Genomic DNA, 56215 nt, shown 5'->3' on the forward strand with positions numbered 1-56215 from the left:
GGCGACACGATACAGCGGCGGCTGTGCAATATAGATGTAACCTTCTTCAATGAGCGCCGGCATGTACCGGTAAAAGAACGTCAGAAGGAGTGTACATATATGCGCACCATCCACATCCGCATCGGTCATGAGGATAATACGGTGATACCGGCATCGCTCAATATCAAACGTCTCTGCAATGCCGGTGCCCATGGCAGAGATGAGCGTCTGAATTTCCGCATTCTTCAGGATTTTATGTGGGTTTGCCTTCTCCACATTCAGGATCTTACCTTTCAGTGGAAGAATTGCCTGGAACTTACGGTCCCTTCCTCCTTTCGCTGAACCACCTGCAGAGTCTCCTTCGACGATATAGATTTCACTCTTTGCCGGATCTCGTTCAGAACAGTCGGCAAGCTTCCCCGGCAGACCGGACCCTTCGAGGGTGCTCTTCCTGCGGGCAAGTTCCCGGGCTTTCTTTGCTGCCTCACGGGCTTTTGCAGCACTTTTCGCCTTTTCTATGATTGCCTGAATGACCTTCGGGTTCTCCTCAAAGTAGACAGAAAGGGACTGATAGACGAGGGAGTCCACAATTCCCTTGACATTGGAGTTGCCCAGTTTCATTTTTGTCTGCCCTTCAAACTGGGGTTCGGCAATTTTTATTGCAATCACTGCATTCAGACCTTCACGAACATCTTCTCCCCGGAGAGGCACTGACAGGTCTTTGAGCAGATTGTTATTCCGCGCAACCGTGTTAATCGTCCGTGTGAGAGCGCTCCGGAACCCTTCGAGGTGTGTTCCTCCCTCACGGGTATTGACACTGTTCACAAAGGTCAGCATTGTTTCCGAATATGCAACGGTATACTGGAGAGCCACCTCTACCTGAACATGGTTTGTTGTGTCTTCTGACTCCAGATAGATGACATCTTTGTGAATTGGTTCTTTCTCCCCGACAATATATGTAACAAATTCTCCGATACCTCCCTCATAATAGAAGGTATCAGAGTCGCCCGTTCTTTCATCAACAATAGAGATTGATATGCCTTTATTCAGGAATGCAAGTTCCCGCATCCGGTAACTGAGTTTATCATAATCAAAGTCAACGGTCTCAAAAATTGAGGAGTCCGGCTTGAAACAGATAACGGTACCACGCTTGTGGTCTGACGGGTCCTGATCACACGAGGTGAGAGGCATGGTGACAGCCCCGGAATGGAATGCAATGGAATGAACCTTATCATTCCGGTATACCGTGGCAGACATCTCTGTCGATAGCGCATTCACAACCGACACACCAACACCGTGAAGACCACCTGACACCTGGTATGTTGACTTGTCGAATTTACCTCCTGCATGGAGAACAGTCAGCACAACCTCAAGAGCACTCTTCTTGTATTTCGGCATAATGTCAACGGGAATACCCCTCCCGTTGTCTTCAACGATACAGGAACCGTCATCAGTCAGTGTGACAGTAATTGTATCACAGAATCCTCCAAGAGCCTCATCTATTGCGTTGTCAACGACCTCATAGACAAGATGATGAAGACCACGTTCATCCGTACTGCCGATATACATTGCAGGACGCTTTTTGACAGCTTCCAGTCCTTCAAGAACTGTGATATTACTACCCGTGTATCCGTTTTTTTCACCCATTCAGAATACTCCTGAACACTGTCCTGAATTCAGACAAAACAGTCCGATTTATCATAACCACCACTAAAATCTCCAACCTGACAGAATCAAAAATGTCAACGAAATTAATTATTATATTATTAGTTTTTTCAGACTTTAATGGTTGCTAACGCCAGTTCTGACTCTTCAGTCATACTTGCCGATCTGCGGATCAGGGATCCCAAGATTCCGGTCAATTGCAATTACAAGCCTCTTCAGAATACGCACCACAGATTCAGCATCTTCTTTGTCCATTTTACCATTCTGGTGCCACATCACATTCTTTCTCAGCATTGTAACAAGTTCCTCAATTTCGCTCCCTTTATATTGTTCAGGTACCTGCATCTCGTTCAGATGGTCTTTAACACCTGCCCATGCCTGTTCAGGAGGGAGAGCAAAATGCTTTGTAATCAACCAGATATTTGTGATGAATCCACGTCCAAACTGACTGTCCATAGAATTAACTCATCATAATAGATGAAAAAATGTTGGCATAATTTCTTTGCAGCCTTGCAGGTAAAATGAAGGCACTATCGTTTGTTACCAAAAAGCAGTCCACGAAGTTCTGATTTGGCAACCTTACGTGCCATCCGGAAAACAGTTGGATTTTTCAGCAAACGGAGCATCAGTTCTGTTGGCCGATCCATATCACCAAATTCGACGATCAACCGTTTCATGTCGGGTGTATTCAGCGCCTGACAAATATCGTTTATATCTCCCGGGGAAATATTTTGCCTCATATCAAGAAACCGATACCCAAAATCAAGTTCTCTCCCAAAATCCGCAGTCCAGGCAGACTCATACGCTGAGAGAATTGAGTCCTCAAAACATTCCTCTTCGCAAGAGAGAGCAGCCACATCTGCCGCATGTCGCGAAGACCGGACACCGGTATACACACCTCCGCCGGAAGTCGGTTTTGCAAATCCTGCTGCATCACCTACAAACAGTGTCCGCTCACCATATGTCTGTGGCATTACCCCCATGGGAATAGTGCCCGTCACCTGATGGATGCATGAATCTCCAAATTTCCGGACAAACGAGGAGAAACGTTTCTGCACATCATTCCCCCCGGCAAGCCCAACCCGCATCCGCCCGTCTCCTGCAGGAATTGCCCAACCAAAAAAGTCCGGTGAGGCGTCAGGATAGAGATGAACATACGAAGAGTCCGTTTCATACGGAACCTCTGCCTGAACTCCGGAATAAAACCGGAGAGGTGGCTTCATCCCGCGAATTGTCCTGATAGGACTGCGCGGACCGTCCGCAGCAATAATCAGACGAAACGGAATCTCTCTATGGCCATGAACTCCTTTCGTAAAAAGCACATTATCCCGGATATCGTATGCATATGTTTTCAGTGAAATATCGGCACCTGCAGATACGGCATTCCCAGCCATTTCCCGGTCAAGGACACCCCTGTCCACAACAAAGGCCTTGGTTTCGCCGGCATCGAAATTCAGCTCACACCCCAGTGATGAATGCAGGGTAGCGCCCCTCACTACCTGTATGACTGAGTCGTTTGATACATGGCATTCTGAAAATGCATTTGTACTTAACAGACCCGCACATTGCACCGGGTATCCAATCGATGCATGTTCTTCTATTATCAGTGTCCGGAGTCCTGACTCAGCACAGTATCGTGCCGCAGCAGACCCTGCAGGACCCGCACCGACAACAATGACATCGTACATCTACAATCAAATGGGCCCGAATCATGGATAAGATATCGGATACCATTCCGGCCCTGCCAATCGTAGGGTGAAGAGGTATATACGTGACCAAAGTTCACTACTAGAGTATCGATGACAGAGGAATCCGATTTCAAATGGAAACAGTGCCTGATCATTCGCAGTGATGTGAAGATGAGCTGTGGAAAAAAATGTGCACAGCTCGCCCATGCAGCAGTCGGTGCATATGAACACTCCGATAAAATAACGCGGAAGAAGTGGTATAACGAAGGAATGAAGAAAGTAGTCCTGAAGGTCCCGTCCCTCCGCGCCATGTATGAAATCAAGACCAATGCAGAAATGGCAGGTATTGCCACATCGCTCATCACCGATGCAGGCCGCACCGAAATAGAACCAGGGACGGTTACTGCACTTGGACTCGGTCCGGCGCTGTCAGAAGATCTGGACAGAATAACTGGGGATCTGCAGCTCTTATGAAACTATCACCATACCCCATTGAACAATCCCTTGGTATGCAGTATTATGTCTGTAACTCAGAAGGCATACAGGGTGTGCTGCGCGAGGAAGCAGAAGACTTCATTGTACACGAAATCAGCAATGAGGTCAAATCATCAGAAGAATCAACAGGAAAATATCTGATCTGCAGACTGGAGAAAAAAAACTGGGAGCTCCAACGTGCCGTAAAAGAAATTGCAAAGATACTCGGCGTCAGTCATCGCCGGATTTCATGGGCAGGGACCAAGGACAAACATGCCGTTACCGACCAGCTGATATCCATCTATGACGTCTCTGAAACCGACATTCAGAACATCCAACTCAAAGATATTACCCTGACACCGGTTGGAAGGTCCAACCAGCAGATCTCTTTGGGAGACCTGCAGGGAAACCGCTTTGAGATCACCATCCGTTCCTGCAGGGCAGCAGACATTGCGGCGAGCGTAGCAGAGACCAACGCCTGTGTCGCAGAAGGCGTGCCAAATTACTTCGGCATTCAGCGCTTCGGTGTGCAACGCCCGGTCACCCATCTTGTCGGCAAACAGATCCTTCTTGACCGGTATGATGAGGCAGTCAACACCTATGTGGGTTTCCCGTCAGAAGGAGAAGATGAATCCGTAGCAGAGGCACGGAAGGCATTTCTCTCGGACGGGGATCCAAAAGCAGCACTCGAAACGCTGCCGGTTCAGATGCGGTATGAACGTGCGATTCTCCACCACCTGACAGAGGTACCACACGATTATGAAGGTGCCCTCAAACGTGTCCCTCCAAAACTTCTCTCCATGTTTGTCTCCGCATACCAGTCCTGGCTCTTTAATCAGGGACTATCTCACCGGATAGAAGTTGGGCACCCCCTGTCGGCGCCTGCATTGGGAGACCGGGTCCTGTTCCAAAACGGGAAAAAAGACATCGTCGGAGAATCAAACATCAACCAGGCAACTGTTCTGGTTAAACGGGGGCGTGCGCACATCTGCCTTGAGATGCCCGGAGAAAAGACCAACCCCACTCACAGTACAGCAGAACAGCATATCACCACCCTGATGGAAGCAGATGGCATATCCTATGCATCATTTAAAAAAGCAGGTGAAATGACCGGCATGTCATTTAAAGGAGCGGTCCGCAGGATCAGTGTCAGCGCCCCTGTCACTTCAGATGTATGTGACGACACCGTGCATCTCTCGTTCTCCCTTGGACCGGGACAGTATGCAACTACCATCTGCAGGGAGTATATGAAAGCAGATCCCATTCGGATGATATGATCAGAATTATCCAAATCAGGAATATCCCGATACCGCATTTATTGCATCAAAGAGATTACCCATCTCATCGACCAGTCCAATATTTTTTGCATAATCTCCACGAATTGGCCGGGCATCTTCAATTATTGATCGGTTTACCCCACGCTGCTCCATCACATCGGTGATAAATATCTCAGAACTCTGGTTCACAAGTTCCTGAAGATACTCTCGTTCACTATCGGTGAGTGACCGGTATGGAGAGGTAATATCCTTTTTTTCACCGGATTTGAGAACATCAACAGAAACTCCTTCGTCTTCAAGCGATTTACTGTAATCAAAGATTGTCCAGATTGTTCCAATACTGCCCGTCATGGTGTCAGGATTGGCATAGATTACATCAGCATGGGAACTAATGTGATATGCAGCAGACGTTGCCATTTCTCCCATTGAAACGATAACAGGTTTCCGCTCTTTCGCATAATCGATATCACGGACTATTTCCTGTGCCGCTGCAGGGGAACCGCCGGGACTGTTTACCCGGAGAACTATTCCTTCAACAAGCGGATCATCAGCGGCGGCGCGTAATTCACGGCCAATATATTCACTACCTGCATACCCATTTCCATTTACATTTCCCGAAACGATCGTGCCCTCGACACGGATAACAGAGACACTAAATTCTTCAGAAACGGTTAACAGTGCAGCTATGATAATTGCGGCAAGAATTAGTGCGGTTATTCCCCCCAGAAAAAAATATTTAATCCAGCCACGCCGCATTCGTTTTCTGTTTATCCGATCCACTTCCTCTGTTAACCAACCCATTCTATTCACTCATCTGTTGAGAATATCATATTCTGTTATCAGATTCTTTCCGCACATATAATGATTTTTAAGGCTGAGACGAAACATTTCTTCTACGGAATGAATCTGCATTCCCCCGACAAGAGAAGGGGTGTCCGCACCTCCGACAATAAAGGGCAGATGTATGAGACGCAATTCATCAACAAGACGGTTTTTAAACATATAATAATTCAGGGTCGGACCCCCTTCCACCATCAGTGTTCTGACATGATACTTTTCATAGAGCTCTGAGAGAAGAAGAGAATAATCGATTGCTGTTTTTCCGGCCACCAGAACATCAACCCCCTTCTTCTGAAGTGCTGCCACACGTTCCTCAGGCGCGTCTTCCGATACTGCAATAACCGTCTGTGCATCATTTCCAAGGACATTTGAATCCAGAGGAATATCAGCACCCCTGTTTGGAATAACCCGAATTGGATTCGTCCCTTCTGCAAGCCTGACCGTAAGCATAGAATTATCAATTCTGATGGTATTGGATCCCACCATTATTGCGTCATATTCGGCCCGTGTCTGATGAAGAAGTATCTCTGTTTCAGGGTCCATGTACTGCATGAGAATCTTGCTCGATGCACCTTTCCAGAGAGTGAGTTTACCATCAACAGTCATCTCTGACATAATAAGGACATGCGGCCGGTGTATTCTGTTTACCATATATTACCCCAGTATATCTATTCTTAATCTGTATCTGCAATTAATGTAATTATTAGACAGCATATCAATTAAGAGATTTCTTTAATCATACCGCCTGTAGGAATGTGATATATTTAACAAAGGATTATACCCTTAATCTCCCCATTTGTGTATACAATAATGAATATTACAGCATTGAGACCCCGTGCAATAAAAATCCTTAATCCTCTTGCACATGCATGTGCAAAGACAGGTATCACTCCAAATCAATTAACATTGCTTGCAATAGTATCCGGCATTGGATGTGCTGCTCTGTACGCAAACAGGATGTTTATTGCAGGAAGTATGATGCTCCTCATATCAGGAATACTTGATCTTATTGATGGTGGTGTGGCACGGATAAATAACAAATCCAGTGGTTTTGGTGCTGTCTTTGACTGGATTGCAGACAAATACATTGATGCACTGGCACTGCTGGGAATAGGGATGTCCGGAATTGCGGTCATCTCACAGATCATTTCAGTAAATGGATTTTCACCCCAGATTCTTGATTTTACCATCATAGCTATTGCCATTATCGGCTCTCTGATGAACACATTTATCAAACCGGTTGTATACGCCGAAATAGGATATGATACCAGAGAGGATGGTAAAATCGCCGATCCTCTGGAAGGCATCGGTTTTTTTGGACGCCCTGAAACGCTGATTATTCTGATTATTGGTGGAATTGCAGGATATATCTGGATTTCAGCAATTATTGTCGCTGTATGCACAAATCTATCAGCGATTCAGCGGATTATCTATCTTTACCGAACCATCCCCTGATATCTCTTACAAATAAATCCACGATTCCTGCCATTTTTTCTCCCAACAAAGGATTAATGCGGTACAGCATGTACGCAACTCCGATGAATGCAAACAATGCTCCGATTTCTGCTACAAAATTATGTGCCCAGAAAAAACTTTCATAGCCCATATGCCCATTTGAAGCTATTTCCGGTAAATATGGAAACCACTGGTCCCCATACGCCATGATAATAAATGTATTTCTTGCAATATTCAATACAAATATCACCGGTACAACAGCCAAAAAAGACAGTACTTTTTGTTTCACAGAAGATGGGATCGCCCAGGCAACACCCAGCATTATTGCCATGCCCTGAATACCGGTGCATGCAAGAATTATTTCGACACGATACAAATCAGCCCTGAACATATTCCAGTCAACGAGTTCGTATGGAAAACCAATTCCTGTGAACACCCATGAAAGCAAGCCAACATTTACCGCGATAAGCCAGTCGGCAAGGAACGGAATCAGCATAAAGGGAGCAAATATCACATATGCAATACCTGCCATCCGGCTTAGAATTATACTGAATTCATTTTCCTGAAGCAACTTTGGAATAAGGATGATCAGAAATGGTATCCCAAGAAACGCAGCAACCGGATACATAAAATTATTTGCAATAATATATTCCGGGAATTTTGCAAATAGAACCCCTATAATACTTATCCATCCAACAATTGCAAAATATTTTCTGAAATCTGTCGGGAAGAGAAACAGAAAAAATGCAACAAAGGATATGAGAACAAAAATCTCCTGCATTACATTCCATTATGCATATACCAACAAATAATTTTCACATTTGGAAATTTGAGAGATACACACATATTCCATATCTTAATCTGACCCGACAACAAATAATAGTCTGATGAAATTCTGTCCTAATTGTAAATCACTCATGGTCTCTTCAGAAGGTCTTTTCCGTTGCAAAAGATGCGGACATACAGAAGAGCCCGGCGAAAATATTGAGAAAATGACCATACGCAGTAAAAGGGTGGAGAAGGACATTGTTATCGTTGATGAAGCGGATGATATGATTGTTCTCCCGACCATCACAGTAAAATGCCCGGAATGTGGTCATGATACCGCAGAATGGTGGCTCAGACAACTTCGGTCAGCTGATGAATCTGAAACACGCTTCTTCCGCTGTGTGAAATGCAAATACACGTGGCGCGAATACGACTAAGATAAAAAAAATATTTTTCTTTTTACAGCAGACCAGGTGCTGAAACCCTGAACTGCTGCCAGAGTACCCTTCCGACAACTCTGAAGGTAAAATCAAGTTCATCAAAGCTTGGAATCGAATGCTCACGCAGAATCTTTCTGCCCCGGTTCATCGAATCTCCACCCAGGAGAGAACAGATAATTCGCTTTTCGGTATTCCCTGAAAGTTTCAGTACCTGATTTGCAAGCTGTTCTGATGAAAGGATATTGTTCGGGAAACCTACGAGGAAACACATATCCCAGAGATCATCATGTTTTGCAAGCACTTCAAATGTCCGTTCAAACCGCTGTTCAGATGCGTCACCCAGAAGATCCACCGGATTTCCTTTATTCCAGAATTCAGGTAAGAACTCATCCAGTTCCGCAACAACATCTTCAGGTAAATCTATGATGTCAATACCATATCTTTCTGCATAATCAGATGAAAGCACCGCAAATCCACCTGCGTTGGTTACAATTACCGCACGTGATCCCATTGGATATCTCTTTGGATGTGAGAGCATTTCTGCTGCAAGGAAAGCTCCAGTCAGGGTGTGGACAGCGAGAACACCGGAGCGACGGAACGCTTCCATATATACATCATATGAACCTGAGAGTGAGCCGGTATGCGAGGCAGCAGCCTGTGAACCACGCTCAGATGAACCGGATTTTATCGCAATAATCGGCTTTGTCTTGGAAACCTCACTTGCAACCTTCATGAAGGCTTCACCATCACTGATCTCTTCGATATACATGATGATTGCCTTCGTGTTCGGGTCACGCTCAACCCAGCGCATGTAATCAAAGAAGTTCAGATCAGACTGGTTTCCGACAGACACAACTGCGGAGAAACCAATATCCTCAGCAAGACTCCAGTCAACAACGGTATTTACAATAGCACCACTCTGTGACAGGAATGCAATATTTCCTGGCTTGGGGGACTGGTGTACATATGTCGTATCAAGACCACGGGGAGGAACAATCAGTCCAAGACAGTTTGGCCCGACAATGCGTGTACCATATTTATTCCCGATAGCAACGATCCGTTCCTCAAGCGCTTTGCCATCCTCTCCCATCTCCTTGAATCCTGCGGTGATGACCACAGCAATATTGACTCCTTTCTCACCACATTCTTCAATAACCTGGGGAACATACATCGCAGGGACAGTGATGACCGCCATATCAACGGGTGAAGGAATATCTGTTATCGTCGGATACGCGGTAAGGCCCTGAATAGTATCACGCTTATTATTAACCGGATACAACTGACCAGGGAAATGAAGAAGATTATGCATCACCGCATATCCCATCTTTGTGGGATCATCAGATGCTCCGATAACAGCAACCGATCGAGGATTGTAATATTCAAGAGGTACTTCGGGACGCTCCACCTTTTTCTGTATGCTCTTTTTATCAACCATTATCACACGGGAATCAACTGCACATGCACCGGATTCATAGAGCCGTAATGGGTTGATATCAAATTCCTTAACCTGTTCGTTCTCCTCAAAGAACTTACAGACATTCAGAATCGCCTGCACAAGTGTCTCTTCATCTTTGGGTTTTGAACCACGATATCCGGATATGAGTGGATAACTCTTGATCTCTTTGACCATCTCCCTGACATCATCCTCTGTTACCGGAAGAATCCGAAGCGTCACATCCTTCATCAGTTCAACAAGTGTGCCCCCGATTCCAAAGGTGATGACTTTCCCGAATGTGCCATCTGTTTTCCCACCGATAATCAGTTCCAGACCAGGCTTTGCCTGTTCTTCAATGATTACCCCTTCTATTTTTGCCTTTGGATTATATTCCTTGACACTTGTCACAATCCGGTTAAAAGCAGCCTGAGCCCCTTCTTTTGTCCCGATACTGGTGACAACACCTCCCGAATCACTTTTATGAATGATCTGTGGTGAAACGATCTTCATCACAACAGGAAATCCAATACTTTCAGCAACATCTCCTGCTTCTTCCGCAGTTGTTACAATCTTAAACGCAGGAACAGGCACACCATACTTTCCAAGTACTTCGTACCCTTCTGCTTCACTTAACATCCATTCCTTCATTGATTTCATCCTCACTTATCAGAATAAAACTCTGAATTACGGGGAAACGATTCAACAAATGACGAAATATCCTTCGTCATGTTTATGTGATTTTGTTTGATTGTATTATACATATATGTTTGTAATAGTTAATCATGTAAAATCATTCGAAACCGCTCAACACCAAATGACTTTAATCATTAAGGTATATTGATTAGTATTTCAGAGCGTGACAAATCATGACAAATACCACGCAACATACAGAACACACGCAGAAAGTGTATAAACCTGCCCCGGAATACCGAAACGATGCAAGAATTAAAGACTACGATCTTTCATATTTAAATTTTCAAAAAGATCCGGAAGATTTCTGGAGACGCATTGCCTCAGACCTGTTGTGGTTCAGACCATGGGACAAAGTAAAAGATTGGGAATATCCTCATGCACGATGGTTTGTCAATGCAAAATGCAACATTACCTATAATTGTTTAGAGCGGCATCTGAAAAATAACCGTCGAAATAAGGTTGCCCTGTTCTGGCGCGGAGAAGACGGTACAGAAAAAATATACACATATGACCGGCTTTACAAGGCAGTGATGCAGTTTGCGAATGCATTACAGGACCTCGGTGTCGAAAAAGGGGATGTCGTATGCATATATATGCCAACAGTTCCTGAACAGGTCATCGCAATGCTTGCGTGCGCCCGTATTGGTGCGGTACACACCGTTGTATTTGCAGGTTACGGTGCGTCATCACTAAACCAGCGAATTGTGGGTTCGGAAGCGAAAGTTGTCATTACGGCAGATGCTTCAATGCGCAGGGGAAAAAGCATCCCATTAAAGCCGATTGTTGAAGAGGCTCTGATTCATGCACCCAGTGTTGAACGGGTGGTTGTCCTCCGTATTCAGGACCCCCCAACCTGCCTTCTGGATGACTTTGAAGTTGACTTCTACCAGATCATGAAAAAGGCAGAAAAAAACTGCCCTGCTGAAGTTATGGATGCTGAAGATACTCTCTTCATTCTATACACGTCAGGTACAACCGGCGCACCCAAAGGAATTGTTCACACATGTGGCGGATATATGGTAGGCGCCTATTACACAACCAAATATGTCCTAAATGTAAAGGATGATGATGTATATTGGTGTACCGCAGACCCCGGCTGGATCACCGGCCATACCTATGCAATATATGGACCCCTTCTTCTGGGTTCGACAATATTCATGACTGAACACACACCAGACTACCCCGATGTTGGGATCTGGTGGCAATTAATCGAATCATATGGCATTAATGTATTCTATACCGCACCGACTGCCATCCGGATGTTTATGCGATATGGTGAGGACTGGCCGAATGAATATGATTTGAGTTCTCTGCGGATACTTGCATCAGTCGGAGAACCGCTCAACCCAGAAGCCTTCGAGTGGTTTTACAAGGTAATTGGCAAACAGAGATGTCCCATTATTGATACCTGGTGGCAGACAGAGACAGGAAGCCACATGATCACAACCCTTGCCGGAGAAGAGATGAAACCTGGATATGCAGGCAAACCAATTCCGGGCATCATGGCAGACGTAATTGATAAAGACGGAAATCCTGTTCCACCTCACCAGGCAGGATATCTTGCAATAACTGCTCCGTGGCCATCAATGATGCGCCATGTCCATAACGACGAGGAACGGTATAAGTCATACTGGAATACCGGCAAGCAACCGTATTACAGCACGAATGACCTCGCGATAAAAGATGAGGACGGGTATATCATGATCCTTGGCCGTTCTGATGATCTGATTATTGTGAGCGGACACAATATCGGAACAGCTGAAGTTGAAAGTGCCCTTATCTCGCACCATGCTGTTGCAGAAGCTGCAGCCATCGGTAAACCTGACGCAGTGAAAGGAAATCTCCTGAAAGTGTTTGTCATACTTATCGAAGGAAAAATCGTCAATGAAAAACTCATTCACGATCTCAAATATCATGTCAGGCAGACACTCGGGCCAATCGCAGTCCCATCTGAAATTGAATTTGTTGATTCATTACCAAAAACCAGAAGCGGAAAAATCATGCGTCGTGTCCTGAAAGCACAGGAAATGGGAATTGATCCCGGGGACATCTCAACACTGGATGAGTAATCAGGCAACCATTTATATACTTTTTAAATCCTTTTATATAATACATGAAGAGTAATCCAGAGGACTCTCTCAAAATTGAGAATATAGTAGCATCTGCAAAGGTTGCAGAATCTCTCGATCTCCAGGTAATATCATCTCAGATAAAGGATGCTGAATACAATAAAAAGAGATTTCCCGGAGTCGTCCTCAGAATGCAGGATCCAAAGATTGCAGCACTTGTATTTGGTTCCGGCAAAGTAGTGCTTACCGGTGCCAAGAGTTTAGACAGTCTCTCACGGGGTCTTGAAATACTTGGAAATCTTCTTCGGGGTCTGGGTATTGACATTCCACAGGAACTTGAATATAAAGTTCAGAATATTGTTACATCAGCAGATCTTGGGACACCAATTAATCTAAACAAAATCGCCGTCGGATTCAATCTTGACCGGATTGAATATGAACCGGAACAATTCCCAGGACTTGTCTATCGGCTTGAAGAACCAAAGGTTGTCGTGCTTTTGTTTGGATCAGGTAAACTGATAATTACCGGAGGAAAAGTAACAGAAGACGCTAAATTGGCCGTCAATAAAATATTATCAGATCTTACAAATCTGGGCCTCATCTAAAACAAAAATTCTTTTTTTAATTTATTTTTAAAAATATTAATCTATTCGATACATACAACAATGTATTTATAGTATTTTGAATAATTAAAGTTGTATTCTCGGTGACAAATATGAGAATGGAAAAAGTAATGGTCTTCACCGAAGAAGACGAAGAATTTTCAAATCTTCTAACTGAAATAGGGTTAAAACGAAATGTTGCCAAGGTTCTCATTTATCTTGCGATGACAGAAGAAGCAACCTCACGGGAGATTGAACGAAGTACTGACCTTCGCCAGCCTGAAGTTAGTATCGCCATGCGCACGCTGAAAGAGAATGAATGGATTGAAAGCCGGGAATCAAAAGCGGAAAGCAAAGGAAGACCAGTAAAAATATACCGTCTGTCAAAACCTATCACTGAAATAATGGATATAATCGAGAAAAATAAACGTGAAGAAGTGGAAAATCAATTAAAGCTGATCCAAAAAATTCGGATTCACCTTCAGAATCAGCAGATTGTTTCAAAATAACATTATTTCAGCTGATTCTTTCTTTCCAATAACTATTTTTGATTTTTCCGTAAACTCTGCAAATATTCCACAGCTCAGAACGCCAGGAATGTTGTTGATATCTGTTTCAAGAGCCAGTGGATCAGGTATTTCAGCAAATGTGCAGTCGATGATCCAGTTTCCGTTATCAGTAATCACCGGACCATCTTTTTTAACTCCCTCACGGACCACGGGGGTTCCACCCATTGCAGAGAGCATTTTTGCTGCAAGTGACGCCGCAGATGGTATCACCTCAACGGGGACAGGCGCCGATAAAGAAGGTGTCTGTTTACTCACATCAGCAACAACAACAAAAAGACGTGAAGCAGCAGCAACACACCGCTCCTGAGTCTGTGCAGCACCCCTGCCCTTTATCAGAAAACCTTTGGGATCGATCTGATCAGCACCATCAATTGCAATATCCAGCTCAGTGTAATCATGCAGCGTAGCAAGAGGAATGCCATATTCCCGTGCCCGGCACTCTGCCTGATAAGACGTTGGAATACCAACAATATTCATACCATCCCGTATCTTTTCAGCTAACCTCTCCATTGCATAAAATACCGTAGAGCCCGTTCCTAGTCCAACAACCATTCCGTCACGAACCAGTTCTGCGGCATAATACCCGGCATTTTTCTTTGATACATTCTGATCGGATTCTCCAACCGATGAGGAAGTCATGTACATGTATTAGACTCCCAACAGGTAAATGGTTAACATACCATCCCTATTTACATATACGATCCCGTGTAGCCTGAGAGATATTCCTTTGAAAAAGAACAATTGCAACCCGAAAATTGGTTCAGACACCACTGAACAGCTATACTATAAAATCTGGATAACATCTATTATCTCAGGCGCCTCTACTGAATGTGCAATATTTCAGCCACAAATTAATTGCAAAGGAGAGAACACCCACGGGACCTGATGCATACGCAACAATGGCACTATTGGCCGTTCTTTTTATCCTTCTTATTGCAACTAAATTTCCAGTCTGGGTTCTCTTTCTCGGAGCACTGACAACAGCCATGACATTCGGACTTGCATCACCCGAAGCGCTCCTGAAAGGATTTTCAAACATAGGAGTTCTCTCAGTAGCAGTTCTGTTTATGGTGGCATATGGGATGTATTCCACCGGGGCGATAATAATCATCGTTGATACATTCATGGGATTTCCGCTTACCCTGAATCAGACATTGATACGAATTCTTTTTCCCATTGGCGCAGGAAGTGCATTTCTGAATAACACACCTCTTATCGCCATGATGATACCGGTGGTCAGAGATATCACACGTACGTTAGGACTATCCGCATCGAAAATTTACATACCCTTAAGCTTTGCTTCAATTCTGGGTGGTGCAACCACCCTGATTGGAACATCAACAAACCTGATAATCGCAGGACTTGTCACCGATTACCTTGTTTTGGAAGGAGCAGGGGAACATAGCCTTCAGGAAATCGGGATGTTTACTTCCACCCCGGTAGCAGCCCCGACAGCAATAATCGGCATTCTATTTATTATTCTGACAGTCTCCCGTCTTCTTCCGGAAAAAACAGACCAAACAAATGGCAAACCTGCTTCAAAACGACTCTATGAGGCCAAATTTATTGTAGAAAAATCGGAAAGGATTAGTGGCAAAACACTGAAAGAAGCCGGATTTGCCAGACCGATTGGTTTTGAAATCAAAAATATCGAACGCCCGGAAACAGGGGACCTTACCATAACAGATGAATTGAGATTAATGGAAGGGGACATTATTACCTTCTGGACGGATAGCGATACTCTCCCCCATCTGTGGTCCAAAATTGGTTTGAGAACAGCAAATCAAACATTTGAACTCAGTAGCGACCGGCACCTGCACCATCTGGTCGAAGTTATTGTCTCACCGCGTAATCCTGCCGTTGGTAAGACAATATCACAGATTCACTCAGAGAAAACATCGGTTTTCGGTGGGAACCTTGTCGCCATATCCAGAGGGGGCAAACCGGTTGAATCTGTAAATGAAGGTACAGTCGTCCGCCAGGGAGACAATGCAATTCTTGAAGTGCAGGATACGTTTTTTTACGAAAACCGAAATGAAAGGTGGTTCAAACTTATACGACGACTCAGGGGATTTCATATCAAACGAACAGACCGTGCCGCTGTCGCAACGATCATCACCGCATGCATGATTGTCACTGTCGCCCTTCAATGGTTCCCACTGATTAATGCTGCATTGCTTGCAGTTTTTGCCATGCTTCTCACCGGTTGCATGAATATCAGACAGGCAATAAAAAGCATTGATATCCAGACAATTATTATCCTTGCATGTGCTATTGGTCTTGAATCCGCATTAACACAAACAGGTCTTTCAGGTGCAATTGCTGCAACCATCGAATCAGCAGGCGGTACTGACCCATATCTGGCACTTACAGCCATATTTATTGGTGCAATAATCATGACGAATATTATCACTAATCCCGCAGCAGCCGCATTTATGTTCCCGATCGCCATTAGTCTTGCAGCAGATATTGATGTTAGTCCCATGCCGTTTGTAATCGTTCTTATGCTCGGATGTTCATATGCATTCATCAACCCTGCAGGATATCAGACAAATATAATGGTATTTGAACCCGGAGGATACTCGACCCGGGATTACATCCGAACAGGACTCCCACTTACGATATTGGTAGGTGCGTTAACCCTGCTTTTAACGCCAGTCTATTTTCCCTTTGCAGGATAATTGATGTTCGTGAGGGATGGTATACCCAACGGTTAACACGCACCTGAAACACGAATGACCAGAAAGATTGCAATTCAGGAGATGAACAAACATCCTTTGATATCTGATTCTCCAATATTTCAATCAGTTCAGCATGACTGAACCGGCGATCCTGAGTTTTCCACCATCAAGGTAATGAATTACCGCTTTTTCTCCGGGGAGATATGCAATATCTTTGTCCAGCTCAATCACAACAGAGCAGGAATGCCAGTCAGAGTCATTCTTAACCGAGGTGACCCGACCGGTTACAAACTGTGTCCATAAACCAATATGAACAACGAGACCTTCGCGCAGTGGTTCCGGCCAGAACCTAACCAGTTGTGCTGTACCACTTATTTCTGATGTTACCTGTATGGAAGAGTCAGTCGTCATTACCATCCCACGTTCAAGCTCCTCAGCAGAGATATTTTTCAGGGCCAGCCCTACCCGGTCCGTCTGATATGCCTCTTTTGCATCCTCATCATGTTTCTGAATCGAACGAATCTGGCATGTCATATTCCCCGGCAGTACAGTAACAGTATCATGTTGATGAATGGTTCCTTTTTCCACACTACCAAGAACAACGGTTCCAATTCCCTTCACATTGAAGGCATGATCAATCATCACAAACCCGGTTCCCGGAATCGGATCCGGATAGGTTGTCTCTGCTGCCATTGAAAGGAAACGTTCGCGCAGTTCAATGGGGTTATCTTCCACAAATTCATACCCTTCAAGAACAGTGCCCCGGACAAGAGGGGCAATCTGTGATTTATCCAGATAATTCTGCAGAACAATCACACCAGAACGAATTCCCATAACGTCCAGCATGATGACCATTTCACCCAGTACAGGAGTGATCTCGTCAATCACAAGCAATGCAGAATCAGACATTGCAACCGCGTAATAAAGGGGCGCCAGTCTGTCAGGATAGCGCGTTGGTTCGATAATCGTTACGGTATCCTCTTCTTTTTTCAGGTTTATGAAAGTAATATCTGATTCAGTGCCAGATTTACCGATATTTTTTGCATACCCCTTTGGTCCGAGTACAACGATATTGAGATTCGGCATAGTGCTAAAATATGGTCTGTTAAAAAAGATGAGTGTTTGTATTAAAGAAATGATTATTTGTGAGCGAAATACGCTGAAACGTTAGTTTCAGATACGCTGTCAATCCGCGCAAATCCCACCCGCTCAAACTGGACAACCCGATTCAGTTCAGTGGAAACATCAGGTTCACACACACCCGCGATGATGCCATCCGGTGTATGAAGCATGCACGGCATGGCCATATCCTTCGGAAGCCACTGGACAATCTGAGCATGTTCTGTCCGTGCTTCATCCAGAGAATCACCCGAATATTCCAGAGAAAAGCCATCATCAGATTTTGTGACACGGACATTAAAGAGATCTTTAAGCCTGAGCATTCGCCCATCTACAAGTTCATCACGCGGCAGGAAAATATCCCCCGTGAACGTCAGTGTACGAGTTCCTTTTGCCTCATCATTGGGATTAATCAATGGAGTCGCAATTCGGTCTGAAACTCCTGAAATATGACATAACTCTGGGTTTGGAACAAAGAAATAACGGTTTGCAATCGGATCAACTATCGCCTTATTTGCCGCATACAGATTGTCCCATGAAAAGTTGATATCAGTCTGTCCGATTCCGATGTCAACCATTGCATTTCTGACCGCTTCAGGAGAAAAGCCTCTTCGTGCAATTGCTTTCAGAGTGCCGAGATGTATGTCATCCCACCCGGTATATTCCCCTGATGCAATACCTGCTTTCATAGCTGACGTCGAAAGCACAATATCACCGATTGACATCCGTCCGTAGTGGAAATATGTCGGCTGTTCCCATCCGAAATAATCATAGATGTATTTCTGCCGCCGGGTATTTGCAATATGATCTTTCCCCCGTATGACATGGGTCATTCCCAACAGATGGTCATCCACTGCAACAGAGAAGTTCATCAGAGGATATACAAGTCCATCACAGCGGGGGTGGGGGGGATTTGCTACAATTCTGAAGATAGAAAAGTCTCGCATGGCCGGGTCGGGATGGGAAATATTCGTCTTAACCCGGACCGTGATCTGTCCCTCTTCAAACTTTCCAGCAAGCATATCCTTCCAGAGAGAGAGATTCTCCTCAACACCCCGGTTTCGGCATGGACATTCCTGTTTGCTGTTCTTCAATTCCCGGAATAATTCTGAATCACAGGTACACAGATACGCACCACCCATTGAGATGAGCTTTTCACCGTATGAATAATAAATATCCATGCGGTCACTCTGGTAGACGATGTCACTCACCTCAATACCAAGCCATTCCACATCTGACAAAAGCAACTGATAATTTTCTTCGGTCACCCGTTTCGGATCAGTATCCTCAATCCGGAGAATATATTTCCCACCATACTTCCGGATATAGTAATCATTCAGGTACGCAGCACGGGAATGACCAAGATGAAGGGGACCAGAGGGATTGGGCGCGAAACGCATTACAACACCTTCCTCACCCACATTCTCCAGAGGACGAAGCCCGGTCTCCCTCTTCTTCTTCTCCTTTTTTTCCAGTAGTTCAGGAGCAAGCTCTTCCAGACGAGTGCGACGCTCATCGGAGTTCATCTCCCCGATTTCAGCGAGGATTTCACCCAGCAATGCAGAATACTCCCGCGCATGAGGCCGCAGCTCAGGGTGTTTTCCCATGAGTGCCCCCAGGACTGCACCAGCCTTCGGAACATTATTGTGCATCACTGCATTCTGTAGTGCATATTTATAGAGAAAATCTCTGGAATCCCCGTTCATATTCTAGAAGCCCCGCGAAACAAAATAATCGGTAATCTGAAGAAGACCGTCTTTTTCATCGCAATCCGGGAAGATTGTAAGCATCTTTTTTGCCCGCAGAACCCGTTCAAGAGCAATATTTCTGACATCAGCAATGACACCACCATCTTCCAGCAGAGCGATTGCTTCATCGATTTCTTCGTCGGCCAGAGTTGGTTTTCGGTATTTCGTCAGATCAATTCCACGCTCCCGTGCCATGATTGCGACCAGCGTCTGTTTTCCTTCACGAAGATCGGATGCACGGTCCTTGCCACTGGTTGCCGCATCCGCCATAAGATCAATCAGATCATCCTGAATCTGGAATGCAATACCACTGTTCAGCCCCCATTCATATAGTGAGTTTACCTGCGAAACACTACCTCCCGCAAGGGTTGCCCCAATCGCTGCTGCGGCGGCATACAATATTCCGGTTTTCTTGGAGACCATCTCAATATACTCGATTTCATCGACATCCGATCTGTTTCCAAAATCGATATCCATATGCTGTCCTTCACAGAGGTCCGCACATGCCTTTGCAAGAGCGTTCACCGAACGAACTTTTGAGATGTCAGATGCAATCGCCGCACATATCAGTTCAAAGGCATGTGCATACAACACATCTCCGGCAAGAATTGCTGTTGGTTCATCCCATTTTGTGTGTACCGTTGGGACACCGCGACGAACTGCATCGCCATCCATGATATCATCATGAACAAGAGTAAAGGTATGAGTCACTTCAAGTGCCAGTGCAGCAGGGAGGATATCCTGCGCCTTTCCATTTTCTATCAGGTCTGCAGCAAGCATGACCACTGCAGGCCTCAGACGTTTTCCTCCGGCAAGAAGAAGGTGAGCACTCGCCTTATTCAGTTGTCCCGGCAATGTGCCGAATTCACGGTCCAGAACTATATCAATTTGTTCAGCGACACCTTCCAGATATGCACCAAGATCCATCATTTCACCTAATTTATTAGTAATCTCTGCCCGTTTCTCAGTATATGGGCATCATTGTTCAGGGTATAACCGCAGTCCTCTGCAAGCTTCAGGTAACCACCGGTCATATCAATATCACCGTGAGACGGGATAACATGCTGCGGATTGAACAGATGCAGCACTTCATAATGTTCTTCGCGGTATGCATGTCCACTCACGTGGAGATCAGCAAAGAGACGTGCACCTTTCATCCTGAGGAGCACTTCCTGATTATGCCGCTGCCCGTAATTCATAGGATTCGGAATCACCTTTGCACTGTAGAGGATCTTATCCCCTTTCTCAATCTTGAACGGTGTCTGTCCGCTGGCAACACGAGTGAGAATTGCACCCGGTTCTCCCTGACTTCCCGTAACAATCGGGACATACTTGTCCTTCCCTTCCTTCATGATCGTGCGGAACATCTTGTCCACCGTGCGGCGGTTTCCACGCATGGTCATCCCTTTCGGAAACCCGACAAGTTTCATCTGTTCTGCAGTCGATGAATACCGCTCCATGGAACGGCCGAGAAGCACCGGTTTTCGTCCGATTTCATGGGCGCATTCTGCGATCATTTTTACCCGTGCGATATTGGAGGCAAAACATCCCACAAGCATTGCAGATTTGTCATCCTCATAGCAGGTCATTACATCCCTGACCAGACGCTGGGCAATACGCTCGCTGGGACAGCGCCCTGGCATATTCACATTCACACTCTCTGTGATCAGTGCCAGCACACCCTCTTTTCCTACTTCGCGCATCCGGGCGAAATTGGGAGGATCTCCCAGAACAGGGGTCCGGTCCAGTTTGAAATCATTGGCATACACTACAGCACCACGCGGCGTGTGGAGTACAGCCATTACCGTATCAATGATGGAATGCTGTACGGTGATAAATTCAAGGGAGAGATTCTGCGAGATTTCATACCGGTATTTCTTTCCTGCCGGAAGATCAAAAACCGGATTATTCACAACAAACCGTTTTTCCCCTTCAATCTGCTGCCGAATCAGGGCCGCTGTATACGGAGTACCAATAATCGGTGCATCATAGCGGTGTGCAAGTTTTGGAAGTGCACCGATATGGTCAAGGTGACCATGCGTACAGACAATTGCCTTTACACTGCCTTCCACCGTATTCATTATCGTATCGTCAGGAATTGCCTTCATCTCAATTAAATCAAGAGAATGCAGATTTTCAACCTCTGCATCCTCATGGATCATAATCTGATCAAGACGGAGACCCATATCAAAAATGACAATCTCCTTCCCGCACCGCACCGCGGTCATATTTCTGCCGACTTCGTTATATCCGCCAACAGCAATTATCTCAACATCCATTTTATTATTCCTCATATTGCATCATTTCGCCGGAAATTCCGGTAATATATTTTCGTACATTCTTTAATTCAGAGGGATTTTTCGACCCGGTCAGGAAACACGATACTCGAATTTCTGTCTGAATCTGTTCTATTTTTTCATACAAACTCTGGTATCCTTGCATTGCCGGCCGGAGAAGCGCAAGCGCGATACCGCCCAGGCTTGCTCCAAGAGCGATTGCTTTTGCAACATCAGTACCCGAATTAAGCCCGCCGGTTGCGATGACCGGACCACCCGCACGAGACGCTTCAACCACACTGACTGCAGTTGGTATACCCCATTCTGCAAAATGCTGCCCAAGAGCCTCCTGCCGGAAATTTTCTGCACGGTACTGTTCCACAGCAGCCCATGACGTGCCGCCCAGTCCACCCACGTCAACTGCGGATGCACCTGCGGCAAACAACTGACGTGCACATTCACGTGATATCCCACAGCCGGTTTCTTTTACAATAACCGGATACTTGCAGGACGAACATAGTTCCTGCAGGGCATCAAGACAGCCGGAAGCATCATGATCGCCTTCCGGCTGAATGGCCTCCTGAAGCGGGTTTAAGTGTATGCACAATGCCTGTGCGTCAATCATTTCAACTGCTTTATCAGCCCATTCAGCTCCGTTATCCCGTAACTGAATGATTCCCAGATTTCCGCAGAGAAATGCATTGGGTGCATGTTCACGCACAACCGAAAAGCTGTCTTCCATCTCCGGATTTTCAAGGGCTGCACGTTGTGAACCCACCCCCATTGCAAGGCCAAATTCCTCTGCTGCCGTTGCAAGAGTAGCATTTATTTCTCTTGTATCCGGATGACCACCCGTCATCGCAGCGATACAAATCGGTGCCTTTAGCCGATGGTTTAAAAATCGGACGCCAAGCTCTACTGCATCCATATTACACTCAGGAAGTGCATTATGAACCAGGCGGACATCATCAAACCCCGTCCTCCCGGCAACGATATCTTCATTGCAACAGATATCCAGATGCTCCTTTTTTCGGGAGGATGTTATCATCCTGTTTTTTATGGTAATACCCCCTGTTTGGGGTTTTACAGAATATTTACATCAGCAAATACTCATGTAACTCTCATTTCATTCCTTCGCAGCGGAAACGTTCTTATTCTATACCCGTTTTCCGGTAACCACGGTTCCACCATGTTCGCGCCCGTCGAGAAAATCCTCAAGTCGGGAAAGATGAAAGATTGTTGATTCCGTACCTTCATCCGAAAGACTCAGAAGCTCCATCAGTTTACCGATCATACCTCCGGTCACATCTGTGTTGCCCGACTCTCCGATTTCAAGATCAACCACCGTGTCCCGGTTAATCAGGGGGACCACACTCCCGTTTTTGAGAACACCAGCCACATCGGTGGCAAGCCCAATACGATCTACATGTATCCTTGAGGGTAGCGCACGTACCAGTTGATCACCGGATACGATGCAGGCTCCCCGTACACTGTCCATTACCACATCTCCGTGGAGAACAGGTATTATCCCATGATTCACCAGCATTCCCAGCGGCTGATAAGTGAATGATTCCAGACGTCCGTTTTTCGCGGTACATGCATCAAGCGGGTGAATGCCTACTGCTTCCACACCGTTGGCACGAAGCGCGTTTACCACAGCAGTATTCAGTTTGACAACTGCCCTGTGTGTGATAAATATACCTGATACATTATTTGTATCTAAACCTTTATCAAGGTGATGGCGTTTAGCCTCCGGGTGACCACATGAACCCGCCCCATGAACAAGTAAAAACTGTATTTCAGGATGGCGGGAAATTACCTGAGCAATTTGCTCAAGAGTGTTTATATTGACCGCGCAGTCCCCGCTTTTATCGGTGATTACACTACCGCCCAGTTTTATCAGTACGGTTTCTTTCATCTTCTTTCTCCTTGCGTGCACCTTCATTATCGATTGTTGTAATAATTGCCCGGCCATCGCATCCTTCAATGGCACCGGCTATTTTGGATTTTGATCGTTTTGGACAGAGAGCTACCATCGAACCACCACCACCTGCCCCGGTTATTTTTGCACCATAGGCGCCAGCCGCACGTGCTGCTGTTACGAGTCGTGTCAGTGCAGGATGGCCCACACCCAACGCTTCAAGAAGCTCATGATTTATATCCATATATCTCCCCAAAGCCCGTTGATCCTGAAAAACGTGCAGCGAACGCATTGTTACGGCTTCGATTGCATCCAGTATCGGATTTACAATGTCCGGATCTGTTGCACGGAATTTACTTACCTGCTCCACCATCCGGGCTGTTGAATGTGAAACCATGGTATTACCAATAACCAGATGAAAATCTTCAGGCGGGAGTCTTCTTTTGATATCTCCCTGAATCAGCAGAACACCTCCAAAGGTGGACACATAGGTATCAGTAGCACTTGCACGTCCCTTTTGCACACTCTTTTCAACAGAATGTGCCATGGATGCAATATCTGATTTTGTATGCCCCAGCCCATATTCATCATTAATCGCTGAAAGTGTTGCAACAGTAACTGCTGCAGAAGATCCCAGACCGGAAGAGCTGGGTAGTTGGGAATGGATATACACACTTCCATTGACCCCCATTAATTCAAAGCATTTCTCGAGATACGGGGACTTTACCCGGGGAGGATGTCGTGTTTTCCGAACAGTCACATAAACACGCGGTTTAATTGCCATTGCTATACCTGGCTTGCCGTATACAACCGCGTGCTCTCCAAATAAAAACACCTTGCCAGGTGCACTCCATACTGCCAAACTTATACCGCCGCTATTGATGCGTATCCTACAACCTGTGAAAAATCACCTGTTGTATCACCGCTGGTCATATATTGTATTAATTTACCGCTCGTAGCCCCCATGTGACGAGCCAGAGTTGCCATTACTGAAATTGGCCCGTATCCACATGCACTAACATTATATTCACTCAGCCTCTCATAAAAAGAACTGATGTCAAGGTCACAAAGTCCCTCGATTGCATACATGTCATTCTTAAGCGCAACATCTGCAGGAACATAATGGGAAAAATCACTGGATGCAACAATACGGACATTACGTGCATCCAGGCCAGCAGAATTCCAAATTATTTCAGCAAGCGATTGGGAATGCGCATAGTCCTGAGGACCCATCAGTACTGGGACAACCCGTGCATCCGGAAAACGATATTTGATAAATGGCATCTGAAGTTCCAGGGAATTTTCCTCAACTTCAATCGCCGGGTCCGAGAGTGGAATGCCAAGAGAACGGGCGAGCTCCCTGTCACATGAGACCGTTCCAAGTGGAGTACCCCAGTCCAGTTCTGATGTGTATGGACCGATACCCCTGTGACTCGGCGCGATTACCAGAAATGTACCGGAAAATTTTCGATCAAAACAGGAATAAGACGTAGCCATAACCTGTCCAGAATATGTATAACCGGCATGGGGAACGACAATACCATACGCGTCAGGTAAACCTACTGCGTTTTGAAAAAAAGAAGCTAATAAAGAGGAAAGGGATTTAGGTTCATCCGGATACCACATGCCCGCAAGCGTGGGTTTTCTGAGACCCGTACATCATCCCCCCTTCTCCCTTTATTCAAACATCTTAAAGCTCTATTTCGAAGTCTTCCTGGGTGAGTGATGTTGCAAGACCACGTGCTTTCATCACTTCTCTTGTTAACAGGAAGTACACCATTGAAAGTGCTTTGCGACCTTTGTTATTCGTTGGGATAACGAGGTCAATGTATTTAGTCATATTGTTGGTATCACAGAGTGCAACAACAGGGATCCCACTCTGTACCGCCTCTTTGATTGCCTGTGCATCACCAATCGGGTCTGTTACAACAACAACATCAGGTTCGATATAGTTTGGAATATTCTGGTTAGTCAGCATTCCCGGAATGAATCTGCCGACTTTATAGGTTCCGCCAATAGCCGTTGCAAATTTCTTTGCCGGGTACTGACCATACTGACGTGATGTAACAACAAGCACCTTTGGTGCGTCATACTTTGCGATGAAGTCAGCAGCGGTTTTAATTCTGCTGTCTGTTTCCTGAATGTCAAGAATGTACAGTCCATCTCCGCGTACACGGTAGATGAATTTTTTCATATCCTTACTCTTCTGCTGCGTTCCGATGTGTACTCCCGCAGCCAGATACTCCTCCACAGGGACGAGTGATTCTTTCAGTTCGATTTCTATATCATTTGAATTCATTGTATCATCTCTTCAATTCTCACGAGTTCGTTGAGTTTTGCGATACGCTCACCGCCAACAACACCTGTCTTCAGATAAATACACTCAAAGGCAGTTGCAAGATGGGCAATTGTCTCATCGGTTGTTTCTCCCGAACGGTGACTCATCACAGTTTCCATACCACATGAATGTGCCATGCGTATGGCCTCAAATGTGTCAGAGAGAGTGCCTATCTGATTCGGTTTAATAAGGACACAGTTCGTTGCACTGGTGTCAATACCCATCTCAATACGCTCAACATTCGTGACGTAGAGGTCATCTCCGCAGATCAGGCAGCCATCACCCACTTGATCTGTTAATGCGGAGAATCCTTCAAAATCCTCCTCTACAATAGGATCTTCCACATACGCAAGATCGTAGCGGTCAACCAGTTCAGCCATATAGGCCACCTGATCTTCAGTGCTACGTTCTGCGTCACGATACCTGTACACTCCGTCATTCCAGAGTTCACTGGCGGCAACATCAATACCCATTCTGATCTCAATCATCAGATCATCAGATACCGTATTGATTGCCTCCTGCACAAGATCAAAGGCTTCAAGATCAGTAATTTTGGGAGCCCATGCACCCTCATCACCTTTTCCGCATCCAGTACCACCGGATACCAGAAGCTCTTTTATCTTTTTGTGCACCGCTGCATTGGCAAAAATTGCTTCATCTGCATCCAGTGCACCGGTCGGCACAACAAGAAATTCCTGAATATCTGTCGCATGTGCTGCATGGGCACCCCCCCCAATGACGTTCCCAAGAGGATAAGGGGTGCGCGCTGCAAATGCCCCTCCGAGATACCGGAACAACGGCAATGATAGTGAAGATGCAGCTGCTTTTGCATTTGCAAGAGAGAGTGCAACTGCAACATTTGCACCAATTGTTGAAAAATCAACAGTTCCGTCTATTTCACGAAGAAGATAGTCAAATCCAGCCTGGTCGGTGGTTTCAAATCCGTAAAGTGCAGGAATTACCTTTTCACGGGCATCCTCTATTGCTTCACGTACTGGACGAACCTTGGCCTCATACTTACCGGTGCTTGCACCGGACGGTGCTGCGGCCCTGCCAAATCCGTCATCAGTAAAAACATCTGCTTCAACAGTAGGGTTCCCCCTGCTGTCCAGAATTGTCCTGAGCTGAATTTTCGTTATTTGTGCCATACTGATCACTGCATCCGTTTTACGGTAATGGGTATCTTCTGTTTTCTAAATTCCTCATCTGCAATCTCCAATGGATCAATTGCATCAGTATTTATCAAAAGAGGAGCACCCATTGAAATCTGCAATGAACGTGCACCCACAATACGAGCTTTTTCGTAACGGGTAAATGTTTCCACGTCTTCTGATTTCATGTTGTCTCCAGAAAAATAATCAAAAATGGGGTCGCTGAGATTCGAACTCAGGTTACAGCATCCCGAACGCCATAGGATTCCAGGCTACCCCACGACCCCGCATGGTAAATTCTCTCATTGATACGGATTGAGATCATCAATAATCTCTTTGTGTGCCAGAAGCATACGCCTACAACAGTAGCGCGAAAGTCCGAGATCGTCGAGGATCTCTTTAGGATCCTCGCCTGCACTCTGCCTCTGCCTGAACTCTTCCCAGGCTGTCGAAATGACTTTCCCACAGGTAAAACATCTGATTGGAATCATGCAAATGATCTCTATATCTATTGATGTTATCTAACGATAAGACTTTTGGAATTTCGCACGTGCACCACGGCCATGCGGTTTCTTTGCTTCTTTCTGACGTGAGTCATTCACCAGGAGAGTACGGTCATACACAAGGTACGTGTCCTTAATCTTCGGGTCATTACTCCACGTCACAATACCACGGGCCAGAGCTGTCCTTGCTGCTTCAGCCTGTCCCATAAATCCGCCGCCCCTGACATCAATGGATACATCGACATCATCAAGAACACCCGGAACAAGGAGAAGTGGCTCAGAAATTTTCATTCTGAGCATCTCAGTGCCGTATATCTCAAGGGGTACAGAATTAATGCGTACACGCCCGTTCCCTTCGCGAAGGGTTGCACGTGCAATTGCAGTTTTCCGCTTTCCACTCGTATTAATTACTTTCGTCATCTGATCTCACCACTCAGAATTTTGCTCCAAGTATCTTGCTGATCTCACCGAGAGTTACAAATTTCGGGGTTGAAAGTCCGTCAATATGTGCCTCATCAAGTATCTCAAGTTCAGCTCCTTCAAACTCCTCAGGGATACCTACATGTACCATCACGCGACGAAGTGCCTCTGCACCGCGTTTGCGCTTATATGGAACCATCCCACGAATAGTACGCTTAAGGATATGGTCAGGGCGCCGTGGATAGAATGGACCACCCTCACGGGAACCACGCTTTCTCTTGTGATCATAATCAGCCAGAATACGGGCTTTTCCTCCGGAAACCACACACTGTTCTGCATTTACAATGGCAATTTCCTCTCCTTCAAGAGACCGTTTTGCAACAATACTGGCAAGCCGTCCCAGGCGAAGTCCTGTTGCATCAATAATTGTAACCATGCCTTCACCTCAGAATACGTACCTTTTTGCCTTCCGGATTCTGCCTGACAAGTTCTTCAATTGTCATACAAACTCCATCAGCTCCAATGATCTTTTCCTCTGCCACTCCACTGAATTTTATTGCAGCAACAGATACCTTCTGGCTCAACACACCGCTCCCAAGAACTTTTCCGGGAACAAGAACGGTATCGCCATCCTGTGCATACCTGTTTATTTTGCTGATATTAACTTCAGCGTAGTTATTGCTGGGTGATTCCAGCCGCTTTGCAATCTCGCGCCAGACATTTGCATCATTTGCCCGGGATGTCTCTTTTAATATAGATATTAGGGCAGAATAACGCGGATTTGTCTTCATGATTGTTTTAGTCATTTACATTCCCTCCGGATATGTCACACAGAACATCCACCAGGCTGTCAGATTTCGTCTGAATTTCTTCTGCAGCACGTTCAAGAATCTTTCGAACCGGAATTGAGCCATCACTCTCAACGACAAAGATGAACACATCATCCACTGTCTTCACAGAGATTGCAGGGCTATCCCAGGTATCTGCATTTGCAATACAGATTCTTTCACAAAGCTTGCAGAGTGAGCAGTCCTCAATTTTTCCTTCAACGACTGCTGCGCTGTTTCCCTTTATTTCAAGCACATTTCGCGGACATTCATCCACACACATGCCACAACCATCACACTTGTTGTCAAATTCAATATGCGGATATGCTTTATATCCACAGGCAAGTGTTGGTTGCCATTTCGCATGATCAGTACCCCGTCCAAGCACAGCGCGGGCTTCCAGAACAATCTTCTGGTCTTTTTCAAGTTTTACCAGAGGAATATTCTCCTCAACCGGTGCAGCCAATGGATTCTGGGGAATCAAATCACGGGAGTACACGACCTTCGGCCCTTCCACACTCAGCGTATAAACAGATGTGCATGCCGAACATCCCTCACCGCCGCAGGTACAGTCCTTTGTGAATACATATTCATCAAGATCTGTCCTTAGGGGAATCAGCCCCAGGCGGTGAGCAAGCATCTCATCGAAAAGTGCGCTATTATTGTCATATATAAGCACATCTTCGATGGCCAGTGTCGGAACCTCCCCGATCATTGTCCTTCTGATTGCATTAACAAATGCAGACGAAAAGCCTGAAATGACAAAACGGGCGACGTTATCATCAAACCTGCTGAATGAAATCTGCATCAGTCAGACTCTCCTGCCCCTTCTTCCACCTTTTGCACGAATGCTGTCATGGGGCACAGGGGTAACATCCTCAATACGTCCGATACGCATACCTGCACGTGCAAGTGCGCGAATTGCTGCCTGGGCACCGGGGCCCGGACTGCGCTGCTTGCCACGGCCAGGTGCACGAACCTTTACATGCACGCCAACGATGCCTTTCTCCCTTGCCTGCTGTGCAACGTTTGTTGCCATCTGCATTGCGGCATATGGTGAACTTTCATTCCTTGCCTGCTTTACAACCATACCGCCACTGGACTTTGTTACGGTCTCAGCGCCGGACAAGTCAGTTACAGTAATAACGGTGTTATTGAATGAAGCATAGATGTGTGCGACGCCCCATTTCTCCTCAGGTGCTGCCATTACTGTCGTCCTCCTTTAATAATACGCTCGCGCTCAGGATGAACATCATTCGTTAAGGGAGACGGACCATAGTATGAAATACCACTGTCTTCACCACGCTTAACGTGATAACTGGGGATAGTAATCTTTCTGCCACCAACTGCAATATGCCCGTGAGTGATAAACTGACGTGCCTGCTTGGGTGAGCGTGCAAGACCCTGCCGGTAAACCATCGTCTGAAGACGGCGTTCAAGAGGATTCTCGGCTTTCATTGCAAGAACATCACTGATACCTGCATTTTCACCAAGTAACCCAAACCGGAACAGATGGCCAAGAAGTTCTTCCTCTTTCCTTGCAATCAGTTCTTCATTTGTTGATGCAGATTTCAATGCAAGAAGTTCACGTGCAGCACGACGATAATTTCTGAGAGTACTGCGCGTCTTCCAGAGCTCACGCTTGTTCCGAAGACCATATTCAATAACCAGCCGGTTTTCTTCTTCAATACGACTCTTCTCAAAGCGCCGTTTTGGAGTTTCATATGTTTTGTGGTTCTTTCCTGGATAACCCATACCAAAAACCTCAGACCTTCTTCCTTCTCACACCAACGGTGGTGCCAGTACGACCTGTCGATTTCGTGCGCTGTCCACGCACTTTCTGGCCGGTTTCGTGACGAATACCCCGGTAACTGCGAATCTTACGCATCCGGTTAACATCGTCCTCTATTGCCATTCTTAAGTCCTGACCGAGAAGCTGTTTTGGCTCTCCGGTATAGACATCTTTCTGCCTGTTAAGCATCCAGGTTGGCACATGATCCTTGTAGCTCGCGACAACTGCGCGAATACGGTCCACCGGTTCTTCTTCGAGAAGACCCAGTGTTGCCCGCGGGTCAACATCTGCAAGTTTTGAAATCACAGATGATGTATGCATACCGATACCCGGAAGTCCGGTTAATGCAATCAGAACCGCTTTAGTACCGTCAAGGTCAGTGTTCTCAATCCTGACGAAGTAGTTGATCTCTTGTTCTTCCATTCAGTCAGCCTCACATTGAGATATACTCTATAAAGCGTTGAGGGAGGGATTTGAACCCTCGAGTCCCGAAGGACACGGGGTTAGCAACCCCGCGCCATGCCTGGCTTGGCTACCTCAACAGAGATAATCTCGCATCATTACGACACTCGCAACATGAACAATCATTGTTGCTCCATGAATGTTACCTTACTGTATGGGAGAAGATGAGTATTAATAGTTGTGGTATTGAAATGACACGCGCTCCGCCTTTCTTTCCAGATTCAAAGAATTAAGTCCGGAAACGATAATTGGAAGCGCAATTGTCGCATCACAAAACACCTGTACATGTGTAGAATCAACCGATTCTTTTCCCCAGCTTACAGCCTCTTCAAACGTGCACCCGGAAAGACCACCCCAGTGAGGTGCATCAGTAGTATATTGGATAGCGTATGCATGCCCCCCACAGTCTTTCTCATGAATAGAAGCAATGACCTGTGTCTGCTGAATAAAATTCTTTGGCACACCACCACCAACATATATAACACCGGTTTTTTTCGACTGTTCCACAATCTGTGTGATCTCATCAGCATCCCGTAACTGATCTATCGTTATATCAGCACCATCCCGCCGCGCCATTACAAGAGCAATTCCTATGGAAGAGTCCGACAATGCAGGAATAAATATTGGAACGCCTGCATTTTTACATGCAGACACCAGAGATGTTCCCGAAGGCCACTCGCCCTGCAAATAGTCTGCCATCTTTTCAATGAAGTCACGCGACGAACCGGAATAGGGAGAAAGAGAAGCGGCATATTCTGCGATTAACCGGTCAACACCCCGAAATTCACCCTCATACGCAAAAACATCATATATTCTGTCGATCCCTTTCTCAAATAATTCAGAATCATCCACATGATGATGCCCGCGATAATGACGTACACCCTGATGTTCGCACATATCATGAAAAACATTCGCACCGGTTGAGACAATTACATCCACATACCCGCGCCGAACAAGTTCAGTCAGACATGCCTGCATCCCCGCAGGTATCATTGCACCGGACAACCCCAGAAAAATCGTGCAATCCGGATCCTCAATCATTTTTTTCCAAACATTCAGGGATTCTCCCAGTCGTCCTCCCTGAAATCCACCATGTCCCATGCCCGCAAGCAGCCTGTCAACTTCGCGCACAGGGAGTACAGGGGTGATCGGTTTCATAATACCAACAATTGATTGTCAAATAAGAATATAAGACCATCCGGAAAAAAGGTGAGATTATAATGCAATAAGCATTGAATCCTTGGAGATAATTCCACTGAGTTTTCCGTCTTTAGTAACCGGAACTGAACTAATTCCCTTGTTTACAATCATTTCAACAAACTCGGAAACCGCAGCACTTTCATCAAGGGAAAGAGCCGGTGCAGTCATAATGTCGCCGACAAAGAGATTTTTTATCTGATTGTCCTGATGTTTCCCATCAACATGGGTTCTGAAATCACGCATCGCCCGTGCCACATCGGTTTCTGTGACAATTCCGGCAATCGCACCATCATCCATAACGACAAATTTCGTCACGTTCTCATCAAGCATGCGCCTGCGAAGATGGATGACCCGCTCGTCCTGACCAATTACAGGCGCTTTTTGTATCAGATTCTCAGTTGTAGTATCCGGCACCATCGCCTTAAGGAGGTCGGTTGCATCCACCTTTCCAATGAGTTTGTGCTCGCTGTCAAGCACAACTACTACTTTATATTCCTGGAGAAGCGGAATTAGTATATCTGCCTCTTCATCGCCATAGACTGATGTGAAATTCTCATCAGTTGTGTTTGCCACGCGAATCTTTGTAGGTGGCAGAGTGGATGTTTTTTTGCTGCCAAGTGTTTCTGCAATAGCTGCACGGGAAATCGTTCCCATCACTGATCCATTATTCGTAACGATCAGAGGATCTACACCATCTGCAAGCATTTTGTCAAGCGCTTCTGTTATTGGAGCAGATTTTGCAACGGTAATTGACTTGGACATCACATCTTTGACAAATATTTCCTGACTCATTTTGCCACTTCCTGGATACATATATCTATTCAGAATCCTGCGCATCATCACAGGATTAAAGGCTCATTATTCACTGACCGATCCATCAGGCATCCTTCTTGTTCCACAGAGGAAGGATGCCGGAAACCACAAATGCCAATTGATTCATTTTGGCACCAATCTTTATGTATCCTTGCTTTTTCCCAATATGAAGCAGAATTTATAGCTCATTCTGAAGGGCACGCACCAGATCATACTCGGTAATAATACCAACCAGTCGCGAATCCTCGATAACAGGCAGAGCGCCTACACCCTTTGAAAGCATAAAGCGTGCCGCATCACCGACATTTTCCAGCGGAGATGTTGTCAGTAGATCTCCTTTCATCAGAGACCGTACCGAAATGCCAAGAACATCATCTGTTGAACCCGTGGTGATATTTTCAAAGATGGTCCCGTCCCCGACATACTTCATGATGTCCATTGCCGTCACAATGCCAAAGAGCACATCATTGCTTACTACCGGCAGCCGCCTGAAATTCCTTCGCGTCATCTCCCTTCCGGCCCCCTGAATGGTTTCATCGGGACTAATGACACGAAGCGACGTGGTCATTACATCCTCAACAAGACTTTTACTCTTGTATGAAGTGAGCACCTGCAGCACATCGCGCTCAGTAATTATTCCCATCAACAGGTCATTATTGTCGACAATAGGAAGCCCGCCGGTTTTTGTCATAACAATTCTGTCAACAACGTCCGGAAGCTCATCAGAGGGATGAACAGTTTCAAGATCTGTGGACATTATTTCTTTTACGGGTTCATTGATGGCAGAAAGTATCTGTCCCTGGTGCTTTACGGTTACAAGGTTAAATTTTGAGCCGCCACCCATCAGATCCACAACATCACTTGCCGTAATAAGACCACGCAGCCTTCCCGTACCGGCATCAGTCACCGGCAATCTGCGAAACCCTTTCGAACACATGGCAACAACTGCCCGATAGATCTGCATTGTCTGGGGGACGGAATACACATCGCTCGTTCCTATAGCCAGAATTTCAGACGGGTGTTCCGGTTTATTCGTGGAAAATTCTACAGGCCGTCCATTCATTTTTCCAGGATTTGTCCTTATTTCATCAGCTGGTTTCGTATTCTTCATATTTCTGTGCATGTACGACTCCTGGTAATTCGAGAGCATTTAGAATATCCTGGCGTGATACAATACCGACAATCTTCCCATCCGATTCAATCACCGGAAGACGACTGACATCATGCTGTATCATTGCCCGTGCTGCATCCCCTATTGAATCATTCCTGAAAGTAATAATGGCAGGGGTAACCATGACATACTCAACCGGTGTTTTATGCTTTGCTTCAATTGATCGGCGTATGTGCCCATGCATGATTAGATCCGTCCGGGATATCATGCCGAGAATACAATTACCCTCTTCAACCGGAAGTGCATCATAGCCACTTTCAGTAATTACTGAATAGACGGCATGCAACGGATCATCCCGATTGCAGGTCACTACAGGTTCAATCATATATTCACTTACCAGTCCGGTGGGATTTTGTCGGGACATAATAACCGGAAAGAGTGCAGAAAGCTGCACTGCTCCCAGCAATTCTCCAGAATGCGAGCATACTGCCACGCTATCGGTCTGCGCGTTTTTTATTTGTGCAAGGGCATTTTCTACGGAATCTTCAGAATACACAAAAGGCGCATCACGAAGAAATGTCTGGATCTCCAGATTTGACTTTGTGTCATTAACAAGAATCACATCCGAAATATCAATATATCCGACCAGACGTCCATTTCTATCCCGGATAAACATCTCTCTGAATGAATCCTCCCTAAGATATTTTCTTGCCTTTGTAACCAGATCATCCGGATACAACACTGGAATTTCTCGTATCAGGTCGAGTGCGACCATCATAACGGTTCATCCTCTCCTCGGCAGGTTGGACAGATCATATTTCCGTCAACATTCACCAGGTCGTCTGACATACAGCCACATTCATCGCAAATGCCATCCACAAGCTCATCATAACGGTTTATTTCAATGAGATTGGACATAATCCCGTTCATTTCATTGGATACTGCCAGAATATCGCGTACGGTAACGATACCAACAACCCGGGAATTCTCAACAACGGGAATTCTCCTGACTTTATTCTTCATCATTATGTTGGCAGCATCCTCTATGGTTTTATCAAGGCCAATGGTGATCAGCGGTGTGCTCATGACTTCATGAACAAACACATCACCCGGCACTCTGTTTTTTGCAACAACCTTGCAATTGATATCCTGTTCTGTGACAATACCGACAGGTGCGTTTTTTTTCAGCACAATACAACTGCCGACTTCGTCACGGCACATTTTCTCAGCGGCATGTGCTACCGTTGATCCCGAGTCTATTGTCGTGGGACGAAACCTGATCACTTCTTTCAGAAGGATACGGGTTTCAAACCGCATTTGGTTCATCCTGTTATCACTCACTCAGATCACCAGTTTTTCTGCATCAAAAAAATGAAGCAGAGGTGGTATACTGGGCTATTATGCCGTATTCGTATAAAAGAATAGTGAACATGCACACGAATATGCCAATTTCTTTAGATTTTCCTGATGCAAGAATAAATCTATATTATTAGGGAGGCAGATATCTGATTACGAATATTCTGCTTTCAGGAGGGACTCATGAATCTTTTTATACGAACGAAAAAAAGACTATCAAAATTTCTAAATGCATTTTTCAAGAAGCGTCAATCACGAATCGGCATATACGGACCACCAAACGCCGGAAAAACCACACTCTCAAACCGAATTGTGAGAGACTGGACAGGGGATGCGTTGGGCCCTGTCAGCGAAATCCCTCATGAAACCAGACGTGCCCGCCGCAAAGAGGGAATTACCATATCAAACCAGAATGGAAATACGGTAACAATTGATATTGTGGACACACCCGGTGTAACAACAAAAATTGATTATCAGGAATTCATTGAGTACGGGATGGAAAAAGATGACGCAGTAAAGCGTGCCCGCGAAGCTACCGAAGGGGTTGCTGAAGCAATGCACTGGCTTCGTGAGGATATTGACGGTGTCATCTATATGCTAGACGCGACACTCGACCCGTTTACCCAGGTAAATATCATGCTGGTTGGTATCATTGAAAGCAGAGATTTGCCGGTAATTATCGTCGCAAATAAAATAGATCTGCCTGATGCATCAGCATCTGCAATCCGCAAGGCGTTCCCCCAGCACCCTGTGATTCCGGTATCGGGTCTTGAAGGAAACAACATGGAAGAGCTCTATGAAAAGATGCTCGACTATTTCGGGTGATTCCAGATGATACAGGGAGTTCAGATAGACCTGATTTCTGCAGACAGGCTCGATAATATGACAACAATGGAGAAGATTCGTCTGATTCTTGATGATGTCATGGAAGGAAATATCGTCGTTCTGGAAAAGGGACTTACCCCGGATGAACAAAGCAGACTGATAGAAATTACCATGCTTGAAATAACACCAGACGGTTTTTCAGGAATTGAAATGGAAACATATTCTGCAAAGGACGCAGGTTCTTCCGGAGGAGGACTGTTCGGAAGACTTCTGGGGAAGAAGGGTCCGGGGACACGGATGACGGTTATCGGTCCTGCCAACCAGATGAAAACCATAAAGAAGGACAAAGACCTTATAAGCGCCTGGGTATCCTCAAGGTGAATAGAAATGGCACATAAGTGCACACAATGTGGACGGGAGTTTCAGGACGGATCAAATGTTATCCTCAAGGGATGTCCAAGCTGTGGCGGAAAAAAATTTCTGTATATTCGCCCACAGGATATGCACAAGGATGTGCTTGAGGAAAAAAGCATAAAACAGATTGCAGAAGAGACAAAAGAGCAGTTTCTGGAGATAACAGACGATACAAAGAAGAAAGAACCTGCCGCCGCTCCACAAAATGTGGAGATGTATGACAGAATAGAAAGTATTACTGTCATTAATCCCGGCTCCTATGAACTCAATCTGGAGAAACTTGCGGAAAGCGATGAACTGGTTGTCAGGATGGGGAGCGATGACCGGTATATGGTTGACATTCACTCGATGGGGAAGACGATGAAATCGAAGACTAAAGGCAAAAATCGATAATATTTTCTTTTTTATACACGCTTTAACACCATCCTAAGAGATTCAGCAGTATTTTCCCGGATTCATGATCCGGATTACACCTCATAAATACGAAAGGGACTGGCTTCCGGCATTCCCGAGAGTATAAGGACAACCTTGTATGAATTCCGGGTTTGTGACAGATATCATGCTTATTGAGCCTAATACCAGAGATACAGAAATTGAAAGATAGCTCCGGAGTGGACATTCCTCCCTGCATCCGGATCCCGATAAAAAATGGCCATCTTTTGGTGAAATTTGAAAAATCAGAATGGATAATCAGCTGGATTGCTGATATACTGGTCCATATTTTTGAAGGTGACGGTCGTCCCGCCGCTCGTTACCAGGAAACCGTCCCGTGCGATAACCAGTCCTTCAAAGAATCCACCATTGAACTCCACCTTCCCGTTTGGTGCAAAGAGAACGCCGGTAACACCGCTCCCACCCAAGCCGGTCAACACAATATCACCATCTTTTGCAACGATGATCACGTCGTATGCAGGATCAACCCAACTGTTTGATGTATAGCTGTCTGCCGCAATTTTGAGATTACTTGCAAGTGCACCACTGGTCACATATCCCCGGGATGAATACCATTCATCGCTTTTCACCGGAGGCATGGTCACCGCGGGTATGGTAAAGCCTGGTACTGATTCAACCTTCTCACAGTGTTTGAGTATAGTCTTCCCAATTCCATCAGGATAGGTAAATGAACCAGTATAAAGGACAGTACCATCTTTCAGAACAGGCGTCCAGCCCAGTTCCAAATCCCCATCGACATATATCGTCCCATGAATTACTGGATCTTTCAGGTAACAGTTGCCATTGACATAGACATCTCCAAAAATATCTCTCGTTCCGTTATCCAGAATAAAGTCCCCATTCACATAAATAGAACCCGGAGATTCCTCAGATCCTAATGCTGCACTCCCTACATCCAGTGAGATTGTTCCATCCACATATATATTTGAAACAGCAAGAGAGGTTCCACCATTGAGGTCAGCCGTATTCAGTTCACTACCGGTGATATGAATCGTTGCTCCCGGTCCGGTGACGGTGTCTCCGGCAAAGGAGAGTTCCTGCCCGTATACAAAGACACCCTCATTCACAACATACTGCCCAAATGCGCTCACGCCCTCAGTTGCATTAATGTATGCCGTACGCTCAAGAGTATCCGTACCATACGCATTCGTCACCGTGAGGTTCACATCATACGTCCCGGCATCAGTATAGGTGTGCAGGGGATTCAGGTCCGAGGACGTTGTACCGTCACCAAAGCTCCAGAGATACGTGAAGGGTGTGGTCCCCGTCACGGTTGAAGTGAACTGCACAGCAAGCGGGACGTCGCCTGACACCGGCGTCCCAGTGAATGATACCACAGGTGCACCCCCGGAGGGTGGTGAGCATGCATCTGCAAGAGAAGATATCTCATCTGCCGAGAGCGCCGTTCCATAGAGATACAACTCATCCATCATTCCTTTGTAGAAGAAATTGGCCCAGTCATATTTCGTAACCATCTGCCTGCCAATACTGACTGGTTCCGTGTTTTCCTGAAGTGGTGTCCGCGTGACGCTGAAGGTACCCTCTTCCTGACCGTCGACATATACAGTTCCCGTTCCGCCATTAACCACGACCGCAATATGGAACCACTCGTCATAGGAAAGTGGCAGGCCAGTGACATCCGATATGGCCCCCTCTACATTCTCAGGGTCAAGTTCACCGTTTTCCTCGAACCGAAGAGCGTCAGTATCAACCTGGAAAAATACTTCATAATTATTCGAATATTTCCTATGCTGGTAATCATCGTAGCCTTTGCCGATGATCTGGGTATAGTTCCGATAGGAATCCGGGGCACCAGCATATTCCGGCACTTCCGGTTTCAGCCACCCGGCAAAGGTAAACGTATCATTAAAACTGAGGGTCACATCATTGGGGACGTTCACCCAGGTGGTCGTACCATCGAAGTACAAACCAGTACCGCAGGCACCTGCCCGGCGATCCGCCGCACCGCCCTCGATGATCCCGTCATTGCCATTACCTGATGAATCAACCGCAGTGCTTCCGGACGCTTCATCAAACCGCCACCACGCAACAGGCAGGGGCAGGCCCGTCACCGTGATATAGCCATTCTTTGTTTCCGTCGTCAAGTATGCCGTGTTATTTACCGTAAGCGAGACAGTGTATACGCCGGGACTGGTATATGCATGCGATGGGTCTGTTTCATTAGAGGTGGTATTATCGCCAAAATCCCAGAGCCAGCCTGTAGGCGCACCGGTCGTGAGATCGGTGAAATTCACCGTCAGAGGCGCATCGCCGGAAAGTGGCGCGGCAGTAAAATCAGCTTCAAGCCCTTCGGTTACATGGATATATCCTGTTTTAATTGCCGTACCCGAACCGTCCGGGTTGAACGCTGTTAGCTGAACCGTGTACACGCCGGGCACCGCATAGTTATGCACCGGATTCTGTACCGATGACGTCCGCCCGTCTCCGAAACTCCACTTCCACGCGTTGGGATCATTGGACGATGTGTCCGTGAACCGAACCGTCAGAGGCACGAGGCCATTGGTTACGTTCGCAGAGAATGCCGCCACCGGTGTCAGGCCGGTCGGGGGAATCACCGTCACACTTGTTCCCACATCCCAGAGAAGCTCCCCTCCTCCGTTAGAATCGTAATAGACAATCTGGACCGACTCCGGCGGATCACTTCCTGCAATATCAAGATACAGCGACTCACCCGAACTCCACAGTTCCCATTCGGAACCATTTTCCGTGGTAAAATTAGCTGTGGCATCTCTTCCATCGACAATTATGCGTATCTCATTCTTCCGCAGCGTATCCCCTGCATCAAGATCAAGGACATACGTAGTATTGTCATCAATGATACTGGCATCAATCGCAACAGCAGGCACCACATACTCAGATGAGGAAGATAAAAGCATCATCAAAATAATTCCAAACGCAGCGACTAAGACGCCAATGAGAATGATCGATCCGATCATCTCGGATGAAGCGTCCTCACGATTTTCTGCCGGAGGAACAGACAGATCGTCTATTGTATTGAAAATACCAAGCCTTAGCATACCTACACCTACACTTACAGAAATTCCATATCTGCTTTGGCAAGAATTACTGCATTTGAGTCGTCATTTGAACTCCAGGTATTGATAACAAACATACCAGAGTCAGTCGGTTGGGCATTGTTTAGTATGGTAAGAACACCATTCTCCCCATGGGGATCAAGCATTCCATCAACATATAATTCATAAGTCTTGTTATCTTCACCAAGCCTAAAAGCCAGATTTGATTCCAAATCCCTATACTTTGGAATCCATGCGCTTTTTATTTCAACCTCCGAACCGGAGTTCACATCATAATCGTCAATCCGAACAAAAACTGTCTCAAAACGAAGTCCGAAGAAGGTATTACCAACTCCAGTGATACACATACGATTTCCGTTTTTTTCTTCACCTGTACGAATTGAAATTCGCTTACCATTAGCAAGGCTACCAACACTTTGGTCCGCAGGAATATTCATCGTTGAATTCTCGGAATCAATCGTGAAATTCAGATATCGATCCTGTATTGTCCCTGTCTTTTCCAGTGTACTGAAGGCGGCAATGATCTGAGAATCACTCAACACCGACTCCGCAACATACTCACCTGCCTCAGCGGGACTGGGAGTCGCAGGGACACCCCCTGGAGAAAGCGTTGGCAGGGGTGTGGACGTAATATCGGCCAATTGTGAACTGGTTCTCACATCGTCAACATATGACGGGCGAAGCAGAGTTCCCTGATTCTCAGGATAGGTAATCCGGACATGTTCAGCCAGAGGAGTCACACTATCGGCAGCAGTATATTCAATTATTTCACCAACGGACCATGGCCATTCACCGGGGCTCAGAATATCCAGTTCAGATGCAGCAACCGCATTTCCATCTATATATATCGTGAAGTCTTCCTGACCAAGAGAGTCACCCCCAACATTCTGGAAATAAATTGTGGTCCCGTTATTCGAGACAATAACATCCACCACCGGTACTTCCTCAGCGACTGGTTGTGAAAATAATAAGAGACCGACCAGCGTGACCCCTACAACTGTCAGACCAATAAGCAGGACTCCTGCTATTATTTCAGAAACTCCGTCATCATTCATCTGGTTTACCTTATGCCAGCTCATGGTTGCATTCCTCATTGAATATCTGTAGCAACAGTCTGGAGAGTCGTAGTGTAGTTGGTCCGGATGATATTGGCATACACACCGAGAGATGTTCCATTAACCTGTGCACCAATGACGTTTAACGACACTTTTTCATCACTAATTGTCAGCGGGTCATACCACTCAGAAGGAATCCCATACCGTGCGAGAGAATCCTCAAAAAGATTTTTCCACATCAACAATGTTTTGGGATTATCAGAACCAACGGTAATGGTAACATTGGTAATACCAACGTAGTCAGGAGATTCAATAATCCCACCATTATTCAGGTTTGTTTCGACCCGTACCGGACCTGTACCGCTGATTAGCTCCCCACCGTTTAACCGGATTATTGTGAAATCTACTTTGGCAGTATATCCTTCATCCGTACCGTATCGTGCAATGGTAAGTGGCGGCATCACCCTGACAGTCGAACCTGAATTTTGTTCTAAAAAGACCCCTCCCAGCTGATAGTAATAATTCTGATCAATCCAGTAATAATTATTTGACTGATATTCCAATGCACCCGGATTAAAATCAGCAAGGGTCCTCACACCATCGATATTGGAACCCACAGTAACAGTAATCGTCTCATTGCGCTGATTCACTCCGACAGAGCCACCGGACGATATCGGTGTCAGGAACCCGATGTTACCAAACCCTCCCTGACTGTACCCACCCCCGGTTCCCATGTCAAGGGTGGTACTGAGCATTGTCCCTTCCCGTTCATTCACCCAGAGGGAATCCAGTGAAATCTTATATGCAGTAAACGTATTTTTGATCTCATTCATGTGGTCAATCTCCGTGTCCCGTCCCTGCACCGGCACCGTATATGTCTGATAGACAGCGAGAAACACCACCAGCAGGCCAATCAGAAGAATAAATCCAATAACTTCTGAAAGCCCGTCTTCACTCTGGAAAGTCTTCATATGGCAAATATGTTGAGGTTTGCAGCCATACCCATAAATAACTGTATGTAATGAGAAACAAAAAAATTGGAAAATACCTATATATTGTTAATCTTGAAGCACCAAATAATACACAATGCAGCAACAGGAAGGAGCAACCCAGGAACGGATTCACTGGGCAGATGTCTGTGCAGCTCAGGTCGATCAGAATAAACCACACTATATTGCCACTGGGATCACCCCATCGGGACCAATCCACATCGGTAATATGCGGGAGGTTATGACCGGAGATCTGGTATACAAATCAATGGTTGAGCGGGGTCTAACAGCAGAGCTCATCTACATTGCGGATGATTTTGATCCATTGCGAAAAGTGTATCCATTTCTCCCGGAGTCATATGCTGACTATATTGGAATGCCTTTGTGTGACATCCCCTGTCCGTGTGGGAAACATGCAAATTATGCTGAGCATTTTCTGGAGCCATTTCTCCAGGCTCTTGAAGAGATGGATGTACACCCAACCATCGTACGATCCAGTGAACTGTACCGCTCAGGCAGATATACCGATGAAATTACAACGGTCCTTGCCCGTTCAGATGACATAAAAGAGATTCTTGAACGAGTGTCACGAAGAACACTTCCCGATTCATGGGTACCGTATTATCCTATCTGCAGCAAATGTGGCCAGATTGTGAATGCAGAGATCCTCTCCCACGACCCGGAGACAACATCGGTTGCATACCGGTGTCCCTGTGGAAACGAGGGAGTCTCCGACTATTCAAAGGGAGAAGGGAAACTGGTCTGGCGTGTAGACTGGCCAATGCGCTGGTACAACCTTGGCATCACCGTAGAACCATTCGGTAAAGATCATGCTGCAGCCGGTGGTTCATACGATACCGGCAAAGAAATTGTTGAAAAAATATTTGGGGGAAGTGCACCGTTCCCGGTCCAGTATGAATGGATCAGCCTTAAGGGAAAAGGAGCAATGGCTTCTTCAACGGGTGTCGCGATCTCCATCAACGAGATGCTCTCCATTGTCCCACCGGACGTGCTCCGCTATATGATTGTCCGTACACGACCAGAGCGGGCAATTAACTTTGATCCCGGAATGGGCCTCCTTTCGCTTATCGATGAATATGCCCGTCTTGCAGAAACGCATGACAGTCGCGAATATGAACTCTCCACGATATCCTCAGTCGCAACCGATATCCCATTCCGCCATCTGGTAACGGTTGTTCAGATCGCACAGGACAATGATACTATCTTTGACATCCTTGCCCGGAGCGGATATAATGTGGATAACAAAGAGGCAGTGCTTGCGCGTGCCGAACGCGCACGGATATGGACCCGGAAATATGCACCAGACATGGTTAAATTCACCGTCCAGACTGACCTGCCCCCCGAAGCATTCGCATTAACAGAAGATGACAGATATGCTCTCGGTGCTCTCCTTTCACATTATGTTGCGATGGACGAATGGAAGGCGGAAACAATCCACAATGCTGTGTATACTGTTGCAGAGGACACAGGAGTGAATGCAAAGAAAATATTTACGGCACTCTATCTTGCAATTCTTGGAAAGGAACGCGGACCCCGACTGGGATGGTTCCTTGAAGCACTTGGAGAAGAATTTGTTACCCAGAGAATTACTGATGCGGTGAATGCCGGTGCTTAGTACAGCCTGTAAACTCTGCCATGAAGGCGCAAAAATGGTACTGTTTATCACCGGACGGTGTAACAGGACATGTTGGTACTGCCCGATTTCATCTGAAAAGAAAGGGAAAGATACGGTCTATGCAAATGATCGTATCATACTCTCTGACGATGATATCCTCAAAGAGGCACGTTCAATGGGTGCACTGGGTGCCGGGGTAACGGGCGGAGAACCCCTTCTGGTTCCCGACCGGGTAAAGCATTACTGCAGTCTTCTGAAAAAAGAATATGGGAATGCATTCAATATTCACCTATATACCGGAATTGCTCCCAAAAAAGAGACTCTTGAAATTATCAAAGGCTGTGTGGACGAAATACGGTTTCACCCACCCGAAGAGTGCTGGGACCATTTTCTGGATACCCCCTTTATTGACTCAATTCAAACGGCCAGGGATCTCGGATTTGAAGTAACAATAGAAGTGCCGTCATTACCGGGACTCAATCACCTCATCCCCGCTGTTGACCTTGTAGACTGGTTCAATATTAATGAGCTGGAATGGAGCGAAACAAATGCAGAGGCGATGAGAGAGAAGCACCACTCACTTGAAGACTGTTACCACAATGCCGTCGGAGGTGCAGAGGAGTGGGCAACAGAGATTCTCAAAAATCCCAAAGTTCACTGGTGTTCTTCCAGCTTCAAGGATTCAGTACAACTCAGAAAACGGCTAATCCGTACCGCGGAAAACACTGCACGTGAATTTGAGGATGTCACCGATGACGGGACACTGATGTATGGCGTCTGGGAACATGGCGGACAGCCCCATGATATTGAAGATGATATGTGGGAGGAAAAGGACGGGAATATTGAAACTGCATGGTGGATTCTTGCAGAAAATCCCCAGAAGTATTCTGGTAAAAAGTACATTATCGAGCGATATCCCGGCGAAGGGATTATTGTAGAGGTGATTCCGCTTTGAGATTCAGAGAGATATTTAATCAATGCTATGAACGCCATCTGATGAATGAGATCACAAATATTCCAAATCATATTGCAATCATTCAGGATGGAAACAGACGGTATGCAAAGATTCAGGGACAAAATACTTCATACGGGCACAGAAAAGGGGCACAGACATCTGACGAGGTCCTGGAATGGGCTCAGGAAATAGGAATCCGCAATATCACCCTCTATTCATTTTCTACTGAAAATTTCAACAGGCCCGATACTGAACTGAATGAACTGTTCTCTCTTTTTATTGAAAAATTCAAATCCATAAAAACGGATACGCGCGTTCATTCCAATGAAATCCGTCTTCAGGTGGTTGGCGATCGCAGTCTCATTCCAGAAGATATGCTCAAAACAATTGAAGAGGCGGAAGAAGCAACCAAAGATTATGCGCAGTTCCATCTGAATATCGCTCTCGCGTACGGTGGCAGGAATGAAATCGTTCGCGCAGTAAAAGAAATTCTTCAGGACCTCAGACAAAACAAAATCACACCCGATATGATCACAACGGATCTTCTGGATAATAAAATACGGGGAGATCTTCACCTCCCGCCGGTTGATCTAATAATCCGTACCGGAAACGAAAAAAGGACATCAAATTTTCTCCCGTGGTTTGCAAACGGATACAAATCGGCAGTCTACTTCTGTGCCCCATACTGGCCACTCTTCAGAAAAATAGACCTTTTGAGAGGGATTCGCGTATATGACGAACGGGTTAAGAGTGGCTACTTCCCATAACGTCTTTTTCGCAGTTGATAATCCCTGAGTGCCCGGAAAAAATCAACTTTTCTAAATGTAGGCCAGTTTACATCGGTAAAAAAGAGTTCCGAATACACAGACTGCCAGATCATAAAATCCATCAGATGACTGTCTCCGGTTTTAATGACAAAATCCGGTTCATATTGAAACGTCAGATGAGATTCAAGCATTTTTTCATCTACATCACCCGGGTCAATCCCAATTTCTGCAATTTCACGAACGGAGTGTACAATCTCTTCCCTACCGCTCATACCTATCGCAATAATGGTATCCGGGAGGTGGGTGCCATCATGAAGAACAAATTTTCCCTCAGGTGAATAAACGTCAACGCGAACCGGCCCAAAGAGATCTTTGAGTCTGGTGATTTCCGAAATCAAAGGAGCAACACAATCCGTATCTATATGAAATATCAGCGATTTGACCCCACATTCCATGCTCCAGTCAATTACCTGAATTATTTTCTCCGGTGCACGTTTCACATCATCTCCTGAGAGCATGATGCAAATATGGTTGGGAATATCCACACATCCCCGGATCAGAAATCTCTCATAGATATACCGAATCATAAAACACCCTAATTTACCCGATCGGAATTGGTATCATGCTGGTGAATGGTACATTCAGCATCCGACACTAGTACAGTTCATACATTTTTTCATTATAGGTAGATAATATCATTCGGTTCCTTCTCACCGAACATCCATGATCTGCGCAAAAACCCATTTCATATATCTGGAAGGTATGCACGCTTTCTTATCAGATCACCACCATTATTCAAAGAAAGTCCCCAATAGTAATAGACAGGTGAATAAAATGCTCTCATTCGTAGGACTCGGTCTGTATGACGGGGAAGACATCTCCCTTAAAGGTCTCAGGAAAATCAGGGAAGCAGACCATATCTTTCTGGAAGGCTATACATCACGCCTGATGGGGATAAAGATCTGTGAAATGGAAGATCAATACGGAAAAACCGTCACGGTTCTGGGCCGTGAAGATGTTGAACAGCATCCGGATACAATTCTTGAATATGCCAAAGAAGGTCCTGTTGTATTTCTTACCGGAGGGGATCCAATGGTATCAACCACGCATGCAGATCTCCGTATACGGGCGGCAGAACGTGGGATAAAAACTGAGATCATTCATTCATCTTCAATAATCAGTGCCGTATGTGGCCTCTCAGGCTTACAGAATTATCGGTTTGGAAAATCATGTTCAGTCCCGTACCCAACAGAAAACTGGTTTCCTCTTACCCCATATGAGACAATATCAGCGAACCTCAAACTAAATCTACACACACTTGTATACCTCGATATCCAGTCTGAAAGATATATGTCAGTCCCTGAGGCAGTCCGTCTTATATCAGCAATGGCTGAGAAGAAAAATGAACCGTTACCGAAGCTCTTTATCGGCATCGCACGCGCCGGCAGTGAGAACCCGACGGTTATAGCTGGCAATGCGGAGACACTTGTAAATGCGGATTTCGGCCCACCTCTCCATGTGCTCGTCGTCCCTGCCGAGCTCCATCCAATAGAGGAGGATTATATCCGGACATTTGCTGGTTACCATGATTGAGGAATACGGCAGAACCTTTTCTGGAAGGACAGAAACAACGGTAATTGTTGTTCCGGAAAATACCTGGCTTGCAAAAGTAGCAAGCGATGTTCTTGAAATGGTGCACGCATATGCTTCAGACGGATTTGTTTTTCTGGACAAAGGCGATGAAGTGAATGCACTGGCATCTTTTGCCTATGGGAGCGGCTGGCTGGACACCGGAGTCGCAGCAGGTCTTTTCACAAACCATCCAATGGGCATCCCCCCGAAAGGCTGTACACCGGATATACCCGAAGCTCTTTCAGAACACCTGAACGAGAAAACATTCAGATATCAGCGTATGCTTGCCAGTGCGCTTTCATCCGTGTGCATAAATTCTGAACCTGAACTTCCGCTTTACCCTGCAGGGAAGGAAATCTGCACAATTACACACCAATATTATATTGCAGGCAGTATTGAAACAGAAGCGGCCAATCTTGCAGACGGACTTGCGCTTCTCAGTTATGCGTACGGCTGGATTGATGCAGGTGTGCGAACAGGTATCCTCAAAGTGGTAAAAAACCCAGAATTATTCACGGTTTAAAGTACAAAGAGTTTATAGTTTGCCGGAAAAACTTAGGTGATTCATCAACCCGGTGGAAATGGAGTACACAAATACATGGAAAGTTCACAATGGAAATGGTTGGCCTTCTCTGTTGGTTTCAGCACACTTGTGCTTATTGGTGTTCTTTGGTTTACCATTGACGATGAGACCATCACCTATCTAAAGAATGTCAATTACACTTTTTTACTTCTGGCATTGGTCCTCCACATTATTGCACTGATGGCGTGGGGTATGAGACTGAAAATGATGTCACAATCGCTGGGCTACCATGTTCCGTTTCTCCATGCACTCAACGCAGTATTTGCAAACCTATTGGTGGCAGCGATCACCCCTTCACAGGCAGGAGGAGAGCCGGTCAGAATTCATGAACTCTATCGGGCAGACGTACCGGTAGGTGATGCAACAGCCGTTGTGATCATGGAACGGGTCATCGATGGAATTGTTCTGGGATTAATTGGTATATTTGCATTTATCCTGCTGGTATTTCAGTTTGCAACGCTGGATGTGAATCTGACGACACCATTACTGGTGATATGGGTCATACTCATCTGCTTTATGATTCTGTTCATCTATTCAATCCGCCATCCTGAATTTTTGAAACGAATTCTGTTTAAGATATCCGGTTGGCTTACGAAACGATGGAAATCAGAAAAAGTGGATAAACTGATGCATTCCATTGATTCGGAAGTTGATAACTTTAACAGTGCACTCGCCAAGTTCGCCAGCAAAGCAAAAAAAGGACTGGTGTGGGGATTTGCACTTACCACGATTTACTGGGTCTTTGAATTTTTAATTGCATCATTTATTCTCATTGCCATCGGGTCAAAACCGTTTTTCATTGAATCATTTATCGTGCAGCTGATCATTGCAATTATTATGATGGTTCCCCTGACCCCGGGAAGTTCGGGGATTGCAGAAATCTCAGCCACATCCCTCTATGGATTGTTTGTCCCATCATCAATTGTCGGGGTATTTGTTCTTCTCTGGCGGCTCATCCTGTACTATTTCAATATCTTTGTCGGTGTGCTTGCGAGCGTGCTTATTGTACGAAGAGAGATGATATTGCGGCAGTTAAAACGGCTCAAACGGAATCAAAACTGAATTCATTTTTTGCCGGACAATCAGTTCCGCATATACTTCAAGATAATAATTCACTTATTTCCCCATCACGTCACAACACCAGAAGCACCAGAATATATCTTTCGGGGTGTCCACTCTCCAGGGTCTGACAACATTGGAACAAAACAACATCTCGTTTGCGCGGACAAGTAATACAATTATGCGCGACACTCACGTTCTTTTGTATCGCATATACAGAACAGAATGCTCATTTTGATTCAAGGCATTTATTGTATCGTGTCGCTGCAAAGAGCTTGCGCTCTTATTATAACAGTTATAGAACAGTTGTTTCATCTTTTATGAGCATTTGCAGCGTGGTATGCTTCCCGAGCGCTCTCGCAACTCAGTACCACACACTACGTGAACGGGCTTAACTTCCGGGTTCGGTATGGGTCCGGGTGTTGCCCCGCTGCTATGGCCGCAAATACAGGACAATATTGCCCTGCGTCGAAATCCCTTAAAGAATTTCTAAAGCCAAGGTCCAGATTTGAACTGGAGTATAGCTGCTCTGCAGGCAGCCGCGTGGCCGCTCCGCCACCTTGGCATCCGTGTTGCCTAACAATATTAGCACTACTAGGATAAAAACATTGTTTTCTGGATTTAATCATTAGATATTTCATGCTATTTTAAGCCGAAAATCACCAAATAATCGCATAATAATAAACTATTCATCATTAAAAAACGTGAATATGAAAGGTACACGCGCTTTGAAGATATCAACCTGTTTTTCAGCAACCCTGATAAAATAGTATTTTTCCCCTGATAGAAAAGATACGATGACATGGGATTTCGATCTTCTATGTAATCTTTCTTCTACGGTATTCATGAAATATATCCCATTATCCGAAAACAGAAGACAACGAATATCTCAAAAAACATTCAGCAAATCACAGATACGTTTCCATAATCGGTATCTCCTGAAAACACGGTTTGCATATCCACAGGAACAGTCCGGGGGACAGAGTACAAAGGCGCATATCTGCCACATTGCGCAAGGACGTGCCGAAGTGAACGTTGAGAAACAGTAAACCTGTCACCGTTATTCAGTGTTATGTTTACTGCTTTCCCTGATGATGACGCAAATACCTTTCCTGCTGTACCGCATAAGCGGCATTCAGCATTATTGCGTATTGGTTCAATTCGTCCAGAACGAATTCCGCTCATAGCCTGATACAATTCCGATAGCCTGATACCAAATTTAGTGCCATGGATAATAACCTCAATAATATTATTTTCCTGATTATCACAGTCACGTATCATTCTACGCCGGGTTTGGACATATCCTGCCTTTTTTAGCATAATCCTCTCCTGAAATTAACCTGAATATAATATACCATAAAGGATAGCCGTGCGGAGTGTGAAAGTAATCAAAATCGTTCAGATGGCTCGTATACAGCATTGAGATCTTTTATTTGATCATCACCGCCTCAGGTGGATTCGATAAGATGAGTGAAATCAATTTACGCATATCCATTGCTCCTGCATACAATTGTATTTCAATAGCACCCCACTCTGTGATACGAAAAACATGGGAAGAAAACAATTTGGGGCAATCAATGAATTTCTATGGAAATTCATACAATCTAATCACAAAAAAAATCAAATCCTGTTAAATGGTAATTTACCAGACAGAGAAACCAAGCGCCATCGCTCAACAGCGTACAATTAATAAAACAGAACTCTCGCATCACAGGTCATTCATATACAACTTTTTCAGATTTTCGGACACTCACACTCTTTTGTATCAGATGTATACAGAACAGAATGTCACAGAACAGTGCAGAGATGTACCACAGAAAGAATCGTTTCGAAGCGCTCACGCTCCTTTGCATAACAGATACAGAACAGATTTCCTCATTTAGTATGAGCATTTGCAGCGTGGTGTGCTTCCCGAGCGCTCTCGCAACTCAGTACCACACACTACGTGAACGGGCTTAACTTCCGGGTTCGGTATGGGTCCGGGTGTTGCCCCGCTGCTATGGCCGCAAATACAGAGGTTGTATAGTGTGGTGTGCACATTGAAATTCGTCTGAGTTTTAACGGACGATTAATCAGTGTTAGCTGATTTGGGCGTTAGTACTCGTGGACTTAACACGTCGTTACCTTCGTGCTCACATCCCGAGCCTATCAAACGGATCTTTTATCCATGCCCTCAGACGAGGTCTCTTTTCAGGTCTGGTTTCAAGCTTAGATGCTTTCAGCTTTTATCCATTATCGCGTAGCCACCCGGCACTGCCCTGTCGGACAACCGGTATACCAGTGGCGACGACGGAAAGTTCCTCTCGTACTATTTCCGTCTTACCCTCAGACCTCTAACACTCCAAATAGATAGTAACCGACCTGTCTCACGACGGTCTAAACCCAGCTCACGATCCCCTTTAATAGGCGAACAACCTCACCCTTGGCTGCTGCTGCACAGCCAGGATGGAAAGAACCGACATCGAGGTAGCAAGCCACCGGGTCGATATGTGCTCTTGCCGGTGACGACTCAATTATCCCCGGGGTAGCTTTTCTGTCGTCAATAGCACTCATCAAAAGCGCGTATTGGTTCGTTAGACCCGAGTTTCCTCTCGCGAACACTTGCTATGCGTGTTCACGTCAGGCCAACTTTTGCTCTTGACACTCTTCTGTGAGTTTCTGACTCACATGAGTTGACCTTGGGGCACCCTTGATACCTTTTCGAGGGTGTGGCGCCCCACCCAAACTGCCTACCTACCGATGTCCTCACGAGGAGTTAGTGTTACAGTAAACAAAGGATGGTGTCTCATTGTTGACTAACCAGCCCCCACAAGGGCTGGATCGACATCTCCCATCTACACTGCGCAATGAATACCGTAACACAACAACAGGCTGCAGTAAAGCTCCACGGGGTCTTCACTTCCCATTTGGAGTCCCTAGCCTTTGCACTAGGATAAAATGTTCAACGGACTTGTGTTTGGGACAGTGGGGCTCTCGTTAATCCATTCATGCAAGTCGCCAATTAAGCGACAAGGTACTACGCTACCTTAAGAGGGTCATAGTTACCCCCGCCGTTTACAGGTCCTTCGTCCGGTTGAACCCGGTTTTCAGATACCTGCACTGGGCAGGAATCACAGACTATACTAGTCCTTTCGGAGTTGCAGTCTGCTATGTTGTTATTAGACAGTCGGAGCCCCCTGGTCACTGCGACCTGCCCAATCGCTGGGCAGGCACCCCTTCTTCCGAAGGTACGGGGCCATTTTGCCGAATTCCCTAAACACAATTAAACCGACACGCCTTAGCCTTCTCAGCTAGGGGCACCTGTGTCAGATCTCGGTACGGACATCTGATTCCCTTTTCACGGGTTCCAGGAGTTTGCTTTATTACTCCATCACGCTTTCACTCAATTCTCACCATTACGGTTCTCCAGGAGTTTATACGATTAGACAGGGCGACAGCCCTGCAAAGCATATCCAGAAACGTCAGGGTTAACCGAAGTTAACTACAATCAGATGGTACAGGAATATTAACCTGTTTCCCTTTCGCTATACTCGAATTACGGTATAACTTAGGACCGACTAACCCTCGGCTGACGAACATTGCCGAGGAAACCTAGCCCCTTCGGCGGTTAGGATTCTCACCTAACTATGCTTCTACTAGTGCCAGAATTCTCAATTCTGCACGGTCCACAGGAACTTACACCCCTGCTTCCGCCCATGCAGAGCGCCTCTCTACGCCATCACCTTACGGTGGTCTGTGGTATCTGTGGTAGGTTTTAGCCCCGTCCATTTTCAGCGCCCTAAACCTCGACTGGTAAGCTGTTACGCACTTTTTAAAGGGTAGCTGCTTCTAAGCTCACCTTCCAGTTGTCTTTGGCCTAGGACATCTTTTAGTATTGACACTTAACCTACACTGAGGGACATTAACCACAGTCTGGGTTGTCTCCCTTACGCACTACAAGCTTACCCCGTAGTGCGGACTTCCAGCCTTCTACGACGACGGGGAATTCGGAGTTTGACAGGAAGGTGAGGGATTTCTCCCCCAACTCCTCCAATCAGTGCTCTACCTCACCGTCTATCTCCAGCCAGGTCATGCTACGGCATGTTTCGAGAGGAACCAGCTGATGCCCAGTTCGATTGGCCTTTCACCCCTATACGCAGGTCACACGAATGATTTGCATATCAATACCGCTTCGGCCCTCCACGCAACTTTCGTCACCCTTCAGCCTGCCCACGCATAGATCACTGGGCTTCGGGTCTTATCCTGTCGACTACACGCACGATTAATACGTCGTCCCATGCACGAATGCTACGGACTTGTCGCTTTCGCTTCGGCTTCCCTTACCGGTTAACCTCGCCAACAGAATAAACTCTCTGGCCCGTTCTTCAAAACGTAAGTTGTGACACCGGCAATACATCCCATACTACCGCCTCGCGACGGGTTCTTTCAACGTAAAGATCCTTTCATGCCACAACACACTATCACCTATCAGTTTCAGGCACTTTTAACCACCTTTCCAGGGTTACTTTTCAGCTTTCGCTCACGCTACTATTGCGCTATCGGTTTCGAGGAGTATTTAGTTTTGGAGGTTGATGACCCCCAGGTTCATGCGAGAATTCCAACCCGCACTACTCGAGACACTTCCTCACCAAACATCGGTATGCGTACGGGGCTATCACCCTCTGTGGCAAACCGTTCCAGAATTATTTCCGCTTCGGATGTTTGGTTAAACGGAAGGCTCACAACACCACATGTCCCCGAAGGGATTCGGTTTGAACTATGTCGTTTTCGATCGCCTTTACTAACGACATCTCGTTTGATTTCTCTTCCTCCCCCTACTGAGATGTTTCAATTCGGGGGGTTCCCAATCCTTACGGATCGCTTCCGAAGAAGCAGGAGGTCCCATTAGGGTATCTCCGGATCATAGGTTCCATGCGCCTACCCGGAGCTTATCGCAGCTTGGCACGCCCTTCATCGGCACTCGAACCGAGCCATCCACTGACAGGTTTGTATCAGCTATGTCTTTTTGATTGTGTCCGTTAAAACTCATTTAACGTCCAATGTGCACACCTTTACACAGCCTCTAAGAGTCTTGTGGACTCTCGGCCCTTCCCCGGAAACTCACGTCTCCGGGTGCATTGGTAGCCTGGTTCTCAGACAATAGATGTCACGAAGGACACATCTGATTACCAGGCAATGGACTTAAGGGGATTTGAACCCCTGGCCTCGGCGTTGCAAACGCCGCGCTCTTCCAGCTGAGCTATAAGCCCATATCCTGTTGACACCAGCAATTTTACGTTCTATTTAATAACCGCATACCCAGTTCTTTAGGAGGTGATTCCAGCCGCAGATTCCCCTACGGCTACCTTGTTACGACTTAACCCTCCTTGCGAAACCTAGATTCGACTGCGGCAAAAACCACAGGCTCATCCAAACCTCACTCGGATGGTTTGACGGGCGGTGTGTGCAAGGAGCAGGGACGCATTCACCGCGCTATGTTTGAAACGCGATTACTACGGATTCCAGCTTCATGTGGGCGAGTTACAGCCCACAATCCGAACTTGGGACAGGTTTAAGAGATTGCCTTCACCTTTCGGTGTCGATACCCATTGTCCTGCCCATTGTAGCCCGCGTGTAGCCCGGATAATTCGGGGCATGCTGACCTACCGTTGCCCATTCCTTCCTCCTCTTTAGCAGAGGCGGTCCCAACAGTGTCCTCATCGTTCCGGAGAACAAGCTAGCAACTGTTGGCGTGGGTCTCGCTCGTTGCCTGACTAAACAGGATGCTTCACAGTACGAACTGACGACGGCCATGCACCTCCTCTCAGATCATCAAGCAGAGTCTTCAGCCCGGCTATCATATGTCTGTCCTATCCGGTGAGATTTCCGGCGTTGAGTCCAATTAAACCGCAGGCTCCACCCGTTGTGGTGCTCCCCCGCCAATTCCTTTAAGTTTCAGCCTTGCGACCGTACTTCCCAGGCGGCACGTTTCACGGTTTCCCTTCGGCACCCAGTGACTCGTGGTCACCAGTACACCTAACGCGCATAGTTTACGGCTGGGACTACCCGGGTATCTAATCCGGTTCGCTCCCCCAGCTTTCGTCCCTCACTGTCGGAGCCGTTCTGGTGAGATGCCTTCGCCATAGGTGGTCCCCCGGGGATTACAGGATTTCACTCCTACCCCCGGAGTACCTCTCACCTCTCCCGGTCCCTAGACCCCCAGTATCTCTTAGACGCCCGCCGGTTAAGCCGGCGGATTTCCCAAGAGACTTAAGGGTCCAGCTACGGACGCTTTAAGCCCAATAAAAGTGGCCACCACTCGAGCCGCCGGTATTACCGCGGCGGCTGGCACCGGTCTTGCCCGGCCCTTTCTTCAGATGCGTTTTAAACACCTGGACAGCCCGCGTATACGGGCACTCGGGGTTCCCTTATCACAGTTTCCTGCATTGTAAAGTTTTCGCGCCTGCTGCGCCCCGTAGGGCCTGGAATCGTGTCTCAGATTCCATCTCCGGGCTCTTGCTCCCACAACCCGTATCGATTACAGGCTTGTTGGGCCGTTACCCCAACAACAACCTAATCGACCGCAGATCCATCCTAAGGCGCCGGAGCTTTCGACTAGAGAACATTCCAGTATCTCTAATCTATGGAGTATTATCCCCAGTTTCCGGGGTTATTCTCCACCTTAGGGCAGGTTATCCACGTGTTACTGAGCAGTCCGCTGAGGGTCTAAACCCTCTCAACTCGCATGGCTTATCGAACCCCGATAGCAGTGACCTCTGGCAGGATCAACCAGAATTAATTTCTTGAAGTAGGCAAACTGATACCTCAGTTTTGCTTTTCAAAGCACACTTATGTTCGACTTATTTTTAAAGGATATTAGCGGTTACTAAATAGATTTCCGCATTGCCAGTGCCAACGTCAGAACCGACGCTCCCATCCGAGTGGTTTCGGTTCCCCATCAAAATCTTGGACTTCAGTATTAGCGGCAAGAGGTGATAAACCCTCGCATTTCCCTCCGAAGTCCCGAAGACAGACCTCTGCACCGACCCGAAACGGTTCGGGCATGTACAAAGATCATATTTCTATGGTATCTGTATGCCTGCAGAGCAAACAAAGGCAGTATAGCCCCGATTGTCACAG

Annotated in this window: 53 protein-coding genes, 4 tRNA genes, 4 rRNA genes and 1 pseudogene (1 of these 62 cut by a window edge); 17 read left to right on the top strand and 45 right to left on the bottom strand. The window is 46.1% G+C overall.

What is annotated here, in order from left to right:
* The 3 genes from gyrB to OU421_RS12685 all read right to left on the bottom strand — a co-directional run.
* Nucleotides 1-1626, bottom strand: partial view of a DNA topoisomerase (ATP-hydrolyzing) subunit B gene (gene gyrB / locus OU421_RS12675; protein WP_268186471.1) — the 5' portion only. 291 nt of this gene lie to the left of the window's left edge; only the first 1626 of its 1917 coding nucleotides appear in the window; the start codon lies at nucleotides 1624-1626; its stop codon lies off the left edge, out of view.
* Between the two features lie 165 nt (nucleotides 1627-1791).
* Entirely contained in the window at nucleotides 1792-2100 is a 309-nt protein-coding gene (locus tag OU421_RS12680; RefSeq protein ID WP_268186472.1) for a hypothetical protein, read from the bottom strand.
* A 74-nt stretch (nucleotides 2101-2174) separates the two neighbouring features.
* Nucleotides 2175-3332, bottom strand: a complete 1158-nt coding sequence (locus OU421_RS12685; protein WP_268186473.1) for a geranylgeranyl reductase family protein — start codon at nucleotides 3330-3332, stop codon at nucleotides 2175-2177.
* A gap of 111 nt (nucleotides 3333-3443) precedes the next feature.
* Between OU421_RS12685 and pth2 the strand changes: the two genes are divergently transcribed.
* Together pth2 and truD are read left to right on the top strand one after the other, a co-directional pair.
* On the top strand, nucleotides 3444-3806 hold the full coding sequence (gene pth2, locus OU421_RS12690) for a peptidyl-tRNA hydrolase Pth2 (protein ID WP_268186474.1): 363 nt from the start codon (nucleotides 3444-3446) through the stop codon (nucleotides 3804-3806).
* Entirely contained in the window at nucleotides 3803-5083 is a 1281-nt protein-coding gene (gene truD, locus OU421_RS12695; RefSeq protein ID WP_268186475.1) for a tRNA pseudouridine(13) synthase TruD, read from the top strand. The genes pth2 and truD overlap by 4 nt, the downstream gene beginning before the upstream one ends.
* Before the next feature lie 15 nt (nucleotides 5084-5098).
* On the opposite strand, the gene sppA is transcribed toward truD, so the two are convergent.
* Together sppA and OU421_RS12705 are read right to left on the bottom strand one after the other, a co-directional pair.
* Nucleotides 5099-5884, bottom strand: a complete 786-nt coding sequence (gene sppA / locus OU421_RS12700; RefSeq protein WP_268186476.1) for a signal peptide peptidase SppA — start codon at nucleotides 5882-5884, stop codon at nucleotides 5099-5101.
* Nucleotides 5885-5893: 9 nt separating this feature from the next.
* Nucleotides 5894-6574: a dihydrofolate reductase family protein gene (locus tag OU421_RS12705; protein WP_268186477.1), complete on the bottom strand. Its 681-nt coding sequence runs from the start codon at nucleotides 6572-6574 to the stop codon at nucleotides 5894-5896.
* Between the two features lie 159 nt (nucleotides 6575-6733).
* Between OU421_RS12705 and OU421_RS12710 the strand changes: the two genes are divergently transcribed.
* A complete protein-coding gene (locus tag OU421_RS12710) occupies nucleotides 6734-7378 on the top strand; it encodes a CDP-alcohol phosphatidyltransferase family protein (RefSeq protein WP_268186478.1) in 645 nt (214 codons plus the stop codon).
* Here OU421_RS12710 and artA read toward each other — a convergent pair.
* Nucleotides 7350-8159 carry an archaeosortase A gene (gene artA, locus OU421_RS12715; protein WP_268186479.1) on the bottom strand — a complete coding sequence of 270 codons (810 nt, stop codon included), beginning with the start codon at nucleotides 8157-8159 and terminating at the stop codon, nucleotides 7350-7352. The genes OU421_RS12710 and artA overlap by 29 nt on opposite strands.
* A 106-nt stretch (nucleotides 8160-8265) precedes the next feature.
* Between artA and OU421_RS12720 the strand changes: the two genes are divergently transcribed.
* A complete protein-coding gene (locus OU421_RS12720; protein WP_268186480.1) occupies nucleotides 8266-8583 on the top strand; it encodes a transcription factor S in 318 nt (105 codons plus the stop codon).
* Nucleotides 8584-8605: 22 nt separating this feature from the next.
* Here OU421_RS12720 and OU421_RS12725 read toward each other — a convergent pair whose 3' ends face one another.
* Entirely contained in the window at nucleotides 8606-10669 is a 2064-nt protein-coding gene (locus OU421_RS12725) for an acetate--CoA ligase family protein (protein WP_268186481.1), read from the bottom strand.
* 218 nt (nucleotides 10670-10887) lie between these two features.
* On the opposite strand from OU421_RS12725, the gene acs reads away from it, so the two are divergent.
* The 3 genes from acs to OU421_RS12740 all read left to right on the top strand — a co-directional run bounded on the left by acs (nucleotide 10888) and on the right by OU421_RS12740 (nucleotide 13894).
* Complete coding sequence (acs, locus tag OU421_RS12730; protein ID WP_268186482.1) at nucleotides 10888-12783, top strand: acetate--CoA ligase; 1896 nt, start codon at nucleotides 10888-10890, stop codon at nucleotides 12781-12783.
* 44 nt (nucleotides 12784-12827) lie between these two features.
* Nucleotides 12828-13388, top strand: coding sequence for a TATA-box-binding protein (locus OU421_RS12735; protein ID WP_268186483.1), 561 nt, complete (start codon nucleotides 12828-12830; stop codon nucleotides 13386-13388).
* A 110-nt stretch (nucleotides 13389-13498) separates the two neighbouring features.
* The gene (locus tag OU421_RS12740; protein ID WP_268186484.1) at nucleotides 13499-13894 is read left to right on the top strand and encodes a helix-turn-helix domain-containing protein; all 396 of its coding nucleotides are present in this window, start codon (nucleotides 13499-13501) and stop codon (nucleotides 13892-13894) included.
* Here the strand turns inward: OU421_RS12740 and rpiA are convergent.
* A complete protein-coding gene (gene rpiA / locus OU421_RS12745; protein WP_268186485.1) occupies nucleotides 13886-14599 on the bottom strand; it encodes a ribose-5-phosphate isomerase RpiA in 714 nt (237 codons plus the stop codon). The two genes, OU421_RS12740 and rpiA, sit on opposite strands and share 9 nt — an antisense overlap.
* Before the next feature lie 254 nt (nucleotides 14600-14853).
* Between rpiA and OU421_RS12750 the strand changes: the two genes are divergently transcribed.
* On the top strand, nucleotides 14854-16635 hold the full coding sequence (locus tag OU421_RS12750; protein ID WP_268186486.1) for an SLC13 family permease: 1782 nt from the start codon (nucleotides 14854-14856) through the stop codon (nucleotides 16633-16635).
* Between the two features lie 123 nt (nucleotides 16636-16758).
* Here OU421_RS12750 and OU421_RS12755 read toward each other — a convergent pair whose 3' ends face one another.
* The 26 genes and pseudogenes from OU421_RS12755 to OU421_RS12880 form a co-directional block, all read right to left on the bottom strand.
* Entirely contained in the window at nucleotides 16759-17721 is a 963-nt protein-coding gene (locus OU421_RS12755; protein WP_268186487.1) for an EF-Tu/IF-2/RF-3 family GTPase, read from the bottom strand.
* Nucleotides 17722-17774: 53 nt separating this feature from the next.
* Entirely contained in the window at nucleotides 17775-19460 is a 1686-nt protein-coding gene (locus OU421_RS12760; protein WP_268186488.1) for a glutamate--tRNA ligase, read from the bottom strand.
* A 3-nt stretch (nucleotides 19461-19463) separates the two neighbouring features.
* Nucleotides 19464-20429: a polyprenyl synthetase family protein gene (locus OU421_RS12765; protein ID WP_268187929.1), complete on the bottom strand. Its 966-nt coding sequence runs from the start codon at nucleotides 20427-20429 to the stop codon at nucleotides 19464-19466.
* A gap of 8 nt (nucleotides 20430-20437) precedes the next feature.
* Entirely contained in the window at nucleotides 20438-21781 is a 1344-nt protein-coding gene (locus tag OU421_RS12770; RefSeq protein ID WP_268186489.1) for an RNase J family beta-CASP ribonuclease, read from the bottom strand.
* Nucleotides 21782-21785: 4 nt separating this feature from the next.
* Nucleotides 21786-22826 (bottom strand): type 2 isopentenyl-diphosphate Delta-isomerase, encoded by a 1041-nt coding sequence (fni, locus tag OU421_RS12775; RefSeq protein ID WP_268186490.1) that lies wholly within the window; start codon nucleotides 22824-22826, stop codon nucleotides 21786-21788.
* A 108-nt stretch (nucleotides 22827-22934) separates the two neighbouring features.
* Complete coding sequence (locus tag OU421_RS12780) at nucleotides 22935-23696, bottom strand: isopentenyl phosphate kinase (protein ID WP_268186491.1); 762 nt, start codon at nucleotides 23694-23696, stop codon at nucleotides 22935-22937.
* The gene (gene mvk / locus OU421_RS12785) at nucleotides 23662-24561 is read right to left on the bottom strand and encodes a mevalonate kinase (protein ID WP_268186492.1); all 900 of its coding nucleotides are present in this window, start codon (nucleotides 24559-24561) and stop codon (nucleotides 23662-23664) included. Before mvk ends, OU421_RS12780 begins: the two co-directional genes overlap by 35 nt.
* A 2-nt stretch (nucleotides 24562-24563) precedes the next feature.
* Nucleotides 24564-25334: pseudogene (gene amrB, locus OU421_RS12790) on the bottom strand (AmmeMemoRadiSam system protein B); the annotation flags it as partial.
* Nucleotides 25335-25389: 55 nt separating this feature from the next.
* Nucleotides 25390-25998 (bottom strand): 30S ribosomal protein S2, encoded by a 609-nt coding sequence (gene rpsB / locus OU421_RS12795; protein WP_268186493.1) that lies wholly within the window; start codon nucleotides 25996-25998, stop codon nucleotides 25390-25392.
* A complete protein-coding gene (gene eno, locus OU421_RS12800) occupies nucleotides 25995-27185 on the bottom strand; it encodes a phosphopyruvate hydratase (protein ID WP_268186494.1) in 1191 nt (396 codons plus the stop codon). The genes rpsB and eno overlap by 4 nt, the downstream gene beginning before the upstream one ends.
* 5 nt (nucleotides 27186-27190) lie before the next feature.
* A complete protein-coding gene (locus OU421_RS12805; RefSeq protein ID WP_268186495.1) occupies nucleotides 27191-27376 on the bottom strand; it encodes a DNA-directed RNA polymerase subunit K in 186 nt (61 codons plus the stop codon).
* Between the two features lie 26 nt (nucleotides 27377-27402).
* Nucleotides 27403-27475, bottom strand: a tRNA-Pro gene (locus OU421_RS12810).
* A 15-nt stretch (nucleotides 27476-27490) separates the two neighbouring features.
* Nucleotides 27491-27679 carry a DNA-directed RNA polymerase subunit N gene (locus OU421_RS12815; protein ID WP_268186496.1) on the bottom strand — a complete coding sequence of 63 codons (189 nt, stop codon included), beginning with the start codon at nucleotides 27677-27679 and terminating at the stop codon, nucleotides 27491-27493.
* A gap of 30 nt (nucleotides 27680-27709) precedes the next feature.
* The gene (locus OU421_RS12820) at nucleotides 27710-28111 is read right to left on the bottom strand and encodes a 30S ribosomal protein S9 (RefSeq protein ID WP_268186497.1); all 402 of its coding nucleotides are present in this window, start codon (nucleotides 28109-28111) and stop codon (nucleotides 27710-27712) included.
* 13 nt (nucleotides 28112-28124) lie between these two features.
* Nucleotides 28125-28547 (bottom strand): 50S ribosomal protein L13, encoded by a 423-nt coding sequence (locus tag OU421_RS12825; protein WP_268186499.1) that lies wholly within the window; start codon nucleotides 28545-28547, stop codon nucleotides 28125-28127.
* A gap of 4 nt (nucleotides 28548-28551) precedes the next feature.
* On the bottom strand, nucleotides 28552-28917 hold the full coding sequence (locus tag OU421_RS12830) for a 50S ribosomal protein L18e (RefSeq protein WP_268186500.1): 366 nt from the start codon (nucleotides 28915-28917) through the stop codon (nucleotides 28552-28554).
* Entirely contained in the window at nucleotides 28910-29746 is an 837-nt protein-coding gene (locus OU421_RS12835; protein WP_268186501.1) for a DNA-directed RNA polymerase subunit D, read from the bottom strand. Before OU421_RS12835 ends, OU421_RS12830 begins: the two co-directional genes overlap by 8 nt.
* Before the next feature lie 3 nt (nucleotides 29747-29749).
* On the bottom strand, nucleotides 29750-30145 hold the full coding sequence (locus tag OU421_RS12840) for a 30S ribosomal protein S11 (RefSeq protein ID WP_268186503.1): 396 nt from the start codon (nucleotides 30143-30145) through the stop codon (nucleotides 29750-29752).
* On the bottom strand, nucleotides 30145-30693 hold the full coding sequence (locus tag OU421_RS12845) for a 30S ribosomal protein S4 (RefSeq protein WP_268186504.1): 549 nt from the start codon (nucleotides 30691-30693) through the stop codon (nucleotides 30145-30147). The genes OU421_RS12840 and OU421_RS12845 overlap by 1 nt, the downstream gene beginning before the upstream one ends.
* 10 nt (nucleotides 30694-30703) lie before the next feature.
* Nucleotides 30704-31153: a 30S ribosomal protein S13 gene (locus tag OU421_RS12850; protein WP_268186505.1), complete on the bottom strand. Its 450-nt coding sequence runs from the start codon at nucleotides 31151-31153 to the stop codon at nucleotides 30704-30706.
* A gap of 35 nt (nucleotides 31154-31188) precedes the next feature.
* Nucleotides 31189-31272, bottom strand: a tRNA-Ser gene (locus OU421_RS12855).
* Between the two features lie 91 nt (nucleotides 31273-31363).
* Complete coding sequence (locus tag OU421_RS12860) at nucleotides 31364-32350, bottom strand: deoxyhypusine synthase (RefSeq protein ID WP_268186506.1); 987 nt, start codon at nucleotides 32348-32350, stop codon at nucleotides 31364-31366.
* A 57-nt stretch (nucleotides 32351-32407) separates the two neighbouring features.
* On the bottom strand, nucleotides 32408-33184 hold the full coding sequence (locus OU421_RS12865; protein WP_268186507.1) for a CBS domain-containing protein: 777 nt from the start codon (nucleotides 33182-33184) through the stop codon (nucleotides 32408-32410).
* Between the two features lie 199 nt (nucleotides 33185-33383).
* The gene (locus OU421_RS12870; RefSeq protein ID WP_268186508.1) at nucleotides 33384-34268 is read right to left on the bottom strand and encodes a CBS domain-containing protein; all 885 of its coding nucleotides are present in this window, start codon (nucleotides 34266-34268) and stop codon (nucleotides 33384-33386) included.
* A 25-nt stretch (nucleotides 34269-34293) separates the two neighbouring features.
* A complete protein-coding gene (locus tag OU421_RS12875) occupies nucleotides 34294-35094 on the bottom strand; it encodes a CBS domain-containing protein (RefSeq protein ID WP_268186509.1) in 801 nt (266 codons plus the stop codon).
* Nucleotides 35091-35657 carry a CBS domain-containing protein gene (locus tag OU421_RS12880; protein ID WP_268186510.1) on the bottom strand — a complete coding sequence of 189 codons (567 nt, stop codon included), beginning with the start codon at nucleotides 35655-35657 and terminating at the stop codon, nucleotides 35091-35093. Before OU421_RS12880 ends, OU421_RS12875 begins: the two co-directional genes overlap by 4 nt.
* Nucleotides 35658-35855: 198 nt before the next feature.
* Here OU421_RS12880 and OU421_RS12885 point away from each other — a divergent pair, with 198 nt between their 5' ends.
* Genes OU421_RS12885 through OU421_RS12895 form a run of 3 tightly spaced genes read left to right on the top strand, consistent with a single transcriptional unit; the run spans nucleotide 35856 to nucleotide 37304 of the window.
* On the top strand, nucleotides 35856-36497 hold the full coding sequence (locus tag OU421_RS12885; protein WP_268186511.1) for an Era-like GTP-binding protein: 642 nt from the start codon (nucleotides 35856-35858) through the stop codon (nucleotides 36495-36497).
* Between the two features lie 6 nt (nucleotides 36498-36503).
* The gene (locus OU421_RS12890; RefSeq protein WP_268186512.1) at nucleotides 36504-36878 is read left to right on the top strand and encodes a DUF2073 domain-containing protein; all 375 of its coding nucleotides are present in this window, start codon (nucleotides 36504-36506) and stop codon (nucleotides 36876-36878) included.
* Between the two features lie 6 nt (nucleotides 36879-36884).
* Nucleotides 36885-37304, top strand: a complete 420-nt coding sequence (locus OU421_RS12895; protein WP_268186513.1) for a Zn-ribbon domain-containing protein — start codon at nucleotides 36885-36887, stop codon at nucleotides 37302-37304.
* A 284-nt stretch (nucleotides 37305-37588) separates the two neighbouring features.
* Here the strand turns inward: OU421_RS12895 and OU421_RS12900 are convergent, their stop codons facing one another.
* Genes OU421_RS12900 through OU421_RS12910 form a run of 3 tightly spaced genes read right to left on the bottom strand, consistent with a single transcriptional unit; the run spans nucleotide 37589 to nucleotide 42446 of the window.
* Nucleotides 37589-40402, bottom strand: a complete 2814-nt coding sequence (locus OU421_RS12900) for a PKD domain-containing protein (RefSeq protein ID WP_268186514.1) — start codon at nucleotides 40400-40402, stop codon at nucleotides 37589-37591.
* A gap of 14 nt (nucleotides 40403-40416) precedes the next feature.
* Nucleotides 40417-41499 (bottom strand): type IV pilin N-terminal domain-containing protein, encoded by a 1083-nt coding sequence (locus tag OU421_RS12905; protein ID WP_268186515.1) that lies wholly within the window; start codon nucleotides 41497-41499, stop codon nucleotides 40417-40419.
* An 11-nt stretch (nucleotides 41500-41510) separates the two neighbouring features.
* The gene (locus tag OU421_RS12910; protein WP_268186516.1) at nucleotides 41511-42446 is read right to left on the bottom strand and encodes a hypothetical protein; all 936 of its coding nucleotides are present in this window, start codon (nucleotides 42444-42446) and stop codon (nucleotides 41511-41513) included.
* Between the two features lie 115 nt (nucleotides 42447-42561).
* Between OU421_RS12910 and lysS the strand changes: the two genes are divergently transcribed.
* From lysS to uppS, 3 genes are read left to right on the top strand one after another with little or no spacing between them, the layout of a single operon-like run.
* Nucleotides 42562-44100: a lysine--tRNA ligase gene (gene lysS / locus OU421_RS12915; RefSeq protein WP_268186517.1), complete on the top strand. Its 1539-nt coding sequence runs from the start codon at nucleotides 42562-42564 to the stop codon at nucleotides 44098-44100.
* A complete protein-coding gene (locus OU421_RS12920) occupies nucleotides 44087-45055 on the top strand; it encodes a radical SAM protein (RefSeq protein ID WP_268186518.1) in 969 nt (322 codons plus the stop codon). Before lysS ends, OU421_RS12920 begins: the two co-directional genes overlap by 14 nt.
* A gap of 41 nt (nucleotides 45056-45096) precedes the next feature.
* A complete protein-coding gene (gene uppS, locus OU421_RS12925; RefSeq protein WP_268186519.1) occupies nucleotides 45097-45822 on the top strand; it encodes a polyprenyl diphosphate synthase in 726 nt (241 codons plus the stop codon).
* Here uppS and OU421_RS12930 read toward each other — a convergent pair.
* Nucleotides 45810-46322 carry an undecaprenyl diphosphate synthase family protein gene (locus OU421_RS12930; protein ID WP_268186520.1) on the bottom strand — a complete coding sequence of 171 codons (513 nt, stop codon included), beginning with the start codon at nucleotides 46320-46322 and terminating at the stop codon, nucleotides 45810-45812. The two genes, uppS and OU421_RS12930, sit on opposite strands and share 13 nt — an antisense overlap.
* Nucleotides 46323-46656: 334 nt before the next feature.
* Here OU421_RS12930 and dph5 point away from each other — a divergent pair, with 334 nt between their 5' ends.
* The 3 genes from dph5 to OU421_RS12945 all read left to right on the top strand — a co-directional run bounded on the left by dph5 (nucleotide 46657) and on the right by OU421_RS12945 (nucleotide 49099).
* A complete protein-coding gene (gene dph5, locus OU421_RS12935; protein ID WP_268186521.1) occupies nucleotides 46657-47415 on the top strand; it encodes a diphthine synthase in 759 nt (252 codons plus the stop codon).
* On the top strand, nucleotides 47408-47977 hold the full coding sequence (locus OU421_RS12940) for a DUF357 domain-containing protein (RefSeq protein ID WP_268186522.1): 570 nt from the start codon (nucleotides 47408-47410) through the stop codon (nucleotides 47975-47977). Before dph5 ends, OU421_RS12940 begins: the two co-directional genes overlap by 8 nt.
* A gap of 75 nt (nucleotides 47978-48052) precedes the next feature.
* Nucleotides 48053-49099 carry a lysylphosphatidylglycerol synthase transmembrane domain-containing protein gene (locus OU421_RS12945; protein WP_268186523.1) on the top strand — a complete coding sequence of 349 codons (1047 nt, stop codon included), beginning with the start codon at nucleotides 48053-48055 and terminating at the stop codon, nucleotides 49097-49099.
* Nucleotides 49100-49421: 322 nt separating this feature from the next.
* Here OU421_RS12945 and rrf (OU421_RS12950) read toward each other — a convergent pair.
* From rrf (OU421_RS12950) to OU421_RS12980, 7 genes are all read right to left on the bottom strand, one after another.
* Nucleotides 49422-49543 (bottom strand): 5S ribosomal RNA (rrf, locus tag OU421_RS12950).
* A gap of 46 nt (nucleotides 49544-49589) precedes the next feature.
* Nucleotides 49590-49661, bottom strand: a tRNA-Cys gene (locus tag OU421_RS12955).
* A 335-nt stretch (nucleotides 49662-49996) separates the two neighbouring features.
* Entirely contained in the window at nucleotides 49997-50416 is a 420-nt protein-coding gene (locus tag OU421_RS12960) for a hypothetical protein (protein WP_268186524.1), read from the bottom strand.
* A 569-nt stretch (nucleotides 50417-50985) separates the two neighbouring features.
* Nucleotides 50986-51107: ribosomal RNA gene (gene rrf / locus OU421_RS12965) — 5S ribosomal RNA — on the bottom strand.
* Between the two features lie 64 nt (nucleotides 51108-51171).
* Nucleotides 51172-54098, bottom strand: a 23S ribosomal RNA gene (locus tag OU421_RS12970).
* 174 nt (nucleotides 54099-54272) lie between these two features.
* A tRNA-Ala gene (locus tag OU421_RS12975) sits at nucleotides 54273-54345 on the bottom strand.
* Between the two features lie 59 nt (nucleotides 54346-54404).
* Nucleotides 54405-55871 (bottom strand): 16S ribosomal RNA (locus OU421_RS12980).
* Together the 16S, 23S and 5S rRNA genes with 2 tRNA genes alongside form the textbook arrangement of a ribosomal RNA operon.
* Nucleotides 55872-56215: the final 344 nt, after the last annotated feature.

It is taken from the genome of Methanogenium organophilum (assembly GCF_026684035.1).
In the GTDB taxonomy this organism is placed as follows: Archaea; Halobacteriota; Methanomicrobia; order Methanomicrobiales; family Methanomicrobiaceae; genus Methanogenium; species Methanogenium organophilum.

What these genes read in the sequence shown, in the direction of transcription:
- OU421_RS12770 (WP_268186489.1), bottom strand. Translation starts at nt 21,781, where the DNA reads ATGGATGTTGAGATAATTGCTGTTGGCGGATATAACGAAGTCGGCAGA.
- OU421_RS12760 (WP_268186488.1), bottom strand. Translation starts at nt 19,460, where the DNA reads ATGAACGGGGATTCCAGAGATTTTCTCTATAAATATGCACTACAGAAT.
- OU421_RS12920 (WP_268186518.1), top strand. Translation starts at nt 44,087, where the DNA reads ATGCCGGTGCTTAGTACAGCCTGTAAACTCTGCCATGAAGGCGCAAAA.
- OU421_RS12680 (WP_268186472.1), bottom strand. Translation starts at nt 2,100, where the DNA reads ATGGACAGTCAGTTTGGACGTGGATTCATCACAAATATCTGGTTGATT.
- OU421_RS12740 (WP_268186484.1), top strand. Translation starts at nt 13,499, where the DNA reads ATGAGAATGGAAAAAGTAATGGTCTTCACCGAAGAAGACGAAGAATTT.
- OU421_RS12865 (WP_268186507.1), bottom strand. Translation starts at nt 33,184, where the DNA reads ATGAGTCAGGAAATATTTGTCAAAGATGTGATGTCCAAGTCAATTACC.
- OU421_RS12710 (WP_268186478.1), top strand. Translation starts at nt 6,734, where the DNA reads ATGAATATTACAGCATTGAGACCCCGTGCAATAAAAATCCTTAATCCT.
- OU421_RS12900 (WP_268186514.1), bottom strand. Translation starts at nt 40,402, where the DNA reads ATGCTAAGGCTTGGTATTTTCAATACAATAGACGATCTGTCTGTTCCT.
- OU421_RS12885 (WP_268186511.1), top strand. Translation starts at nt 35,856, where the DNA reads ATGAATCTTTTTATACGAACGAAAAAAAGACTATCAAAATTTCTAAAT.
- OU421_RS12750 (WP_268186486.1), top strand. Translation starts at nt 14,854, where the DNA reads ATGGCACTATTGGCCGTTCTTTTTATCCTTCTTATTGCAACTAAATTT.
- truD (WP_268186475.1), top strand. Translation starts at nt 3,803, where the DNA reads ATGAAACTATCACCATACCCCATTGAACAATCCCTTGGTATGCAGTAT.
- OU421_RS12875 (WP_268186509.1), bottom strand. Translation starts at nt 35,094, where the DNA reads ATGATGGTCGCACTCGACCTGATACGAGAAATTCCAGTGTTGTATCCG.
- OU421_RS12705 (WP_268186477.1), bottom strand. Translation starts at nt 6,574, where the DNA reads ATGGTAAACAGAATACACCGGCCGCATGTCCTTATTATGTCAGAGATG.
- OU421_RS12725 (WP_268186481.1), bottom strand. Translation starts at nt 10,669, where the DNA reads ATGAAGGAATGGATGTTAAGTGAAGCAGAAGGGTACGAAGTACTTGGA.
- dph5 (WP_268186521.1), top strand. Translation starts at nt 46,657, where the DNA reads ATGCTCTCATTCGTAGGACTCGGTCTGTATGACGGGGAAGACATCTCC.
- OU421_RS12850 (WP_268186505.1), bottom strand. Translation starts at nt 31,153, where the DNA reads ATGGAAGAACAAGAGATCAACTACTTCGTCAGGATTGAGAACACTGAC.
- eno (WP_268186494.1), bottom strand. Translation starts at nt 27,185, where the DNA reads ATGGCACAAATAACGAAAATTCAGCTCAGGACAATTCTGGACAGCAGG.
- OU421_RS12945 (WP_268186523.1), top strand. Translation starts at nt 48,053, where the DNA reads ATGGAAAGTTCACAATGGAAATGGTTGGCCTTCTCTGTTGGTTTCAGC.
- OU421_RS12910 (WP_268186516.1), bottom strand. Translation starts at nt 42,446, where the DNA reads ATGAAGACTTTCCAGAGTGAAGACGGGCTTTCAGAAGTTATTGGATTT.
- OU421_RS12960 (WP_268186524.1), bottom strand. Translation starts at nt 50,416, where the DNA reads ATGCTAAAAAAGGCAGGATATGTCCAAACCCGGCGTAGAATGATACGT.
- uppS (WP_268186519.1), top strand. Translation starts at nt 45,097, where the DNA reads ATGAATGAGATCACAAATATTCCAAATCATATTGCAATCATTCAGGAT.
- OU421_RS12890 (WP_268186512.1), top strand. Translation starts at nt 36,504, where the DNA reads ATGATACAGGGAGTTCAGATAGACCTGATTTCTGCAGACAGGCTCGAT.
- OU421_RS12805 (WP_268186495.1), bottom strand. Translation starts at nt 27,376, where the DNA reads ATGAAATCAGAAGACGTGGAAACATTTACCCGTTACGAAAAAGCTCGT.
- artA (WP_268186479.1), bottom strand. Translation starts at nt 8,159, where the DNA reads ATGCAGGAGATTTTTGTTCTCATATCCTTTGTTGCATTTTTTCTGTTT.
- OU421_RS12860 (WP_268186506.1), bottom strand. Translation starts at nt 32,350, where the DNA reads ATGAAACCGATCACCCCTGTACTCCCTGTGCGCGAAGTTGACAGGCTG.
- OU421_RS12815 (WP_268186496.1), bottom strand. Translation starts at nt 27,679, where the DNA reads ATGATTCCAATCAGATGTTTTACCTGTGGGAAAGTCATTTCGACAGCC.
- OU421_RS12895 (WP_268186513.1), top strand. Translation starts at nt 36,885, where the DNA reads ATGGCACATAAGTGCACACAATGTGGACGGGAGTTTCAGGACGGATCA.
- OU421_RS12755 (WP_268186487.1), bottom strand. Translation starts at nt 17,721, where the DNA reads ATGCCGAATCTCAATATCGTTGTACTCGGACCAAAGGGGTATGCAAAA.
- acs (WP_268186482.1), top strand. Translation starts at nt 10,888, where the DNA reads ATGACAAATACCACGCAACATACAGAACACACGCAGAAAGTGTATAAA.
- OU421_RS12870 (WP_268186508.1), bottom strand. Translation starts at nt 34,268, where the DNA reads ATGAATGGACGGCCTGTAGAATTTTCCACGAATAAACCGGAACACCCG.
- OU421_RS12820 (WP_268186497.1), bottom strand. Translation starts at nt 28,111, where the DNA reads ATGACGAAAGTAATTAATACGAGTGGAAAGCGGAAAACTGCAATTGCA.
- OU421_RS12780 (WP_268186491.1), bottom strand. Translation starts at nt 23,696, where the DNA reads ATGAAAGAAACCGTACTGATAAAACTGGGCGGTAGTGTAATCACCGAT.
- OU421_RS12720 (WP_268186480.1), top strand. Translation starts at nt 8,266, where the DNA reads ATGAAATTCTGTCCTAATTGTAAATCACTCATGGTCTCTTCAGAAGGT.
- rpsB (WP_268186493.1), bottom strand. Translation starts at nt 25,998, where the DNA reads ATGAATTCAAATGATATAGAAATCGAACTGAAAGAATCACTCGTCCCT.
- OU421_RS12825 (WP_268186499.1), bottom strand. Translation starts at nt 28,547, where the DNA reads ATGGTTACAATTATTGATGCAACAGGACTTCGCCTGGGACGGCTTGCC.
- pth2 (WP_268186474.1), top strand. Translation starts at nt 3,444, where the DNA reads ATGACAGAGGAATCCGATTTCAAATGGAAACAGTGCCTGATCATTCGC.
- OU421_RS12735 (WP_268186483.1), top strand. Translation starts at nt 12,828, where the DNA reads ATGAAGAGTAATCCAGAGGACTCTCTCAAAATTGAGAATATAGTAGCA.
- OU421_RS12840 (WP_268186503.1), bottom strand. Translation starts at nt 30,145, where the DNA reads ATGGCAGCACCTGAGGAGAAATGGGGCGTCGCACACATCTATGCTTCA.
- OU421_RS12845 (WP_268186504.1), bottom strand. Translation starts at nt 30,693, where the DNA reads ATGGGTTATCCAGGAAAGAACCACAAAACATATGAAACTCCAAAACGG.
- OU421_RS12835 (WP_268186501.1), bottom strand. Translation starts at nt 29,746, where the DNA reads ATGCAGATTTCATTCAGCAGGTTTGATGATAACGTCGCCCGTTTTGTC.
- OU421_RS12905 (WP_268186515.1), bottom strand. Translation starts at nt 41,499, where the DNA reads ATGAGCTGGCATAAGGTAAACCAGATGAATGATGACGGAGTTTCTGAA.
- rpiA (WP_268186485.1), bottom strand. Translation starts at nt 14,599, where the DNA reads ATGTACATGACTTCCTCATCGGTTGGAGAATCCGATCAGAATGTATCA.
- lysS (WP_268186517.1), top strand. Translation starts at nt 42,562, where the DNA reads ATGCAGCAACAGGAAGGAGCAACCCAGGAACGGATTCACTGGGCAGAT.
- fni (WP_268186490.1), bottom strand. Translation starts at nt 22,826, where the DNA reads ATGATAACATCCTCCCGAAAAAAGGAGCATCTGGATATCTGTTGCAAT.
- sppA (WP_268186476.1), bottom strand. Translation starts at nt 5,884, where the DNA reads ATGGGTTGGTTAACAGAGGAAGTGGATCGGATAAACAGAAAACGAATG.
- OU421_RS12765 (WP_268187929.1), bottom strand. Translation starts at nt 20,429, where the DNA reads ATGGATCTTGGTGCATATCTGGAAGGTGTCGCTGAACAAATTGATATA.
- OU421_RS12685 (WP_268186473.1), bottom strand. Translation starts at nt 3,332, where the DNA reads ATGTACGATGTCATTGTTGTCGGTGCGGGTCCTGCAGGGTCTGCTGCG.
- OU421_RS12830 (WP_268186500.1), bottom strand. Translation starts at nt 28,917, where the DNA reads ATGACTAAAACAATCATGAAGACAAATCCGCGTTATTCTGCCCTAATA.
- OU421_RS12940 (WP_268186522.1), top strand. Translation starts at nt 47,408, where the DNA reads ATGATTGAGGAATACGGCAGAACCTTTTCTGGAAGGACAGAAACAACG.